This is a genomic window from Rhizobium sp. SRI_017, from assembly GCF_057586295.1.
Window position 1 is genome coordinate 1 of sequence record NZ_JBYCZP010000026.1, and the last position, 57,671, is coordinate 57,671.

Genomic DNA, 57,671 nt, shown 5'->3' on the forward strand with positions numbered 1-57,671 from the left:
GCCGGCCTGGCCTCGTCGGCCGAGGTCGACGAGCGCTACGTCCAGAAGCAACTCGGCCATTCCAGCGCGGAAATGACCCGTCGCTATCAGCGCCGGCGCGATCGCTTCCGGGTCAATCTCACCAAAGCGTCGGGACTATGACGGCAGCCCCTCCCCTACCGTGACTCGCTCAGATCTTGGAACCGTGTCTGGAGCGCTCCGCGATGCTGGAAAGATCGACTTTCTTGCCAGCAACATCCGCGACAATTTTCAACGTGCCGCCGAGGGATTCAACATAGTCGCGAAGCGTCGACAGTTTCATGTCAGCGCGCTTTTCCAGTCTCGAGACGTTGGTCTGCTTGAAGCCGGTCCCGGCAGAAACATCTTCCTGCGTCCGTCCAGCGAGGGCCCGCAATTCACGCAGATTGCGCGCCGTGACTAGCTCGTCGGCCCGCTTCTCAACGGCGCGCTGTTCATCCTCAGGCAGCGTCTGTATCAGCTTATCGAGATCATCCATGTCTCTTCTCCAACTCGCTCAAATGCTCGTCGTACCGTTTGTCTGCCAGATCGATCAGCCGCCTGTAGAAGAGCTTCTGACTCACACCGCTCTTCGCACCACCACATAGAACCACAGCCTTTCGCTCCGGATCGAAGGCAAAGGCGAACCGCCAATGCACCTTCAACACCTTGACGCGCAGCTCTTTCATGTTCGCGTGTCTGGAGCCTTCGAGTGTGTCGACCTCTGGTCGTCCCAGTCGAAAGCCCTTCTCGCGAAGCACCACCAAATGCGCGAGCAATTCGACCCGAACATCGGCCGGAAGGTCTATGATCTCCCTCCTGAAGCGGTCATGAAACTCGACCGTCCATTGCGTCATTTCATATCCTGAATGATATAGATACTTTGGGATCTATAGCCTACATCTCATCTTGAGGCAATAGCCGTGGTTTCCTGCGGCGGCACCAGCAACTGACCAGACGTGGTGGTCACGGCGCGCGCCTAGCAGCGGTCTCGAGCCGGCGATGTCATCGGCGCACGGTTGCGACCTGGCTATCTGACCGTGGCGTGCCTTTGCAGGATGCCAAGCAGCAAGCGCTGCATAAGTCGATGTCGCAAGTATCCATAGTGATGGCTTTTGGCGCAAAAAATCCCAGGAATCGGGCAAGTTCACAGCCACGTTGCCGGACAAAACCGCCTTCCGGAGCCTTTCTTGCAGTTTCCCTCGCCATAAGACGTCGTGGTGGCGCCAGGCCACGCCCGGCAGTTCACGATGTGATCGTGCTCCGGGGGATGTGTTGAGACCTGTTGGAAAGCCGGCAGCCTGAACCGTCTGCTCTGAGTCACTTCGCTCTTGGACAGGATGGCGCGGTCGGTCAGTTCCCCAAGCCAGCAAGAAGACGGAAGACAATGAATCTCTCCCGGCACCCGTGAGACTACCACCCGCGGCTGATCACAGCCTCACACCCGATACGCAGCAATCGCCGGTGGCAGGACCCGGACGGCTCGACTTGAGCCAGCAGCGCGCCCCCGGCGCCTGAATGCCGGGCCGGACGAATGTGTAGGCCACGCACATGTTGTCGGCGGAACAGGCATCGCGGCACAGCGCGGCATTATCGGATGTTTTGCTCTTTATAGAGAGAATGGCCCAAATCCTCGACTAGAACAGCAAAAGTCACGCCGAGGAGAGCGCTGGGCCGCCTGATGTTTCCATGCCTCAGGCGTCGACCCGGAACAGCGATCTCCCCCTGCCCTCTCCCGGAGGCGGACACTAGCCTGCCCCCGCCATCTGGAACAGCTCGCCGATCGCGCCCGCACTTTCGTCGAGGTTTGCCAGTTCCAGCAATAGCCGCCCCGCCTACGCGTCCGACTGGAAGCATTTCGCTGCCAGGTGCCGGCGCCAGAACTCCGGATCCGCAGGTCGTCGCCCTTTGCATCAAGGCCGGTGCCTGCGGATCCGCCGAGCGCGGCATGAAGGCGAATTCCGTGTCGACGATTGAACCGCGTCTTTCTGCGATCGGTTGGAATTGTGCTCAGCGCGGCGCGCCCCTCGAACGACCCGCACGTAGGTGGGCTCTATGCAGTTCGGCTTGGCCTCTGGCCTAGATAGGAGCACACGTCCGATTTTCCTTCGGACGACCGCGGGTCGACAAAACTTGGCGTAAACGTCGCGACCCATAGCGGCGGCCAGGAGGCGGTAGGCAGCGCCGCCCATCTTTGGGCTGCGGAGAATGAAAGCGTTCGACAGATCTGCCATCTCTTCAACGGTCCGGAAGCCACGCGCTTCCAATTCGGCCAGTAGCGTTGGGGCGAATTTCAGCTCCGTTAGTCGCATGGTGGCTCCTCCCTTGAGTCCATTCATCAGTACGACCGAGGACCCTAAGAAGGTGATGCAGGTGAATCTTGAATGATTTGATCGTAAGGGGGTCGACCAAGAGGCCTCGCCGACTTTCGATTTCGAGAATTGCGGATCGTATTTCATCAACGGACCGCGAGCCCTATAAGGTCTGAGAGCCCTCTCGCCCGCAGTCGAAATGATATTGCTAGGGATCCCCAAGCCTCTGCAAGAGAATAGACCTAGATACCCAGGGTTATCAAGAGCAAATCCTTTCTATAAATGATTGCCTTAGCTCGCTCTCCCGTCGATGCTTCGCAAATCTAGTGTCCCAACGAGGGTGAAGTCACACCACTGACACCAGAGCTCGAAATCGCCGGATCACAAGTGATCTTCGGGAACAAGGACCCCAATTGGGCCAGCAAGAACTCAAGAGATGTACTCCTTTAAACTCTCAACTAGACTAGATATAAGATGTCCATTAAGTTGCTCCAAGTTCCGGCTGCCGGCTCACTCGCTGGTGTTCAGCCAGAAGCCAGCGGGATGTCGATGCCAAATTTATTAGAAAGTGACGCCTTTCCCTTTGAGACCCGCGAGGGCGCCGAATTCGTAAGAGCCATGGAGTCAGTTTTTCCATCCGCCAGTGAAGCCCTGTCTTTCGCGGGACAGTTCAAGATTAGGACAGGCGACCTCCGAACGGGAACCGACATCAGACTTTTATGGCGACAACTGGTGCGAAGGTTGGCGCTGAAGGGCAAACTGAGGAACGCGGTGGAGATCACGTTAGCAACTACCGCCCGCTCGGACTCGCACGAATTTCTACGTAACGTACTCGGCGGACACGCATTAGTTTTGGACGCGCAGCCCGTCTCTTTTGGCGCCCCATCCGAATACGAATATGTAAGCGAGAAAGAAGCCTATCTTTTTTACGATGATCTAACGATAGGGATCCCGGAGATAGAAGGCCTCATTGCCACGCTGAGTTCACTCGCGCAACGTGCCAAGAGTGTTTGTCACATAACTGTCGAGCGGGGATTTCAAAAGCTCAACGGCACAGGGTTTAAAGTCGGTACAAACACGGTGCTGACAAATCATCATGTCCTCTTTCCCGACGGTCAGCGTGCTACGAAGGTCGTAGTCAAGTTTGGATTTGATCACGAGGCAGGTGAGCCCGGAGACAAAATCGGCGCCTTTACTGGGAATTTGAGCAGCGTTATCGGGGAAGAAAACTCAGATTGGGCGGCGATCGATCTTAATGAAGATTCTTCAAGTTGGCCGACAATAAATCTTGCCGATATTGCACGGGCAAAAATCAACGACAGGGCTTTCATCGTGCAGCACCCTAAGGGCAATCATAAGCGATTGGGATATGTTCGCAACAAGGTCAGCGAGATCCAAGGCATATTCGTAAGGTACCTCACTGACACCACACAGGGATCTTCTGGCGCTCCAGTTTTCGATGAAAGGGGCAGAATTATCGCCCTTCATCATGCTGGCGGGAGGCCGGTCGAAGTCGCGGGCAAACCTCCAATTGTCAAAAATGAGGGCATCTGCATCGCACATGTCTTGGATCGGCTCGCGCGACTTAAGCAGGGATCCATTGCTTCAAACAAGGGGCCCGCGGAATGATTGACCCAAAGATTGCGAAAGGATTTAAGCATCTTTACCTGCACAAGGACGAAGTTGACGTTAGACGTATACTTTTCAGCAACGCAACATTTTTGAAGAAGATTTCTGCAGATATTAGCGCGTTCAGAGCATATAAGAGATTTCATGGAATACTGCACGACTTGCAGTTAAGGACTTCCCAGCCTGGTTTTGAATTCCCCAATAACAGTGAGGGAGACGTCAAGAAATTTCTGTCAACTAATCTTTTTATCACGTTCACCGACATCGAGCATTGCTATCATCAGCTCCGGCGGGTCGTTGCGTCCGAAGACGAAGGAGTAGTTCGCGTTTATCCAGCAATACAAGCCAACTTAAAGAGAATCTCAGACTTTAGGGATAGCTTCGAAGCTGCCATTAAGAAGCGAGACAATGGTGCTGCGATGCGGTTTCTGAAACCGCTAAAACGGACGGTCCTGGAGACTCAAATCTCTCTCAACGCAGGCCTAATTGGCACTGCGTCTCTTTTGGAACTGGATAAGCTGGCTTTTGTTGCTCAACAGGTTGCGTTTGCGAAACCGGTCGCCGACCGGGAACCGTATCAAGATATCGAAAAAGGCCTTCAAGACGCGTTCAAATACCTCAAGAACCTTATTGCGCTGCACGAGGTCTGGCAAAGTATAGAAAACGAAATGATCCGCGTTGCTGACAGCATTGAGCTCTTGGTCCGAGCCGCAGAAAATCCGCAAAAAGGTGATCTTGCCGCGCGCGAACAGCTTGCCGATGAGTGGCCGGGCATTCGAAATCAGCTTTTGGACATTAGCAGAATTGATAAAACAGGTACTTGGGGAACTGGATTGGAGCTCGCCCTTTCAGACGCTGATGATGCGCTGGCTGTAGAGGTGCCTTCAAATGAAGAACTTCGGGCACAAGCGGCGACCGACGAAGAGTTCGAGCGAAAGATTTCACAGAGACCAGAGGAAGAAGCAAGAATTGCTAGAGCCGTCAAGCAGCGCTTTGAAACGTGTCAAAAGCTCGTGCGGAAGTTATTCTACGCTCATGATGAGACTATTATCCGATTGTGCGATGAGCTAGGCGATTTGCATCCTTTTATTTCTCATATTATACTACCCGGAGATTGAGATGGACGATAGAGATCTTGTGTCAGACGAAAGCGGACAGGGTGCTGTTCACACCCTGTCCGACTTATACGCAAAGCACAAAAATATACTACTCAAATACAGGATCGCCCGTCGTAAAAATCCGAGGCCCCGCAAAGACACCGAGAGCTTGTACGGAGAAATCGCCCTATTGCTTCGAGAAATTGTTGAGCAAGGCTCCTCGGTCAAGGAAGACGATGATCGTCGGCGGATGCAAAGTATCGCGGATTATTGGTCTGCAGAGTTGTGGCGATTTGAAGGCCACGAACCCGAGAAAGATCCATGGGTGTTGAGACCCTATCGGGGGCACAAACGCAAAAATAGGCCAGACAGTCCTGAGACCCCTTTTCGATTGGACAGCAGAAATACGTTAGTCAGACTTGCCGCGGCCTCTAGACTTTGGAAGCAGTTTGGAGAAGACCCAGGTTTTCTAATACTCGGCCGTAAGGCCATCCAAGACGTAGAACAGATGAAACCCGATGACAAACAGATCATCGACTTTGTTGAAGCGAGCAAATGGCACTGGTTTAAACGCAATACATCTTGGTCAACTTTAGCGATTTTTTTATTTTTGGTAGCTTTTTCGCTAGTTTATTTTTACACGAACTACATTCCTCAGGAGATTGATCGGAATCATCGGATTGTTCTCTCAGAGACAGCTAGCGGTGCGCAGAAGGCCAGTGCGTTAGCTCGTTTTGGATGTCTTATATCTTTTGTGCCTGACACTACACGGCTTTTTACCCGCGTCGAACTGAATTCAGCGAATGTATCGGACGTTTCATTAGTCGGCAAGAACTTTACCAAGTCAAACTTCTGTAGTTCTAAGTTTTTCAACACGATAATTAGCTACTCGGTATTTTCCGAGTCTGTCATGCGTTACGGAGTGATTGAGAAATCGAACTTCAGTTACAGTCAATTCCAGCGGATGATCTTCAGAAACACTATAATCCGGTCCAGCGACTTCTCGCGCACTGTTTTCGACAAGGCTATTTTCAGCGAGGTAAAGTTCCAGGATAATAACTTCTTTCAAACCTCTTTTTCAGGAGCGACATTTGACAATGCGACTCTCGAGAGCCTTAGTCTGAACGCTTGGTGGTTGGCGTCCGGATGGAGTGGTGGGGTGGTAGGACGTTTGGTTAGCATGTCCCCGGAAACTCCCCTAACAAGTGGAAACCTCAAAAGGATGGAATCATATAAGCGTGCTTTCATTGAACAAATTTGTACTCGACCATGGCCGCCTATGGCGGCACAGACGAGTGATGCCTCTGATGTAGAATTCGCTAGTTCATACAACGCCCTCGCATTCTTCTACGCTCAATGGGGTATTGAAGTCGGCGCCCCTCAGCTTTCGGAGGCGGAACGGGCCAAGTGTCCCGCACCGCTTAATTTGACAGCGGTCGAAGCGGCGCGAAAGGCGCAAAAGGCCATGTCACCCAACTATGACAATACACTTGCTTATGTTCTGCTTCAGGAATCGGATCTTACGGAGGATGATGTCCAGCACGAGGCTCTTTTGTCCGAATCCATTCGGCTGTTGAAGTCCGCTACCGAACAAAAACCGACACTTGATGAAACCGGACTATTGCGCGCCGTCGCAAAATATAAATATTTGAAGGTAGTAGGGCAGGGGCCCAAAGTTGCCGACGCTACGATGATAAAGAACCAATTGAGCCGCGTCAAAAAAGCTGTTTCAAATCCACGCTTTACATCTTTTGATCCGATTTACCACCTCACGAAACAGTTGAGAGATCAAGAGTTGTTCGCGGCAGTTATGGCGGGGCTTTCCGTACCTCCGCCAGGAAAAAAGGCCAACTCTGGTCAGCAGATTGAACCTGCGCTGCAGTCGGCGATCGCGGAACTTACGGCAGCAGAGTGCAACAAGGCGACCAATGCGGAAAGAGTCGCTATTTTTACAAAAGAATGCAACATAGTTGATGTTCTCCTTGAGCCAATTCGACAGTAATATACCATCTATGGGGTTCTATGTCACGCTCAATGTATCAATCGGTTCTAAAACCGCTTGTTCCGAATGTAACAGACTGCGGCACAGACCCGGTCGCGCTCTACCTATGGGGCGGGTCCACCAGGCCCGACTCATAATCCGGCTTTCACGCTTTCATATTGATCCGCCCGGAGCAGCGCCATCAGCATCGGCCCGAGCGAAAACTCGCCCTTCGCCGCCTTGCGCGTCAGGTCCCTGAGATAACCGCCCGGCGAATTGATGTGCCCGCCCCGCTCGAGGATGCAGGCAATCGCGGTGGCGGCATTTTCCGGCCCCATCGCCTCGCAGGCCTCCTGGTAGGCCGAAGGGCTGACCCCGAGCATCGACCGGACGGTCACCGCGGCCGCCATCATGTCGCGCCAGCTGCCGACCGTCCCGCCCGGGCCGTACATCCCGATTTCAGGGCAGGCCCGCAGCACCATGGCAAGCGGGAAATTCTTGATCGGGATAGGCTCCCGCTTCGGTCGATCCTTGTCCACCGGCTTTGCGCCCTGCTCTTTTTCAGAGCGAGGTTCAAATTCATTGATAGAGTCGGATTTTGAATTCTGTATGTGACGTCCGATTTGGTCGTCATTGGTGTCTGTTTTTTTGAGATTTTCCTGCGCTTCCAGCAGGTTGAGGATTTCTCCGCGCAGCAGCTCCATTTCATCGAGGATTTCGAGGGCCTGGTCGACCGTCGGGCTGCGTGGGACGCGGGCACAGAGGCCGATATAGATATCCTCAACCGCCATCCAGTCGCCGTCGGCACCTTCCTCCATCGCCGCCGAGATCAGCTTGCGGACATCGCGCCGGCAGATCGACAGCTCTTCCTTGACGCGCCGGAACCGCGCCCGCTCGTCCGCCACCTGCTGGGCCAGCATGGCGAGTTCCGCCGCACGGGCATGAAGCGGCGAGAGATCGAAGCCGAAGGCCATCTCGATCTCGCCGCCACGATCCTTCCGCGCATAGCGCTTGCCGTTCGGGCTGTCGCGGCGGATGATCAGGCCGGCATCGACAAGCGCTGCCAAATGACGCCGCAGCGTCGTCCCAGCAATGCCATGCGCGCGGATCGAGAGCTGCGCATTGGAGGGGAACACCACCATGGCCCGTTCGGAACTCAGCTCGGCAACGGGGTGAAAGCTCAACAGCGCATCGAGCACGGCGAGGGCCCGATCCTGGACGCCAAGAAGCGACCGCGCCTCGCAGGCATCGCGAAACACTTTCCACTTGTCGACCGAGCGGTCCTTGTCTGCCTCTGATGTCGCCACCTGGCGTTTCACCAAGGCAAGCGTCATCGGCCGCCGCCCAAAGGGCGTCGTCACACTTCCAATCTGCATCGTCTTCACCTTTCACAAGGCAAAAGCTGTCCGCTCACCGAAACGGTGCCCATACTTGACAATGATTCGTGGAGGTGCGATCTTTCGGATGCTTACTTCGAAGGAGGCTTCCACGACGGCAACGTTTGGGGGCCTTTTTCTTTTGCTCAGGTCTCTCCTTTTTCGAACTCTTCAATCAGCGCCGGCAAGCGGCTCTCGACGAACTTTGCGAACGCACGATCACGGGCAGTGGTCGCTACGATCTTGATGCTGGGTTGCTGAGGCCTGGACGAGGAGTGTGGTCTTACGGCTTCGAGCACCACGTGGAAGCGCCGGTCCGAGGACGAATTGCTGTCAGCTGACAACATTTTTCGCGCTTCTTCGAGTTGGTTTGGATGAAGATCCACCCACTTCGCTAGCTCCTGCCAGCGGGGCCTGCCAATTTTCGGAGCTCTGCCGATTGCCTCAATGAGGTCTACCGGAATGACTAGACCAACACCTCGGAGCTTCGCCAGTTCGGCACGATCCACCGACAGTGCTGCCTGTATGTCCCTCGACTTGACCCCTGCATCTTCCATGCGCTTCGCGAACAATGCTCGTTCAATCCAGCTCAAATCTTGCCTGGCGGCGTTCTCGATCCCTTGGGCGACGGCTAGATCCGCATCTGAAATTGTCATCGGGATCGCCTTAACTGGCGTGCCAAGCTCCTTTGCCGCTCGCAATCGGCGGTGGCCGTAGATCACCTGATAGCGGCCCGGTGCTGTTGGGTGAGGGCGAACCTGAATAGGAACCTTTTGCCCCTCCTCGGACATCGACTTCTTGAAATTCTCGAAGGGGAGGGGATCATCGTCCGGCAGCCTGTCGGGGAATGGCGATGGGTCGACCAGTTGTGGGTCAAGCTCCAGGATGCCTCCACCAGATTTAGCGAGCTCAGCCAATTCCTCCAGCGAGCCCATCATCGCCTTTGCGGCTCCGTGGGCGACATAGCTTCGATCCCGATCACGCTTGGGCTGGTCAGAGATGCCGGCAAATACATCCTTGCGTGCCATCAGCGCCCCCACGCCTTGTTGATCAGATCGAGTACCTCACCATTCACTGCATCCATTGACTCGCGAGCCCGGTCATATGTCGAAGCAGTGAACTGGGATCGCTCGACCTCATAAAGGGTCTGCTTCGTCAGGCCTGCGTCTGAGATAGCAGTCGACTTAACCATCTGGTGCTTTAGCATCTGCTCGGCGAACATCGTCTGCATAAACCCGACCATCTGCTGCTGTGGGACATCCATCGGTTCATAGCGGGTGACGAGGTATCTGAACCATTCCATCCGCAGCTGAACACCGACTTTTTCGATCGATCGCAGGATGCCACCAAGCATGGCGAGAAACTGGGACATCGACATCACGTCCATCATCTGCGGATGGACGGTGATGAGCGTAGCGGTAGCCGCGGCGAGAGCAGTTAGCGTCAGGTAGCCGAGCTGCGGCGGGCAGTCGATCACGACCACGTCGTAGGAGCTATCGACCTCATCGAGCGCGGTCCTGATTCTTGTGTAGAAGAATTTGCCTTCCTTGGAGTCCTGCCGCTGCATGGCGAGCGGGGTATCATATTCGTATTCTTGGAGCTCAAGGTTTGCTGGCACCAGATGTAAGTTCTCAAAATTCGTCCGCGCAATAACGGTCTTAATTGACTTTCTCTGTTCATCATAGCGAAGCGCCTCATAGAGGGAGGGCTTGTTGTCGAGCTCTGGTTGAATTCCATACATCGATGTGAGAGAGGCTTGGGGATCTAGATCTATCGCCAAAACCCGAAGTCCCTTAAGGGCTAGGTACTGGGCCAAATGGGCTGCTGTTGTCGTCTTGCCCGACCCCCCCTTGAAGTTAACTACCGCCATAACCTGGAGAGGTTCATGCAGCTTCCTGTGAGGAACACGGTTGATAACCTCACGGATGCCATTCATCTTCTCAAGGGTGTAAAAACGCCGGCCCGCCGCGGTTACGGTAGATGGCGCAATGGCTTTCTCACCAAGATGGAGTTTCTTCAGGTAGCTGGCTGACACGTCTAGAAAATCTGCAACTTCGCCGAGAGTGAACTCGCGAAGCGTCTTTTGGGCATTCGGAGGAAAACGCTGCATCCGGAGAAGATCGAGCTTATCCGAAATATCATCGCTGTGCTCGAGAATCTTCCCAGCGAAATCTAGATGTGGGTGGGCGGTAACGTTCATGAAGCGGCTCAGACCCAGTAACGATTTAGGGGCCAAATCGCCCTTGAAACGTCACTATCACCCGATTCCGCGTTTCCGGCAAACGATTTTTGGTTAACGCAGAATAACTTTCGCCGAACCGCGCATCTCGCGAAGCGGCGCCTGCAGCGGCTGCAGCGGCTGCCTCCCTGTAATCAAGGACGAACCTGCTAAATCCGCTTTACACCGCTTCCGAAGTTAGCGACGGCGCCGGGAAGGGGAGACCTTCCTAGAAAAAAGTCTACCTCATAATTGAATAATCAAACTTGCTGAATCGATTGCCGGTGACGGATTCAGGATTATCGTTTCATCCATGAGGATAGGCGTGGAAGCGTCACGTCAACTGACGGTACTCCCTGAACCCCCCTATCTGGAATGCCACGACCCGGGCAAGACATGGCGCGGTTCTATTCCTTGTCACTGGAGGTCGACCTCTCTGGTTCGACAATATTGAGAAGGCAATGAGGCTGTAGGGCAGGGGAGGGCGGTCGCCTTCCCCACCGAGGAGCACGCGTTCGATGGGCTTGTCGCGTTCATCAAATGAAACGTAGGCACGGCTACGCAATTTGCGCAAATTGTGCGGAGCGTTAATTGGGCAGCGAATGGCTTCTTTGCCTCAGTATCCGGACGAAGCTGACTTCGCATCATACCGTGATCGCCACGGCACCCACTAACATCATGCGAGAGTCAGATATTTTCCGGCGCATAAACGCTTATTTTTGAGATGGATTTCAAATCGAGCGCGACGTCCAATATCAGAATTTATTAACGAAGTAATATTCAACGATTTTTGCTCAAAATTGTTAGGTATTTTTGAGAATATCGCATAGAGAAAATCAACTCCGCATTATATTCATAAACGGCCTTCTTCTCACTAGCGTAATTTGACTTTCAAGAAATCGCATATATACTTTAGGTTCTTTGCCACAACAATCGGCCACGGGTGAAGACTCCATTGGCATTTCGTTCGACGGGGATCCAGCGTGCGCCCGAAAGGCTGAAATGGTGGAGCCTTACTAATGCAGGGAGGGCTACCATACGGTCGAGCGCAAGTTGCGGGATTGACGCCAATGGAATTTGAGCCAGATGGCAAAGCAGCCGCTGAGATCAAAGAACTCTACGCCTTTACACGCTTACAGCTCTACGGGGAGACCAAACATGGCAAGAGTGCTTAATGCGGCTGCACCAACTCTCGACATTTCGGCTCGGCCCCCGAAGCCGCTCTCATCCCCGCCGATCTAGTCCTCATCCCTACAAAGGCCGATGCCATCGACCTTAGAGCCATGGCTCAGACAACCAATCTGAGCCAGATGATGGGAAAGAAGACAGTTGTCGTCCTCACGCTTTGTCCTCCTGTTGGCGCCGAGATCGGCCAGGCCCGGGAGTTGATCACGGAAAAGCTCAAGGCTGACGTAGCCCCTGCGGAGATCCGCCTGCGCAAGGCCTATCCGAGAGCTTTCCAGGACGGTCTCGCAGTGCAGAAATATGAGGCGTCAGGCAAAGCGGCTGAAGAAGTCGCTAAGCTCTACGACAATGTCGCGTCAGCTCTATTTGGGAAGAAGAGCCATGTCAAAAAAGCAGCTAAGTCTCGCAGCGTTGGACGGCGTAGTGCCGGAGGAACCAACCAAGGACAAGTCGAAGGCGAAGAGGCAATACGCCATGGCTGACAATCCTGAGACGACGATGGTTGGTGCCAACCTACCAACTCGCTACGCAAGGAACATTGCCATGCTTCACGCCGAAACCGGCAAGAGCAAGAAGGACATCCTGCAGGAAGCGCTAGATCTTTATTTCATCTATAAAGGAGGAGCTTCGCTCGCACAGACCCCACGATAAACACGGCCAGGTACTTCTCGATGTGGCTTGAAGTTGATCTCTTTGGTTCATTCTCCCACAGCAATGGGTTGTATTTGCAAGCTAGGGCAGGGGAGGGCGGTCGTCTACGACACCTTGGATCTGTTATGGTCCTATCCGTAAAGACGATGCGAAAAATCGCCTGCCGACTGACAATCGAGTTGCCATTCAACGGGCACCCCCATGCCCTGCCGCAAATCGAATGTATCGGTGCTTGCGCTTATGACCGCTTGAAGAACGCGCAGGTGTATGGTTTGGCCGCACAGGTTTGTCAATTTGCGGCTGTCGCAATTTTTGCAGCAGGCAACCAATTCACGTCCTAATCCTTTGGCTAACCGGAGTGTTTTTTTGGGGGTTGTATAGGAGATTATCTGGAGATTACCTCCAGCTTCCCTGGTAGGTAAACTCCAGTTAAATCTTAGTTGATTCATATTAATAGAACGACATAACGTCGTATGGAATGGGCGACGTATTGTCGTGTGGTTCGCAGAGCATGGGACATCAGAGATAATGGAAAACATGGTCAATAAATGGGGTCAAGCCGTAGCCCAAAGGGGTTTTACACAGATCCCAAACGATCTCCTGCGGCTGAACAACTTCTTAAACAAGGAGCACCGGCTGACCCCGGTGGAACTGCTAGTGGTGCTCCAGCTCGTGGGGTACTGGTGGCAAAAGGAGAAGATGCCCTTTCTAGGTATGGCAAAATTGGCAGAACATCTAGGCGTTTCGGAGCGTCAGGTGCAGCGGGCAATTGCTCGTCTCTCCAAAGACGGATTGATCGTAAAGACGAACCGAAGGACGCAAGGCGTTATTTCGTCCAACACTTACGACCTCGCACCTTTGGTCGAGTTGGTCGACTCGATCGCCAAGGCCCACGAAAATGCACGCCCAGGTGAGATCAAGCGGGGTAAGCTCAAGGCTTCGGCAACTTCAGGAGACTTACCTAAGCTGGATGCTGACGATATTCCGAGAAACGGAATTGCACCGAGCAAGGTAATGGAAACGGCCGGGTCTACTGGAAATGAGTGGGACCAGGTGAACCAGACGAGCTTGAACAAGGGTGGCGGTATGTCATGGTTCAAGCCTTATAACCTTTAGGCTCCCTATTGCCTTTTTTGGGTGTTGACGATGATCGACCCTTTAGAAAGTCGAGACCGAGTTAAAACTTGCTCCAACTAAGTAGCGCTTTTTTCACGGCGATTTGACACGGGCAGCTCCGCGGTGACTATCGCAAAAAGGAAAAAGGGGAGATGCTCGACCTTCGAAAAGGTAGGACTGAGCACCTCCCAAACCAGTTTGTGGCGGAGTTCTTCGAAACTGATTATCGAGATGATTTGATAATCCTCTCTGGACGCTGAGAGCCTTGGATGTGGCCCAGGCTTTAGGATGGCTTTAGACGATGTTGGAGCGATCGAAATCGTAGGTCAGGGAAACTTCGCATCGCTCTGCAGACGAGCTCCAGTAGCGACGAGCAGGGTCTCCTGTAGCCGTCCTGAATCCGGCGCTGCATACCCATTGTGCTCATCGCACACAGGACCAGGCGTTAGGCTAGCTGATGAAATAGCCCACTAATCCGCTGGCTGATCGGTGCCCGTTCGACTTAACGCCTACACCTACAAGGCCCGTGAGGGCCTGATCCACAGAGATGGGTGGGGGGTAGGAGCCAGTGTGAAAAGCTTACCCCGGGGGGGTGGCTTTGATCCCCGGGTGTGACCCGGGTGTGAACATAGGCCCAAGACGTATATACAGGAAAATCTGGAAGGCGATTATGTAGATAATCCCCGCGTATATTATCTCGGTGATTAACTTTCATAATGTAAATGAGGTTTTTCTGAAAATCAGCTCGAGAAAATATATATAGATTTTCACATTACTGCGAAAACCATTTACTTTATAACGGAGCCATGGGCTGAATTGCTTCCGCCTGAACCAGGGGAAAGAACGCTCCGCCCTTCCTGAACCAGAATGCGAAGGCTGACCCCCGCTTGGAAACCAGGAAAGTGGACAACTGCCGAACATGCCTGAGGAACGTAGCGACAAGGAGGGCGTACCCCAACGTCAGTCGCTTATAGCGACGAGGGTTTATGCGAGAGCGAAGGCACTCTTCCTATATGGAAGGATTATCAAGATAATATATTTGAGATAATATTATTGTTATTATCAAGGAGTTAATCCTAGATAATATTATTAGGATAATGATAACAATAATCGACGGAGCCTGATGACGAACCAAGGAAGGCCTCTTGGTCGAATTGGCTCTGCAGCATGAGGGACTGCTGAAGGCGAACGACCAGATGGCGATGCTAATGACCTGTTCAGCCGAGCCTGGAGAAGGGTGGTCCGAACGTGCGGCCGATCTTTCGGAAAGGTCTCGGTATCGGCCCGCATGTAGATCGCGGATCTTGACTCACCAACACGCAGGCATCTCGCTGGTGTCTTCGTTCCTTGCATGTGCGCTACCTTGCCGGACAACGATCCCGCATTATTGAAGATAATCTCAGAGATAATGGAGATAATATTTTCTTACCATTATTCTCCGTCGAGAGCCGTGCTGGCTTGTCCTTCCCAACGGCATCCCCTGCTTTCGCTCCTCCCCAATGCTCGGCGTCGTGATGCTTCTGGTTCGGCCGAGCGCTTCGCTTCCGAACCATGGAGAAACCAGAACACGGAACTCACATGGCGTACGCCGCCTGCGACGGCAATGGAGGCGAGGATCAGCTTCCTAAGTGATCCTTCGTTTCGGCTTTCCGTAGCCGTGTCCTACCTTCTGCCGGCGAGGTCCGCCTTTGGGTGAGATAGTGAGCGTAGCGACTTCGACCCAGGGGGGTGTGATGGGAGAATCTGAATCGCCGTTCATCGGACAAGGCTCGATCATAAGCCCGTAACGGTTTGGTGGCAGTATTCTTTTAGCCCCCTAACCTTTTTCCATGACCCCCCTTTACAAAGGCAATTTTTGAAAGTAGGGATGCACATCCCTATCACGCAGCCACCCCTGCCTACACCTTTCTAGCTCGCTATATATATTATATATAGAAGAAGAAGGGAGGATAGAGGTATGGTAAAATACCAAGGTATTTCACCCAGAGATCGAGGGAGGAAATCTCCTCATTATGAAGATAATAATCTAATGATTATTAGGATCACATTATATAATTAATGTTAGTCCATTTAACTTGGTTCATTATCGAGATAATATTATGAAGTTAATGTGAAACCCATTATCTAATTTCATTTTCTATATAATATTATCTTCATTGTCTTTTACCGGACTATCACTTCGCCCCTATAGATCACTCAGCTTCAGCATTGCTGTCGCCGGCTACGCCGTCTCGGCATGCTGCCGCTTCGCGATCACGGGGCTTGTTCAGCCTCCTGGTTCAAGGCCGGAGGCATTCTTCCCCATGTTCCAAGAGAGAAGCGTTCGTTCCCCTGGTTCAGCGTAGCAAGGGCCTTGCCCTGGCTTATTATTAAGATAATCAATATCACATCGTTGCGATAATCCCGTTATATAATCCTTTGGACTATATATTTCAAAATGGCTTCAGATAATGAGTTTCGATTTATTGACATAATATTATGGAGAAAATGCCCGTTTATTTCCTCTATATCATCATCTTTATTATGTCTGCGGCCGCATACTTCACCCCGATATCCTCACTCCGCTTTCGCATAGCGTAGAGAGCTGCGCCCTCTACGCTATGCTACGATGCGTGAGCAACGGGGCTGAACTAGCTTTCCTAGGAGGTGGTGGAGTTTACCTCCTTGGTTCAAGCGCGAGCAGTTCAGTTCACTGGTTCGGCGCAGCACAGTGCTGCTCGTCACGATTGGACGATCGTCTCGGCGAAAGATCGGGTGTGTGCGTTAATAACTCCGCTCACCGTTGTAACGCGTCTGGCGTCGGTGAGGAACTGCAGTCCCCTGCCATTACCAAACCCGCTGTCGCATTAACTGCGTCGGCTGCGCCGCCTCGCATGCGACAGCGGGTTTGGTAACGGAGCTCATCCATCTTCCTGCTTCGGCCGACAGAATTCTTTTTTCTGGTTCGAGGCGAAGGGGCTCCTTTCCCTGGTTCGGCGGAGCAACGGGATCCTCTCTGTAGACCCAGACGCTGCACGCAATCAAATCCATCCAATCGACTTGGGGTTCATTCCTCGTCTCCGGAAAACGGTCTTTCGTACCAATGTGCTGATCGATGTTCCCTTCTCTGGTTCGCCATTGGCTGCTCCGCATCCTCGGCTCACCAGGAGAGGGTCTCAGTCTTTTTCTTGGTTTGAGCCAAACGGCTTTATCCTGGCTCAGTGATGCAGAAGGGAGAATTGGTATCATCGCTGGTTCACCGTCGGGCGCACTCGCATTGCCTCACGATCTACACTTGCTGTGTAGGCTACGGCTCCTTGCAACTGCGACCGTTTGGATGCCTTGCGCCCTCGGCTCACTGGGATGACAAGTGTTCGTCCTGGTTCGGCGGCAGCACGTTGTTCCAAGGTCGATCATCGCGACAGCTTCGATTGTCATTACCGGCTCGACATCGGCTGATTCCGCATTACCTCATGCGCTACCGCCGCCTACTTCTCGCTTTCCCATGCTTCGCATCCCCGGCTCACCAGCAAACGGACCCCTGAAAGCATCTTCTCTCCTGGTTCTGTTGCGAAAATGGCTGTGTTTCTACCATCTATGGGGCCTATGGAACCTTCGCATCTTGAACGAATGTGCGTCCGTCGTCGGCTGCGCCCTCGGACAGCTGCGATGGTGCGGACGCATCATATCCTCAGCTCACTGGGAGGTCTCGGTGTTCTTCCTGGTTCGGCGGTAGCGGAATTCTCATGGAGGCTAATGAAAATTCCGGCTCTTCACCTTCAGCGTATCGATATGCAGGTCGGGAATGTAGATGTCCCGCGGCTTCACTCCCATCGGTGCCCGATCCCTCGAATCCGGGCTCCCGCCGAGCCATGCGCAAACTCGTCGCCACGACCATGCGGTGTCGTAAACCCACCTTCCCTCGCCGAGGATTCACAACTGGCAGAGGGCCGTAGTGCGACGTTCGTAGGGGCAAATCTTCGCCCTATCTATACCGAGAGCTGGATATGCTCTAGGCCGAGACCGGCCTTCATAGCAAGGCGCTCATAATGGAAGCGATTGATATGTACATTGCCGCGGCAAAATAGTTCAGCGACGAATGGCAGGAAAGCAAAACTCAGTAGAGGTGGGCTTAAGTAGGCGAGGATTGCGATGAGCCGCCACACCCCATTTGTGGTTTCAGGACAATTTCCGATATGAGAAATATTCTGCGACCTATACTTGCAATATTCGCACTATATGCAATTGTGGTCCACCGTGTTCAGTCGGCTGTAAGCAGACGGGGACATGCCGGACAAGGGCGCTAATTGTGATTGTTGGATAAACTTCAAATTTCTGCAACAAGGCTGTTGACACTTGTCAGCACTGCGACTTCGCGATCTATAGAGGCCAGACGATGAGGCTCAAGCACCCTATTCTGGGCGTTTTCCTGCAGGCTATGCAGGACAGCTTCAACAAGGAATCCCTGGCACCACTGCTTCTGATGAGGCTTGGAATCTCCTATACTGAGTTCACCAACGTGAACCTGAGATGGGTGTCGCAGGTAATCGAGGTGCACGAATACTTCGACTTCCTAAATGAAACGGAAAGGCTTGTCGCCGTGCTTCGCGATGCGCGGCCCAGCGTGCCCGAATTCTCTTTGGCCGCAGACAGTCTCGGCTTCACCACTGTGGCCACGGCGGACCTGGAAGTTCTCATCCGCAACGCCGTATCTCCGTATCAAGACGTCGATCAGTTCAGGGCACGTCTGGCTGCTATTGAAGCCGCGACATGTCAGATCGAGACGGGCGCCGCGATAGGAACCGGCACGTTGATCGCGCCGGACCTAGTCATCACAAACCGTCATGTGGTCGCGAGCCAGATTGACGCCGGCGGCAAGCTGTCCACTTCGGCAATCTGCCGCTTCGATTTCAAAACCAACGGCACCGGCTATACCACGCCGGCGATCAACGTCGCCGCAATAAGGCTGCTCGCTTCCAGCCCGCATGCATTGCAAGATATTGTTGTTGGTGCAATGGCAAGCGATCCAGGCGCCCTTGACTATGCGATCCTGCAACTCGATCGCCCATTCGCCGAGGAGCCCGTGGCGCCTGGGGGCGAGCGGCGAGGTCATGTAGATGTTTCCGCCACCCCGCAGGCGACGCCCAATGCGGGTGTTCTCATTCTCCAGCATCCAGGTGGCAAACCGATGAAGGTCGACCTAGGATCCATATTGGATGTCGGAGTGACCCGATTCCGCCATAGCGTCAACACCGAGCCAGGATCATCCGGGGCTCCCGTTTTCGATGCTGCCTTGAAGCTAGTGGGAATCCATCATGCTGGCCACAATGGTGGACCTGGCCCTGGTCTGACCTATAATCAGGGTATTCCTATGGGGGCCATCATGGTCGACGCCCGCCTGAAAGGGGTGGTGATCTGATATGCCATTGTACCCGACCGAGCGTGACGCATTGGTTACCGTTATATGCCGCTTTCAGCAAAAGGATTTCAGCGATTTTCTGATCCTCAACGACGGCCCGTCGCTCCAGGAGTTTTCGGCGATCACGTTACCTATCATGTCGATCGCGGCAGACTTTATCGGCTGGACAAAGCGTGACGGAAAGGGCCTGCCACAGTTGCTTCAGAAACTGGCCTCAAAAATTGGCAATAGCGATGAAAGGCCTGTAATCGAGGCAACAGCACGCCGGCTGCTAGAAATCGAGGCGAGAGTAATCGCGGCCGGCCGACCAACCGACACGCGACTAGCCTGCGGCATGCCCATTATCAATCGCAGCGCATTGCGACAACATCTACAGGATGCCGTCGAGGACGCCAGCAGACGATGGACACAGGTGAAAGCGGTCAAAGTGCACGGCGAACGCGGTTACGGTAGAACCTATTCATGGTATTTGATCAAGCATGTTGCGGATTCCGGAGTGGCGAAAGCGCACAAGGTCGATCTGATCAGCGCGACGCTGTCTAATCAAACCCTGTCGGTGCTCTTTGACACGCTCGTCAGAGCATTAGGCATTATAGACGCCCAGCATCCCACCTCCGATGGTGTGACTTCGGACACTTTGGCTGCCCGTTATGCCGAGGAATTCGCCGGCTGCCTAAGCCGAGCGTCCCGGACCTGGGATGTTCCCTTGTGGTTGGTTTTTGACAGCCTCGACCGCGAATTGAAGCCAGAAGTAAAGCGTTTCGTGGCACTGCTAACGCAGGCGCGCCTTGAGGAGGAGTTTGATCGGTGCGTGATATTTCTGCTCGGTCCTGATGCGGTTGCCGAACCCGTGGATTTCGGCCGCATTGGACTCAGTGAACCGCTCGGGCCGTTTACGGATCAAGAGATAGAAGAGGCTGCCCAGGGCCTGAACGCGTTAGGCGCGGCACCGCTAACCCCCTCCGATCTCGAACGACGCATAATGATGATACGCACGCTTAGCCGGAAGCATAGCGGCAGCGAACGGTGCAAGGCGGTATGCGCCAAACTTGTCGAACTACGGGTTGAGGTACGAGCATGACCGGCCTCGACCTAACCTTCTTCGACAAAAGAAGCTCCACGCGAGAGATTTGGGCTGCGGCCGCCGTTCGCGAACGCTTTAGGACAGGCGATTTACTTGCCCAGTGGTTAGAAGGTCATGGCGATGCCGACGCCTCCTTGCAGGCCGAGGCAATGAACACATCGATGGCTATCCAAGATGTCGCCAAACCCGCATTAGGAAGTGATGGCCGGGACGCTCTCAGACTTCCAACCGATGTGCGCATGAAGGTGCTGAAGGACCTCGGCGTTAAGGCCGCAAGACAGGGTTCGGTGCGGTTTCGCCAAAGGAACTCACACAGGTAGAGCGGTTTCTGGGAGCACTTCTTGCTGGAGATTCACCAGCTACTGACATGAATGACCGCGATCTCTTAAATGCCCTACGGGTCGCCACAGAGTGCGCGGAAGCTGCTGGGATCTCTCCGCGAATGCCGTCGAGGCTACTGGAAGGACGGATCCGGCAGCTGGACCTCATGCTCGCTCTTGGTGGCCCCGATCTCCATCGCTTCGTCGGACGCGAGCACAATCTTTCGGAGCTGCGTTTCTATTGGGATGTTCACTCGTCCAGAGTAGCCATTTCCGGCCCCGGCGGCATGGGCAAATCGCTACTCGTCAGCCGCTTCATCGCTAATCTGCTCGAAAATGATCGTACCGAACGTCCTGCCGCAGTATTTCATCTGGATTTTGACCGCCGCGACTTGCTGTCGAGCGGGCGCGGGCGCTCATCGAGCCTCGGGACGCTCATGAGCGAGATACTAAGCCAAGCTACGAGATGGCTGCCGCCGCAGCAAGTACAACGCCTTCTTCAGAGACAGGCGGTTAGCAGCAGTCAATTATTTGGCTCAGAATCGATCTCGCAATCTCGCTCGAGCAGCCAGCGCTCGGCGCGGGGTAACTTAATGATTGAACTCGGGAGATTATTCGACCGATCGCGTCCATTCAGTTTTTTCAAACGCAGACCTGCCCGAGTTGTACTGATTTTCGACAGTATGGAGCAAGTCCTCGGCTTCGACGACGAAGCTGTGCTCGCTGTCAGTCACATTAGTGAAACGCTAAGAGCGGGAGGTGCCGAACCCTTCACGATCTGCATCTCGCGCAGCTTCGCTGGCGGCGGGATTGGGCACTGGGTCCGCGATCCCCACATCGATCTTGAACAGTTCACAAACGAGGAAGCCAAGACTTACCTTTCAAACGAAGCAGCGCGCAGTGGGGTCAACATTAGCGAGAAGATTATCAACCGTGCAATCGACACGGTTGGGCGCTCGCCGCTGGCTCTGCGCCTTGCCGTGTCGCTCATGGAAAAGGACTTGGACGCGTTCAATCCTCGGGACTGGGCGAACAGCCTGCGCGATGACCCTGAACGGATCCAGGCCAATCTTTATGATCGCATTCTGAAGCGCATCCGTAATCCAGATCTCGTCAAGATTGCGCGGCCGGGCCTGCTGGTTAGACGATTGTCGCAAGACGTGATCGAAAGGGTACTCGCGGACCCATGCGGACTTTCGCTATCCTCAAACAGCGCGCTCGATTTGCTCTACGAGGGGCGAACCGAAGGACAGCTCTTTACAACCGATCGCAACGATCCCGATCCTACCGCACTGTGGCATCGGTTAGATGTTCGCGCATTAATGCTTCCTGACCTCGATCTCACTGTGAACGATCAGATCGCTCACGAAATTAACATGCGGGCGATCCACTACTATTCGGATCGGAAGGACAACATTTCCCGGATCGAGGAACTCTATCATCGCTTGCGTTTAGGGCAGTCTCAGGCGGAACTGGACAATCGCTGGACGGACGCGGCCGGGCCTTCCCTACGAAATGCATTGGCGGAACTGCCGCCGCAATCCCAGGCCTATGTGCGCCGGCGGTTGGGCACCGCATCGTTAACTGCGTTGGCGCCAGCCAATTTCGACCTCAGCAACGCCGACCGCGAGTTGCGCGACATCGTCAGCCGCGAGCTACAGAATGTCGCGGATGGAGCAGATCCGATGTCGACGCTCATGCGATACGGGGTGGACAAAATGAGCGGGCCATTAGCAGATCTCTACGCCGAAGCTCTGCTGGCAACCGGCCAAATAGATAAACTCCTTCACGACGTCGAGGAATTGAACCGCGCGCCGAACGCTCCGTTATCTGTAGTTGCCGCCGTAGCAAATATAGCGGCAGGAGTGCTCGAGGGTCTTGGCCGCTTGGCGGAGGCTTTCGACAGGTGGCGCACGGCTGTGGAAACCGCGCCCATAGACGACGAGGACTCGATTCATATCGCAATTGCTGCACGAGTGGGCGCTATTCGCACTGCTCGCAAACTTGATGAAACCAGGCATTTTTCAGGCTATGAACGCTCGCGTGCCAATGAGATCAAGGATGCGATTGATCTTATCGAACCTGTCTTAGACCAGTTGTCGCGAAGGGCTGTTGAATCAAGAGAGGTCGTGGCCGAACTTTCCGATACGAAAGGTCTCAATCCGGTGCCACGTCCGCTGTTTCGCACACTTGCAAGGCTTATCGAAGCTGGCGAAGCTTTTCCGAGTTTGATCGAAAATCCACAAAACGCTGCTAGCATCGCTCGCCGATTCGGCTTGCGAGCTTCCTCACCACACGAACTGGCCAATTACCTGGCGAAGGCGGTGTACGAAGCAGATGCAGGGCGAGTCGTCGAGTTGATGCGCGAAGAGGTCGACTGGACGTTGGAGCGTGCGGTACGCCATGCCAAATAGAGTGCGGGTCGAGAACCAAAGACCCCTCATGGCGGGCGACGGCGAAGCGAGAGTGAGACATCGGCACGGTCTCCAAAGATCTCGGCCATCTTGCGAAGTTGAAGAGCGCAGGTGTCGTCGGGCAGGTCGGGAACGAGGCTGCCGAGAAGGCCGTCGGAATATTCCACGACATCGTACAGATGCAGGATGCAGTCGGCCTTGCCACGACGGCTCTTGCCTAAAGTTAGCAGCCTTGTGAGCCTGGAATTAACCGCATGATGCGCCGGATAGATCAGACCTACATGCCACCGGCGAGATCGATACGGCAGCCGACCACGAGGCGTGGGCCAGTGACCGCGATGCCTCAAGCACCCGAACGATCCAAAAGTTTGAAGCCACAGCATGAGCAGCGGCAATCAAAGATGGCTGAGAACATCATCGCCGCCGGAGGGGATGTCCTCGGTCCGGGCAATAGACTTGACCAACCGGACAACTCTACGCCGGACCTTTTCGTTATCGAGCCTCCCGACTGCCTTGTTAAGTTCTAGACTCAGTTGGCTGCTGAGAAACGCGGTGATGACGTCGACCTCGCCTTCGAGATTGGGTTTAGCCAGTAATGGGCTGCTCTCGTCAGCAGAAAAATAGCTTATCGGCACGTTCAGGATGGCTGAAAACGGCTCGCGCCAACCCGCTTCACCGCCTTTTCGCACTTCTGGACTTGCTGGAAGGTTAGCCCTAGGCCGGTGGCCAACTTTTCCTCCGAGGGCCCAAGCATAGCGCGTCGTTGGATTCGAATTCGCGCGCCGACGTGTATGTCGATCGCATTGGGCCCATTATATGGCACAGCTAGTCCTGCCGGTTGTCGAAATTGAGTAAGAGCCATCACTGGCGATTGCACAACTATGGTTTAGCCAGAAGTATTCGCGTCGATTTACGAACTATTATGCCGGAGCATTCCGCCACGGAAGCTCAACGACTGCCTGTGGTGGGCCGGTCATTCAACGTCGGTATGGAATTTGCCCTGCAGAGCGAGTACAATCCCGATACTTATTCCAATCGGTTTTTCGCCCGCTTCGCCCAAATCGATGCAATTTGAATTCACACCCTGTTGAATGAAGCACACAAAGTTTCTTGAATCGCTTGACGTCAGTGCAAAACATCGAATCCGAATTCGCCAAGTCGCCTTAGTTTTACATTCTGCTAGGTCGATTTGGATGGAGAGACGCGAACTCATGCGATACTCTATCAATGCTGCGTATCACGCTCGTCTAGAACGTTAGCTTCGAGAAATTACAGTCAATTTCAAATTTCGACTCGCTTTGTGGAAAAATTTCGATATCATCAACCCTAAGGGGAATATGCCAGACCTGCAATTTTCTAGAATGGGGGTAATCATGTCTTCGGATGCTGCACGCCGTAGTGATTTGAGTACACTTCATCCAATCGTTCGTGAGGCCGTTAAGCGCGTCATAGAGCAGCTAAAAGACGAAAACCTGCAATTTGAAGTTTTCGAAGCTTTCAGGACCCCGGAGCGGCAAAAGATGCTTTACGCCCAGGGTCGAACAACGCCTGGAGACATTGTCACAAAGGCTCGCCCGTGGACATCGTACCATCAGTATGGCTTGGCCGTAGATTTCGTTCTCCGGATCGACGGAACCTGGAGTTGGGCTTCGAAGGGCAAATACAGCAAATGGTGGGAGCGACTCCATGCGATAGCACGCGCCAACAATCTTGAACCGTTGAGTTGGGAACTTCCACACCTCCAGTATAGCGGCACTTCCATCGAGAAGTTGCGTAGAGGGGATTATCCATCGCTCGGCGATGAAGATTGGGCTGAGAACCTTGCCGCTGTAATCGCAGGCTGGACGGGTAGCGAGGATGCGCCACCTCCGCCGACGGAGATTGCGAGACGCCCCGCAATCGCACAGGCTACAACATCTGATGATCCGGATGAAGAAACATTTGGGAGCACGTCGTCGCCCGCTGAAGATCAGGTCATTGAGCAGCCGAAGGTTGGCCTAACGTCTGCAGTGATAACTGCCGCGCAAGCCTCCGACCGGATTTGGGGAGTTCCTGCCTCAGTGACGCTGGCCCAATTCATTCTTGAAAGTGCTGGCGGTAAGCGCATGCCCCCAGGTTCTAACAACCCCTTTGGCATTAAAGCCAAAGACGGAGAACCTTTTGTTTCTGCACAAACTTGGGAAGTCGAAAAAGGCAAGAAAATCGTAACCGGAGCGCGTTTTCGAAAGTTCGCGAATTTCGACGAAGCATTTTCTCACCACGGTCGCCTACTAGCAACGTCGCCATACTATAAAAAGGCGATGGCGGTTAAGAATGATCCGACAGCCTTCGCCAACGCCTTAACCGGCGTTTATGCCACCGATCCAGAATATGGTCGGAAGCTTATTAGCCTAGTCAAACAATACGAACTCGGCGTTTATGACAAAGAAACACCCATGCCAACAATGGCGGTGGATGGGCACTCCACGTCTTCAGTGGGAGTAAAATCGATGACGCTTCGGTTCGGCGAAAAGGGCGAAACGGTCCGTGCCTTGCAGCAAATGCTCAAAACGGCCGGCTACAGTGTCGGTGCAATTGATGGCGCATATGGCAGTCTAACCAGAGCGGCCGTTGCGGCTTTTCAGGCTGATAACTCTTTGCCAATGACGGGTGAGGCAGACGCCGCGTTGATGGAACTTCTGAACAAGGCTCCTCCGAGGCCACTCGATAGAGATCGTGTGAATGCCACAGAAGCGGACCTTCTTAAGGAAGGGTCGACAACAGTTATTGAAGCCCGTCGCACGAAGCTGGTTGGATGGGCGACTGGCATCCTAGGCGCACTTGGTATTGGAAATAGTACGGTCGTGACCGCGAATGGTACAAATACGACACCTGTTCCCGCGCTTGAGACCTTCGTTGCACAAGTTCAAAGCTACGTTGCAAATCCGCTTTCGCCCGAGTCCGCCATCGCATTGGCCGAGTTGAAGCGGGAAACACCTTTGGTTGCAGAAGCCCTTAAGACGATCAACTCAGAAAGTCTACCCTCAGTCATAGAAAAGCTCCAACCCTTGTTGGCCGGTCAAGCAACAGTCGGGTCGTCGCAACCTGTCAGGACAGTATTCGATATGCTGGCGGCCAATTTACACGGCACCCCGGGACTTCAGTCCGTTTTTGAAGTCATTGCTTCAATCGCCGGAAGCCTCGTTCCTGGCTTTGGGGGATCGGTGGTGGCATTGGGTATCGGCTTGTTAACACATTATTTCGGATCAAAGATTTCTCAGTCGCGTGTGCAGGAGCATCGGGAGGGCAGCAACTTAAACAGATAGGTGGCATACTGCGCGGGTTTTGGGTCGTGAATTCATGGCCCTTCTGGATTCCGATCATTGAACCTGATCCTTGTTTGCTAGATCGAGGAACCCCTTTGGTGTCGTCCTCAGGCAAGTGAAAACTCGCGTTTGCCTGCATCGCCTTCAAACAGTTCCAGCGGCTCATGGTTTGACTGCGCCCCACCACGCGGTCCACGGACTTGAAAAATCAAGATGCGTAGCGGGCAATGGTAAGCTTTCGGCATAATCATCGTAGGCTCTCAGCCCGTCTAAGAACAAAGGGGTTCCTGCCACTGCTTTCCCGGCGCGCTTAAGGTACAACAATTCTAGAGCAGTGCTATCAGGCAAGGTTTCGAAATATTGCTTCATGTTCGCGATGACCTCAGCTAGCACCTCCTTCTCCCCTCGACGGAGCATTTCGTACGAAAACAGCGCAGAGGTTATGGGATCAATCCAATTAGCGTAAAGTAATTCCCTAAATGTCGTCTGCGCTTCGTGGTTGAAAATTCTACGTCGGTCTCGGAACTTCCGCATCGCACGGACAAGAAACTGCACATCACTTAGAGGCGCGTTTGTCTGCCAACGATTCATAATAAGCGGGTACTCAGCGAGGCGTGAAGCAAGGGTGCCGATTGGCAGCATGAATTGCGAAACCACCAGTTCGCCCTGCGCATCTAAAACGATTGTTACCAGCGTTGCGCGATTAGGGCTGGCGCAAGTGGCGACGGTGTAAGCGGGTCTATCTCCCACGCGGAAAGAGAGCAGGTGTGAGCCGCTAGGTACGTCGAAATAGGCTTCCCTAACTCCCCGGATTTCGCGAGGCGGACTTGCGGTTTGCCATTTGACGAATGCACCTTTCGAGACCGCGAGCTCGATGGGAGGCAACTCAGCCAAAGATCCAGCCAGCACGTAAATCGGCGACACATCAGGCCGCAGATTTCGAAAGTCAACTAGTGGAAGGCGCGCTAGCTTCTCATATCCTCCATAGTCACCTCCGAGTAAGATGCGGCCAGCGCCGGCCAATGCCAACCAAAGATCGAGACCTATATCGACGACCGGTCCGCCAAGCGTTTCCGAAAACCACACTTCATCGGAGTCGGATTGCAGCGCCTTGGCTATATCCGCATGGGTGCTGCTGTTTTGCCACCTGCCTAAGGCAATTTCGCGTCTCTCTCCAACTTTCAAATCGAGATCCTGTCGGTTGATCTCAACGTCGCCCTGGCGAAGGACCGCTGAATAGGAGTCGGCCTTGATCTCAACCGCTCCGGAAACTGTGTAAGTTGTTGTTTTCCGCGGCGGTGACCCGTTTGTGAGATCCAATTCACATCCAGCGGGAATAACAAGGCGCAACACCACTTTTTGCGGTGCCTTGAGGTATTCGCGGAGCGATGTCGAGCTCGGCGTCCGTTCATCCGCCTCCAATCCGTCAGATTCTTGATCATCTGTTTCGTCGCCATCTATTGCAAACCCTTCGAGCCCGCCCATCGACGTGATCTTGTTGGGCTTGACAGTGAAAGTCACTGTAGCCTCATCGTATAGATCAATCACTGCGCTCACCGCCGGTTCGACCGAGCCGGACTTCGTTTTGATCGAAAAGCGATAAAGGTCCGGCATCAATGGGAGAACAGTTTTTTTTCCGACAACTGGTTTAATAGTCGGCTGGTCGTCTCTATTCGACATGAATTCGATGGCGCCTTCCACATTGTCCTCGCCGACAATGAGGATCGTGCATTCATTTCGGGGAGGTGGGGCGAACATGTCGTAGTCCATGTCCGTGTCGAGGCCCTGCGCGCTCCCCTCCACCGGCCGGCCTAACCGTTGGGCCAAATGCTGCTTCAGGGAAGAATAGCGCACGCGCATCATGTCAATGCCGTTTTCGTCCCAGACCTTGGCGCGACCCCGCCCCTTCAGCCCGTCGATGAGATACTGGTTGAATTTGCTGTTGACCTGCGTGACGTCGCCCGCCGCTGCAGCGTAGATCACGAAAGTCGAGCCTTCACCGTTGATGGTGGGACTAAAGGGCAGAAACGGCCCGCCCGCCGCGATGGTCGTAACGTCCAGTGTGTTGCGGCAAAGATTGACGAAATAGGACTGGCGCCCCGGACCAAGATGCGCGCTCAGCCATCGCATCAGGTAGCCGACGGAAAGACACGCGTCTCCCGAAAGCTTCGGACTCTTGAAGTCTGACCCGATCAGCACGCTCGTCTTGTCGCCGGCGGCACCGACGAGCGTGAACCCGTGGCCGCTGAGATAGACGTAGAGTTCGTCGGTCTGCGCGGCACCCTTCTCCTCCAGTTCTAGCAGAGCCTGCTTGATGTCCGCGGCGGTGGCTCCAAGCCCGTTCTGCTGACGCGGTTCGGTGCAGAGTATGAGATGCTGGTCAGCAGGGTTGACGTTCTCACGCTTCCACTTTTCCGTCAGCCAGTCCCTGAAAGCCAGCCCGGCCTGTATAGTTCCATCAAGCTTCGTCGCCAGCCCCCCCGCAGCGACGTTCGGATAGTCCTCAATTGCTATGATGAGTGCGCGAACCGTCATTGTCGTTTCAGCCCTATTTTAGCGAAAACGCTGAGCGCCGTCACATCGATTGCCTCGTTGCGGTACATGAAGAAGCCGGCCCGATGGATGCCGGCGACCTTTCCCGATTCGAGCGAGAAGATAGGAGAGCCGGAATTGCCACGCGTCGTAGAACAGTCGTGGAATAGCGCCGGTGACAGGCTGCCGTCGAGGATCTCGCCGAGCGCGGCGCGACGAACGCCAAAGCCCCCACCGAACACCGAGGTCAGGAACAGCGGATTGTTCTCCTTGTCCTCCCCGGGGTAGCCGATCACCACGATGCGCGATCCCTCCGCCAGTCGGTCATTCTCGAATTTTAGCGGTGCGCGCTCATGTTTGCCGAGCTTGAGTAGGACGATGTCGAGATGCGGGTGGATTGCCTCGACGCTTTCGATCGTCACGATCGTGTCGGCGGGGTTCGTCTCGCCCTGTTCGGCTTTGAAGACGACACGGCTCTGACCTGGCGCAATGACCTCCGAGCCGTAGGTCATCTGGGCCAGGACGTGCCGGTTGGTCGCCAGCAATCCTCCGGTGACGAGAAATCCTGTTCCGACATGCCGCTTGTTTCTCTCGACGCGGCCGACGGACGCCATCGCCTTTTCGGCGCGGCCACGAAAAGAGCTCCAAAGCTCCTTTAATTCGTCAGGATAGAGATTATGACCATCGTCCGACGGCAAGTCGTCCAGCTTGCCGCCATTGCGTGTGTAGACGACTGGTCGCAGCAGCCGGATCACGATTTCGAGCGCGGCCAATTCATCCGCTTCTGGCGTTTCACCGTTGCGCAACTTGTCGAATGCGGCCTGGGCCTTTTCCTCGCTGTTGGGTATATCCGCGGGGCCAATAATGGCCCTTACCTTAGCAACAGCTTCGTCGATCTTGTTTTCCCCAAGGGCACGTTGCGCACGCAGGCGCAGCAGTTCCAGCTTGTCCATCGCCGCTCACTCCGCCAGTTGCTTCTCGTAGATGATCTTACCGCGTGCGTCACGAACCTCCTCGGTGAGGCTGGACCCGTCGAACGAAAGGACGGCGTAGCCATGCGGCAGGAACAGCTTTTCTTCGCCGGTGATGAACGGGTTTTCGCCTTCCAGCACCGAAGCCGGGGGCAAGAGCAGGCCGCCTTTGCTCACCCGAGTCGTCTGCCGCCAATCGGCGCGCGCCCACATGTCGCCTGGCGCACGCGCGACACCGCTGGTCTCCGCCCGGCTCTGCGGCATGCCGCTATGGCCGATGCAGCGGCCCAGGATACCGAATTTCGGGTCGGGCTCATGGAACACGACGCAGCGATGTTCGTGTCCCCAATACCAGGCGAAGATCCGCTTGCTGTCGAGGATCCGGCGGAAGCCCGTATGTCCGAGTAGCTTGTCGCCCAAACCGTCGAAGGGCGAGTAGAGCTGATGATGCGAGAAGAATATGACCCGGCGGTCGCCGGCCTGCTTCAATATCCGGACGATCCAGTCCACCTGTTCGTCGTCGATGGCGTGGTCCTTGTAGGCGACGTCGAGGCCAATCAGCGTCCAGTGCTTGTTCTCGAACGCGAAGTAGCTGGCCTCCTGGCCGAAGGCCGGCAGCGTTTCATCGAAATAGGCATATCCGCCGGAATACATTTCGTGGTTCGAGTTGAGAGCACGACTTGGAGTTCCCGCCAGCTTCGGCCAGCCGTCGAGAAAGCGCTCCTTCACCTCCTGCTTGGTTCCCGAGTAATACACATCGCCGAGATGCAGCAGCAGCGCGAATCCGTCCGGATCGGCGGCCACCGCCCTGGCAATCTCGGGGGCGCCGTAGAGCCCAGTACCCCAATCGCCGAGTAGGGCGACGCGGCCCTCGTCCGGAAACGGCTCGGCCAAAGCCTTCGCCGGCCGAATCAGCTTGTGCCTGACCGGGTTCTTGAGCTTTTCCCAGACGACCTTTGCCCAGCCGAACCAGTCGCCGGTATCGAACATGGCTTCGAGACCTCCGCTTGCAAGCGGCTTGTAGCTGAGATTTGCCGCTTCACCGGAGGCGATAAGGCTCTGCAATCGCGTCGACGCGCCGTGGTGCGGCGTCGTCAGCACGGCGGCCCCGGCCTTGGCTTCGGCGCGGCGCAGTTGCGTTAGCATGTTGCCGACGGTCGCCATGATTTTCGCCTGCTCTACGTTGGAAGCCCCACGCGCGGCTTCGGTCAGGTTACCCATCGCTTCCGTGCTGGCGAATATCTTCTCCACCTCGCGCACCGTGACAACAACCGGCACAGATCCCTTTTCCACCATTTGCTTCTCCTCCCTTGCCGAATTCTCGTCCGTCGCAGCTACTCGCCGAGCCAAATCTCCAGCTTGCCTGCGCGGATCACTTCGTTCCCCACGGCCGCGACGGTCGTCCGGCCCATTGCCCGCAGATCGGCCGCCAGCAGTTCCGCGGCAGCCTTGTCGGCGGCGATGCCAGGATTGAAGCGAACCTCGTTCACCGATTCTTTGACCCGTTCTTCGCCGGGGATGTTCCAACCCAGCATTCTCATTCGACTGCTGATTTCGCTCGCCTCGTCGCGCGTCAGTCCGGCGAACTGCAGATAGACGGTCTGGGTCGATTTCTTGCCGTAATCAATGTTGGCCTCGAACAGATCAAGCTGTTGCCGTGTCTGCGGACCTATTTGGGTTTCGCCCGCTGCCACAAGCAATTCGAGCCCGGCGACAACGGCACGTGCTTTCGCCTTTAGCTCGATAGTTTCGCGGTCGTTCCACGTGGTGGCCGGCACCTGCAAAAGAACATAGATCAGGTTCAGTCGGCCCGAAGTGCTCAACGCACCCATTGACGTGCCCTGCGCCATTTCGAGGAGTGCGGCGATAACCTTTCGCTGCTCGGGCCGATCTATATCGTCATCCCGCAGGGCGGTGCTCAGCTCCTGAGTGGCCGCTTTGCGCTTGGAGATATCGGAATCATTCAGGAGCCTTACGATCTTGGCCAGTGCATCGCCAACCGTCTCGACGGCGGTCGGATGCCTCGACAGGTCAGTTGAACGAATGAGTTCGTCGAAACGCAAACCGGTCAGACGTTCGATTTCCGTAACAGGAATCCGATGGACGTCCGGCTCGAAGTCGCGCAGCAGAGGAATCCTCTGGTTTGTCCCATCCCTGAACTGGGAAATGAGAAATGCATCCACGACATAGTGGCGGCCGCCCATGCTCTCTGAATAATCCGGAACGGCGGAGACGGCCACTTTCCAGAGGGCACGGGGAACCCGCCCCCCGCCCATGTTGGGATCGCTGTTGGCGAAGACCGGGCCTGTGAAGATCGTAACTTGCCGGGCGCCGGGATTATGCTTGGTCATGATCCAGCGTTCGAGTGCCGCCCAAATGCCCCGATTGAATGTATCGAATTGCGGCGTGATGTTCGGATAGACATTGGCAGCATCGTTACGAATCTGGGCGGCCATGCTCGGAACTGCCGGAAGCGAGGTTCCCCAGGAAATCTCCGAGCGCGACGCAAGATGTCCGATATCGAAGCCGGGGCCGGCGAACCAGTCCAAGGAGACCTGAATACTGCGAGGAATGCGCGGATCTGGACTTGCCTGAAAGGATGGAGAGCGAAGGGGGATGTTTGGCAGGACGCGAAGGGAGGCGCGATCCAGGTTGACCGCGCTGTAGAAGGCCATACGGCGCTCTTGGTTCAACACGATACTGTAATTCAGATAGTTGAGGGGGCGGCCGCCCTCAAAGGCCACAGACCTGTCGCGCATGGACAGAGCGGGCGGCGCAATCTCGATTCCGAGGAACTTGGAATCGTAGCCATTCAGCCGGACCGACGAGTCGGAAAAAATATTGATGACCTCGTCTGGCTTGATGAGATCCGCAATCACGTCCGGCAACTCGGAGCGCCTGAGTTCCGCGGATCGCAGTTGTTGCCGTATGATGTCTATCGCTGCATCGAGCACGGTTTGCTGCTTCTGCAATTCGGCAAGACGCCGGCTCAGGGCCTCGGTGTCGGCCTTGGCCTGCTCCGACAGCTTTTCCGCATTCTGACGCGCTTCCTCGCTCGCCTTGGCGGCGAATTCGGCGGCGCGTCGCTGTGCGTCCGCTTCGGCTTTCTCGTCTTCCGCCCTCTTCTGTTGTTCCCGCGCGAGATTGGCGGCCGCATCGGCGCGATTCTTTTCGTCCTGCGCCCGTTTGGCTGCGACGGCGGCGCGCTCTTTCTGCACCCTCATCTCGCGATAGGCATCCTCGGCACGATTCTTCTGCGTCATCGCCGTCTGCCGCTGCAAGAACGCGATCCCGGCAAGCCCGGCAAAAACAACGGCAATGGCCGCAAGCGCTACTATCCAATAATTCTTAGTCGTGCGCTGCTCACGCTCGCTTGCCGCAACGAGATCCGCTATGTCACTATCATCGTCGGCGAATTTCTTTGCCCCATCGAGGGCCGCGCCCTTTAGAAGATAGCCTTTGGCCTCCTTGTTGAGCCGCCACTGGCGCGCCAACGCGCCAAGACGGATAACCTGTCTGCTCCGTTCGAGTGCTGGCTCCGGTCTGGCATCTTTATGCGATTCGGCACTTTCCGCAGGATCAGCGCTGTCGCGAAAGTCAGCTAGGCGCGGCGAGATTACACTCAACTCGTCCTCACTCTCCGTAAGAAGAAGCGTGAACCAGTAGTCCAGCATGTCTTGGGCTGCACGCCGCTGATTGGGATCTCCAATGAATGCCCCGGCGGCCGTTGCGTCTTCGATGAACGACCGAATATTCTCGACCGTATCCTTTGCGCCACGCGAGCGGCCCTGCACAGCAAGGGTGTCATATGCCGCCTTTACGGCTTCGAACGACTTGAGAATCGCGCTCATCGTTTCACTATGCTCGAAAGAATGATTTGGATCGGAGTGCCGATTTCGACCAATGTTGTGCATTCCGACCTTAGTTCCTTGTCGGCATGGAAGAAGCGAACCCGTACCTGGGCCCGAAAATTATCGAATGTCTCCCGCAACGGACCAATGTCGTCGTCCACCAGCGCACCCTCTTTTGTGAGTTTTCTTTCTAAGGCGCTCAGCTCATCACCTATGCGCTCGGCATAGCCGCGCACTCGAATGGCCCATAATTGCTCGCTTTCGGCGCGCCATTGCACCTCATATTGCGACCGCACGGTCGGCCACAGTTTGACGAAGTCTTTGAGCACATCCGGCGGCGGCAGCGTGAATACCCGACCCAGCGTCCAAAGGTTGTCGTCTGCTTCCTGCCAAAGCTGATGCTCGGCGACCTTGGCTATGAGCATCATGTGGACCGCGCGGACCTGTTCGGCACTCTTCGAAAGATTTGGAGAAGCCGGGCCGGCGGCCGCGCTGATCGTGCGCAGCGTTTCAAGCAACGACGGTAAAGGGAGAGCTCGGGCGGTTGCGAATATCACATTGTTGATCTGCGTAGGCTCGCTCTCGAGTATGCGCTGTACGATCCCGAGCGACATCCTGACCTTTGCTTCATCGGGAGGATCATCGAGCGCTTCCTGCAACATGTCAGCCGCCCTTCCGAGCTTACCAATCCACTGCGCCTGCACACGCCGATTCGTGTCTTCAACAGGCAATGGCCCGATCGTGGTTTCCATGTTTGGCTGGGTGATCTGCAGACGGTCTTGGAAGTCGCGAAGCATGCCGAGCTTGGTCTTGTCACCGCTTGCAACGAAACCAGCAGCTTCCTGCAAGCTCTCGTAACGACGCAATTGGAGCTTATGAAGATCATCGTGAAGTGTCTTGTGGATCTGGAGTACAACAACGTCCTTTTCCACCGCGGCCAGTGAGGCGCGCGACACAAGTATGGCTTGGTGTATAGATTCAGTCGCCAACAACGCGTGGACCTCGAAAAGCGCGGCGACGATAGTGTTGACCGCTTCCCTGGTCGTTGGTCGGGTATTGGCAGCAGCGGGCACCGTCTTTTGGATCAATTCGCGAAGAGGTAAGTCGTCCTTGCGCGCATCAATGACAAAGGCGAGAAACGAAACCTCAACACCATCGGAATCCGCCTGCTTGAGGCAAGCCATTGCGATGACGCGGCCGGGATCGCTGCGAGCGGCCACTTCCGCGATCTTGTTGTCGCCGACACACTTGAACAGAATGTAGCCCAAAGTTTCGAAATCAAAGCGATCCCCGATCGCTTTGGCGAGAAGCTCCAGCTGATCCGGTGTGAGCGTCGCCAAAATTAGACATCCCTCACGACGTCGTTGCCAGGAACGTGCCGAGACCTTTTGCCTCGATATCTGCGCGAATGAGTTCGGCGGGCACACCTTGATTGAAAACCGGCAGCCCCTCTACGGGATCGCCCAAGTGATGGAGTGCTACCAGCTGCCAATCCATGTTGAAGCAAGGCGAGCCGGACGAACCGGATTCGGTGTTGGTATGATAGCGCAAGCGCAAGCCCTCCCCCACGAGTCCTATGATACCATTGGTATCCAGCGCCAACTTCATCGGCGCAGCGAGGGGATGCTGCGCGATGATCAGTGGATCTCCAGGCTCCATCTCGATAGCAACCGCCGGTAAAGCCAGGCAACCGCGGTGACCGCCCTGGGCCTGCCCTAGATGCAGCAGCGCATAATCGAGTTGATCGGGCTTTGGCGGTGGCTTATCCGGAAATGGGGTCAATTCGGCATCGCTCGCCGGGCTAAACGTTATCACACCCTTGTCGCCGAGAGGAACTCTCACGCCCACCTGCACCGCCCCGTCCGGTAGCATGAGATAATCGAAATGGCAGGAGATCTTCTTCCAGTTCTCCGGCTGCAGAACTTTGCGGACGACGTGCCAGTTGGTGATCACCGCAGAGGGACCGACCAGGAAGCCGGTGCCTGCCCCGTTCTGGCCGATGTCAATGCGGCAGACCCGTCTCTCGATCTGCGATAAACCTTGGAGCCATTCGCGTATCTCGATCATGCACAGATTTGGCCGGACGTTTCGTTGCAAACCAGGAGCAGATGCAAGCGTCGTTGCATTCTTGTCGGGGATTCCCGCGTGCTGCAGGCTCAAGCCCGCCCCTGCGCGGGAATCCACGTGAGCCACCTCGGGCACGAGTCCCATGAAAACTGGGACCAGATCCGCTCTGTAGGGCTTACGGCGAAGGACTTCGGCGAGAAAGCGCGGAAGCGAGCCATCTCTGTGAAGTTGAATGAGTAACTCCCTAACCGCTCTCTTTAAAGGCATCCCCCTACCAACGTACTCGTCATAGAGTTGGTCTCCGGTGACGACATGGACGATTACCTCTAACTCGAAATCGTTTATGGCGCCGGCAATCTCCCCGGTCAGCTTCTCAATGCCTTGGCCAGAAACCATCCGAACATCTCCCAATTGCGTTTCGTCTGCACCTCAGAAAATATCTCCGCCAAATGAAAGCTATCCGACAAGAAATTTCGACCGACCCGAAGGTGGTTTGATGTCGAGTCTTGCTACCTGTCGTATACAATTCTCTGCATTTCTACTACCATGATGAATCATAACAGAACTTAGCCAAATAAACTCAGCGTTGAATTGGAATTCAGAAGTATTTCCATTTTGTATTCTATCGTGGATCTAGATTTCTAATTTTGACGATTAGAACGAAACATTCTCGCTTTAGCAGACTTATCAACGAAAGCATTGTAGGTCGGGCTCGGAGGCAATATTCCAAGTATGCGCGAAGCTGTCCAACCTTTCTAACTCCAATCTCCGCGCTACACATTGATTGATGTAGCTCACAAAGTAAAGTATCTATGATTGCGCCCCATACGCCGCGTGTCTACCCTGATCCATTCGAGCAGATCATACGTCCCTGAAGCGTCTCGGAAACTTAAGCGCATCTATTTTCATCGGGATCATAGCCTGCAATTCGGAAGCAGTTTGAGTGATTGGTGTCGTAGCGGGCGGCGCAGTCATACAAACACCGGGCGCCGATCTCGTTGAATACGAACGATCGCTCATCTTTTTATGATGTAGACGGGAGCGGACACTCAGAACCTGCTGATTCGCAGCAAGCAGCTGTAGGAAATCGAACCTGCCACCTATCTCGCGAGGTTGCTGTTGTATGGCGGATTCACGTCGGTGCCGCAATTGATGTTGAGGGCCTTGGCGGAGCAGATCATCACACGTAGGGCTATTCCGTTGCGTACTGTTACTGGCTGCGCTGACGGCTTGGAAATTGCGAGCGCAACACTTCACTATCGTCACTCCCACTTGTTAGAACCAAAATCTGTATTCCGAAATGACAAGATTAATCCTATAGTGCCCTAACGCGGAGTTGAGCCATGCGATATGTCTCGCGAGATAAGATACGCATTCCGGAGGTGTTAAACACTCCGGTCGTGGAGACTTTGCGGGCGGGGCTTTCTCGATACGCGTCCAACGAGGATGGATTGTCGAGGCAACAACGCGCTCCGATCGATCAAAGGATTTTCGAGGATTCAAGCTTACTTGGGACGCTATTTGACCTTTTCGAACGCCGGTGCGGTTACTGCGAGCAATCATTGGATCACTATGGCAGGCCGCCACTCGAACATTACCGCCCGCTCGGCGTCGCCCAAGGCAAGGACGGCCGGACTGACCAGTCGCATTATAGCTGGCTCGCCTATGAATGGGACAATATGATCGCGGCGTGCGAGGATTGCCGCAAGCGCAAACAAAACCTGTTCTTTGTCGAAGGACAACGTGGTCCTTTGAACGCAGCAATCGCTCATCTACGATCAACGGAAAATGCGCTCTTTCTCGATCCATGCTTTGACGATCCAGCGGGGCATCTGCGATTTGGCTCCGATGGTAAGGTGAAGCCCTCAAGTCTGAAGGGCGAGGAGACGATAGCCCTTCTGTCCTTTAATCGTCGTCAGCTAATCGATGCTCGTTACCGCGCCTTGAAAAATGCAATCCGTCTACTGACAGACGCGCCTCCAGGCCTCTTTGCCGTTCCGACCGGCCTTCCGAAAGGCTGGGCGTCCTTCGTCTTACCGAATAGTGATCATCCTGGCGCAACCACGCTTGCCTTGTTGCAGTCCGCAGCTGATCAGGGCCGACGCTTCGACGATCTGCCCCACATGCTGAGTGAACTCAGCAGGGTGAGTCTGCCTTCACGTCGCGACTTCTTGCTTTCATTCCTGGGTAATCCGTCGGAGCAGGCCACGATGGTGGAGGAGTCGTTCTCACTACCTCCGACCAGGCAACTTCCCGGCCTTGCGGAAATGCCAGCTGCAAAGGCGGCCATTACCACAATTAGTATTCGTAATTTCAAAGGCCTGAAGGCCATCGACTTTAGACTTCCGGATTCTGCCCCAGGATCGAGTGCCGTGCCGTGCATGATCCTGCTTGGGGAGAACGCCACCGGTAAGAGTTCCGTTCTCGAAGCCATCACGCTGGCTCTACTGGGAACTGCAGAAATTGTAGCACTGGACCGGCTCATCCCCAAAGAGGATGTCAATCCGGCGGGGCTCATTCATCGCCCGGATCTCGTTCATTGGGATGATGTCTCTCGCGATCCCCTCAATATCAAGGTCGGCTTTTTCGGAGGGGAGTTGTCCACCTCTCTGACAGCGAGCGCGTCGAGCGCCAGCTTCGATGGAACGGAGACGCCGTCGAAGATTGTCTTGGCATACGGCCCAAGGCGGTATTTCCCCAACGAGAAGACACGCCGGTTCCGGGCGCCCGCCTATCGAGTTCGATCGCTGTTCGACGCCATGGCGACAATCCCTAACCCATCCGATTGGCTTCTGACATGCGACGACAGTGATTTCGATCCGGCGGTAAGAGCGCTCCGCGAGATCCTTATGCTTCAGCCGAACGATTATTTCGCGCGGGAGGATGGCCATATCATCATCGAGTCTTCGGGCGGCCGTACTCGTCTCGACGAAATGTCGGTCGGGTACAAATCGATCATCGCGATGGCGACAGACATCATCCGCGAGCTTCTGCGATTTTACGACAACCTCGAATTTGCCAGCGCGACGGTTCTAGTCGACGAGATCGAGACGCATCTTCATCCGCGATGGAAGATGCGGATCATGTCATGCCTGCGCCGGGCGTTTCCGCAGGTGCAGTTCATTGTCACGACCCATGACCCCCTATGCTTGCGCGGCATGCATGACGGTGAAGTGTTTGTGCTCCACCGGCCAGATGGCGACCACAGGATCGAGAAAGTCGCGAACCTGCCAGCTATCAAGGGAATGCGCGCAGAGCAGCTACTGACATCCGAGTTCTTTGGGCTCGGCTCGACGGATCCGGAGACAGATGCGAAGCTTGCACTCTACCACGAACTCGCATCGAGACAGGAGAAGCTCGATGCGGGCGAAACGGAGAAGCTCACACGCCTCAAGAGTGAACTCGATCAGACTCTTGTTGTTGGCGACACACCTATCGAGCAGGCGCTCGTCGACGTTCTTCGTCAGGCCGAGCTTGACACCCGCACCGAGCCCACCAAGACGGCGTTGCCCAAGCGCGCTTCAATCTTGTCCAACGCACTGCAACGACTGACCGGTGATTTCGCTGCTCCATTGATCCTGACCGGCACGGGCCCGGGTGCGGCGACCCCAATAAAGAGTACCAATGACGGTCCGGCGGAGGCGTAAGGATGATCCGCGTCGATCGTGAGGGCGCTGTTCCGGCCAGATTGGATCTCACCAATGAGATGAGCGTTGCCTCAATCGAGCGCAAGAGGATCATCGCCGGACTGGTTGGGGGAAATCCGGCGGAAGATGCAAAGTTTGAAGCATATTCTCATGGTACGGTTCGCGACGCTCTTCAGAACCTGTTTCATAACAAGTGCGCCTATTGCGAAAGCAAGATTGCCGGCTCGCAAGATACTGACATCGAGCATTATCGTCCCAAAGGACGGGTGACTGATGCACTCAAAAGCGGCGTCACCCATCCGGGCTACTGGTGGCTGGCGATGGACTGGACAAATCTCGTCCTGGCGTGCAGCCATTGCAACCAACGACGCAAACAGCTGATCTACAAACCGGGAATGACGGAAGAAGAAATCATTGCTGTTATCGAGGCTAATCGAACGATCACGGTCGGTAAGCTCGATGCTTTTCCGACCGCGAATTCGATCTGGGTTACGGACTACACAAAGGATGTCGCAACGGAACAGCCCCTCCTGATCGACCCTACGAAGGTTGATCCCGATCAACACCTGGATTGGGTGGTGGATGAGAACCTGTCAACGGTTCGGGCGCGAGGCGGGAGCCAGATCGGACAGACGTCGATCGACGTCTATGCGCTTAACCGACGCCGGCTGACAGAAGACAGGATGTCAAAGCTCTATCTTCTGCAAATTGCTGGCAATCGCGCACTTCAGGCGCTCAACGCCGCTCTCACAGAGCAGAACGATGCGATTGCCGTTGCATTGGAGAACTCGGCTCTCGAACGCCTCAACGACTTGCGGTTGCACTGCGCGCCCGACCAGCCCTATGCGGGGATGGCGCGCGCCTATGTTGCCCACCTTGCTGCCAAGATTGCCGCCACACAGGTTGGCTAATCACTTCCCTTTCAGATTAACGGCCTTTCTCAAAACACCGATATGGTGCGGGATTACGTTTTCATTCTTCCACTCCTTGGGAAGGCTCCAGTATTTAGTGTGAGAGAAGAAGGGCGTCGCTTCCTTTGGCTTCGATCCCGCCGAAACCGGTTCAGGCAGAACCGAAAACTCCTCGATTCCGGAAAACGCCTTGCCTTTGATGGAAAGCCCGAACTGCGAGCCAACCGGCCCTGAGATGATGTCGCCCCATAGAATGGCCTTGTGTGGGGAATAGATATTTGTCCATCGTGTGAACGCAAAGAGTGCTGCGTGATGAGGCCGGCGCGGCTTTTCGGCGCCATCTTCGGTACGGTACGACAGGTGCATCTTGTCCGTCGTGCCATCATATTCGAGCGTGGGCGGGCATGTCGGTAGGATACGCTGCTCCTGTGCTTTTCTGAGGGCCGGCTTGTCAAAGGCCATCAGGAATTCGGCATGGGCGAGTGGCGAACCGAGGGTCACGAAATCCGAGACGATCCACGGGCTACCGCGTCCATTCAACTCCTTGCGGCATTCCCCTTGCAGTTCACGAAATCGCGTCTTTTTGTCTGCCTCGCTCTTGGGATCATCAAGCAAGCTAGTCTCAATTCCTATAAACCGACGGATAAGGCCTTCCATCTGGCTCAAATGTGACTGGCCGGGCTCGACAGCGACCTTGTCGTTGATCCGGGCAAAGCAGTGCGTGAGAATGTCATAGGCCACGATCGTACCGAGAGAGTGGGCGACGACAATAATGCGATCATATTCAGGTTTGGCCGGAGGACTGTCGGACTTGATATCCATCAGGGATTCCAGGAGCTCAACGCCCTTTTCTCTGATTTCCTGCCGTCGGGCGACGTTCAACGGGCTCGCCTTGACGTAACGAGCGACGTCGCCAAAATACTTCAGGAGAAAGGTGTTTACGAAGGCGCCAAGTGCGAGACTACCAATCCCTGCAAGCACCGACCAGTACCAGGTCTTCCCCTCGAAAGGGATGAGCGACAGGATGAAACCGACGGCGGCACCGATCGTGATGAACCAGAGCGCAATCCAGGCCGGCCCAAGTCCCGCTGGAACCCTGCTCCAGGGACGAAGGAGGATATCTTTGAACCACGCGATAAAGTGCTCGAAGGTCGTCCCTTCCATCAGATGCGCCCAGTAGAACTCGTAGAAATGCGTCGATCCCTTGCCGTCCATGCTTTCGGTCGCAAGGCGCCGAAGTTCAAACGAACGGCTGATCTTGTCCGGCTTGAACCAGATGATATTTTCGGAGCGCTTGCCGCCGGTGGACGAGTCCGGCCGATCTGCACTGATCAGATCGGTATCGGTCGACCACACGGCCCGCGAGAAACTCATAATCGTTTCCATGGGGACTTGTTCACCCATACCGTGAATCACGACGACAGCCTGTTTCATCACAATCCCCCATGTAGCCCGTTACGGTTGGCCGCTCCTCCGACGGACCGCTGATCTGTCGTATTCGCACAACCCGGACAGACTACAACATAAACGCGAGTGCTCGTCTTCTGAATATTTGAGAAATCGGCTGTCATGGCGACTAATCGAATCTCGTGCGCCTCGGCGAGAGTCGTCGCGCCGATAGTCTTAGCGGGGGGTGCATGGCGTTCAGGGGCTTGAGGGGTCACGACCCTAGGCGGCAGTTTCGGATACGAAGCTGCGCAAAAGACCACGCTGACCGAATAGCATTCTTGATGAAACGACTTGAGCCGCGGACGGACGTTGCAAAGGCGTCGGCTCTCTCCAAGAGCGGGCCATGGCCGCCACGATCCGAGAGAATGATGGAAGATATGAGCGCAATTTGCGACCGGCCATTTCGCAATTCGGCCGTTGAAAGGAGCCGAACCAGCGTGGCCGTACAAGGTCTCGGCCAAGTATCTGTTATGATTGTAAATGCGCTATGGCTGCGCTGAAACCTAAGTCTACGACCCGCGACAAGCGCGACACGGTCAGATGGTCGCACAAGAATCTCAAGAGACGGCATTGTTGTTGTTTTTGTTCAATAAATGACACAAGAGAGGACCCATTCCGACCACTTCTCAAGCGACCATCAGGAGGCATGCCGTGACAACATCCGAAATCGAGAACCTTAAAGGCGCTCGGCGTACACGTTTGCGCCGCGATTTTGTAGAAGTGTCCAGTGCCGCGAAGCGGAAGGCGACCAACTGCCGCCGGCGTAGCCGTTGGCATGAAAAATTGCCGTAGTTATGGCGTGTACCAAATTGCCAGGACCCCGAGCAAAGCGCAGCTTCAAGGACCCAAGTGGCGGAACCTGCTTGTTTAAGGCAAAAGGGGTGCTTGCAACAATAGGCTCAATAGATGACAGGCACATCCGACACATTGGCGCTCCTCATCGACGGTGACAACGCCTCGCCGAAAATCGTCAGTGGGCTCTTGGCCGAGATCGCCACCTATGGCACCGCCAGCGTCAAACGCATCTATGGGGACTGGACCAAGCCCAACCTCAACGGCTGGAAAGAGTGTTTGCTCGAACATTCCATCCAACCAGTCCAGCAATTTGCCTACACGACGGGGAAGAATGCCACGGACGGGGCCATGATCATCGACGCGATGGACCTACTCTATACGGGCCGTTTTTCCGCATTTTGCATCGTTTCCAGCGATAGCGATTTCGCAAGGCTGGCGTCGCGCATCCGAGAACAGGGCGTCACCGTCTACGGCTTCGGCGAGCGAAAAACCCCGCGCCCCTTCATTACCGCTTGCGACAAGTTCGTCTATTTCGACGTCCTCAATGCCAACTCCGTCGAGTCCGAGGCGCGCCAAGATCCCCAACCGGCTGCCCTAGTGAAGGTCAAGGACGCTAAGGCATCCCCAGCCAAGGCGCCGGCAAGACCGAAGCTCGACGCTGCCGCATTAAAGATGCTCGAGAATGCTGTGACGGCGTCGGCCGATGAAGACGGCCGTGCCAACCTGGCGCGTGTCGGTGCCCACCTGGCGAAACAGTCGCCGGACTTTGACGCACGCAACTATGGTTTTGCCCGCCTCACCGACCTCGTCGAGGCCTCCGGTATTGTCGACGTTGAGCGAAGCGGCGACAGTCCGAAGATCGTGACGGTCTGCATGAAGGGGAAGGTAAGGCCGAAACCCAACGGCTAGGCTCGGTCGCCAATGGAACGGGGGTCGCCATAATTTCCCGCCCCAACCACAGGTGTCGCCTTGGTGAAGGCGCTCGCATGGAAAAGATGCTTGAAGATGCCACGACGGGAACTATCCAGAGAAGAACTCTTTGCCCTCGTATGGGAGAAACCGACCAGCGAGATCGCCAAGGAACTTAGCCTTTCGGACGTGGCGATCGGCAAGCTCTGCACCAAGCTGCAGGTCCCGAAGCCGCCTCGCGGTTATTGGGCACGCATGCAGGCCGGGCAACGACCACGCCGTCCGGCCTTGGCTGCCTTTCGCGAGGAACTCGACGCCAAGCGGCGCAACGAGTCGCGTGCAAAAACAGCAAAATCGCTTTCGAAACTGCAACGCCAGTTCCTCGAAATGGCGCTGTCGGAAATGAACAATCGGGGCGCCGGTATTGCTCCACCGACAGGTGCCAGGCCGCTCGTCAATCTTGATCGCGATGTCGCAGCCCAGGTCCTCCTGCTCATTCAAGGCCGGGCGCAGGCCTGGGTAGAAGAAGGTCGCATTGCCACGCGCTGGGGACCGTCTGTCCGCAACAGCGTTGCCAAACTCGTTGAGCGCCTGCTGCCGATGGCGCGGCAGCAACTCTTGGTGTTCGAGACCGAGAGCAAGCGCACATCCTTCAGGGCCGACGGGCCAGCGATCCTTGTCCGACTGACAGTGCAATTGCAGGAGCGGATCGCCGCCCTTTCGGAGATGGTCCGGGATCAAGAACTCCAGCACGTGGTCATGCCGCTGACGGCGGCAGATCACGCTTGGTCGACGCACCATCTCTATTCCCCAGAATCGCACCTGTTCCTGGACAGTTGGCTCTGTATTTCGGCTCGCGAGATCTGGGTGGAATGGAACCGCAAGTCGTGGCGAGAGGAAGAGCCGCCCGAGCGGCGCGCGACGAACCGGATCGGCCTGCGTGACGTGATGCCAGTCGACTTCTTGTCCGCTTCGACCAAGGAGCTCTCGCCGGTGATTTCGGGGGCGGTAATCACGCCATATGCGGATCGGCTTCGCGCCCTGCAAGAGGCGGAACGGATCCACGAGATGATGAGCAACGCCGCGTACGCAATGCAGAAGGAGGTCCCGGGCGAAATCCTTGCGGTAGTGGATCGCCTGTGGTTCAGGGAAGAACGTCCCTTCCAAGCGGCGCGCGACGCCTTCCGCCATGTCGAAACAGAGCTTGAGCGATGGGAGACCGAGCTCGAAGCGGAACGATCAGCGCTTGCCAGGTCCATCCTTGGAATCGCGCCTGGAGACATCGTTACGTCCGAAAGCCGCGGGAAACTGTTGCGGCTGTCGGTTACGGGCGCAACCCTCTATTCCGGCGGCAGCAGCGTCAGCTTCATGGTGTCAGGAATTCGGTTTCGGAAGGACGGAACGCTGGGGAAGCTGCAAGAAACGTTGAATCTGTCTTTTAACGACGAGAAATAAACTCAAAAATGAGAGCGGAAGCGCCGGACCACCGCGGTCCCCAAAGCCGAGCCGGCGTTGACCAGCACGTAGATGTGCAATCCCTCAAGGGAAATCGACCAGACTCACACGGAGGTCATTGATGACCGCGGCGAGCCCTGCTGCGCCGATCAGCGGCACGACCCGGGCCGGCGCCAGCTTGGAGACGGCGCGCCCAAAGACAGCGACATTAGTGTGGCCGTTCAGGCGAGATGGATAGATGATGCCGTCGGGAAGCGACTGATGCTCGTGGAATGCAAGCGACCAGAAGCGCGCAAGGCTCTGACGCGAGGATTTCGCCACGTCAGTTGGGACGCCCATCCTGATGGCATGATCGTCACGCAGGTCAACAAGGTTAAGTTCTGCAGTCGTCTCGATCTCAGCGTATCGCCGCGTATAGATTTCTTTTTCCTCAATCGGAAGATCGCCGAAAAGACCGTCGCGGCGATCACGCAGGACCGCCTCGAGGAAACAGACCTTCAGTGTTTCTCCCAGATAGAGGACGCCGAATCGCTTTGCGGCGTCACGTCGGCGCGGATCGCTGAAACGGCTAGGCGTCTTTCCAAACCCCAGCGGATCAGGAAAGGCGCTTGCGTAGATCCGGCCAAAGCGACGCCCTGAAGGGACAGTTTCGATATCAAGCGGCTGACGCCCAAAATCGGCAGGCGGCTTCATACCCACCATTTAGCGAATGTCACCGCGGGCAATGCTCTCAGCTGCTGCGATCACGTCGCTATCGTGGCCCCGCTTCAGGACGTCGAGCCCGGTGCGACCCTCAAGCGCGCCGTGGGGCGAAACAAGGAAGCGGTAAACGGCCCAGGCACCTGCCAGGATCTCGTGCAATTTTGAAAGCGCCGCATAGGGTCGGCCGTCCTGATCAAGTTGCCAGGCCGGAAACCGGAACCCTCGCTTGGCGCCATCCAGGCCGAGAACCTGGCCATTCTGACGCTTTGTATTGACTGTCACCCGCGAAACGCCAAGAAGGTCGGAAAAGGCGTCGGCGCTCAGCATGTCGTCCTCGCTGAGGATCTCTGCAACGCGTCGACGGCCGCGCTCTCGTGCGGCGGACAGGGCTGCCTGGAGTTCGTCATCCGGTTCGCCGGCCTCTTCGACCGGGAACGCACTGTCGCCAACCAGCGGGTCTTCTTCGACAATCGAAATTGTCTGCGCTCCGGCGCGCGGATCGACGACGACGCGGAAACTCACCTGATGGCCAGCCTTTTGGCTCAGTTGCACTGCCTTGGTATAATGATTGAGCAGCGCTTTTTCGAAATCGGCCTTGCGGGGCAGCTTCATCGATAGGGCGATGTTTGGAGTTTCGCTTGCTGACGTTTTCGTGACGGGCATGATAATCCACCTTTTGAAATCAACGTAGGCAAGTTTGGTCAGTTCGTCAAGCTCGTTAAGTTGGTAAAGACAGCAGCGATTGAATCATTTTCCGAATTCACTTTGCCAGCCCGCAATAACTGCGATGCCTGAAGATCAGAAGCGCAGTTTCCAAGGGACACCAAAGAGCGGGTGCAGTTTCTGTATCGGTATTCAGACGGAACTGCCGCCGTTGCCGGCAGCCACTGATGTCATTGTCGAAATAGTCTCAGCGGTCCGAAAGCCGCGGGAGCCGAAAGCACGCGAGGCAACTTCGACGCCCAAAGTCTCAGCGGTCCGAAAGCCGCGGGAGCCGAAAGCACGCGAGGCAACTTCGACGCCCAAATCTAAAGCCACATTCAAGGCTCGTCAGCCGGACAATCATCCTCTGTTACTGGGTGCAGAAATGCACATGCGCACCGCATCGAACTCAGCGGCGAGAGCTTACGAAAGCAGCGTCAGGTCCCATCCGACGCTTGACCGCACGACAATCAGGAGCCATTCAAAACAACGACCCAGGGGAGCATCGACTGGCCGGCTTCAAATCGGAACGCTGGCCGGAATGAAATCGGAACAGGTGGACGGCTTCGTTTCGGAATCAGTGGCCGGCTTCAGCGGAATGCGCATAATGGTGTTGGCCAAAAGATTGGCGATCTAGTGGCCCCCTTGGACCCAGCATGCTCAGTTGCTCATAGTCCGAAAACACGTGCTAGCTGGATGCCGAAGCACTCACTGCCGCAGCCAGGGCTTTCAAAGCTGGTCAAGGGATGCAAATAGTTAGGGACAACAGGACTGCGCCACAGCAAAAACTTCGGACTTGGACTAGGTTGTAGCAATCAGTTCGGGAGGTTCGATGTCGCGCTACAATCCAACCCATCAAGAAGCAGTCAACCTAACGTTCCCTGCCATCGATCAATTTCGGACGAAATGCCTGCTGTCTGGAACTGGATTCCTTACTGAGGGAAGAGTTTGGGACCCTTCCATCGCAGATGAAGCGTATCGACATTTTGTTGCAAATCCGATCGACAGCGACGAGAAATTCATCGAGAAACTGGAGAAGCAGTTTTCGTCGTCCCAACCGCAGGTCCTGCGATACCTTGCGGATGTTTATTGGCTGCTGGTAATTTTCCCCTCGAACATGGGAGCCCCGCTCAAGCGCCAACAGATCTGCACAGTTCTCGGTTGGGCGGGTACTTCCTCAGATATTGTCTCGCAGCTTCTATCAGACGAGATTCTTGCGGGGCTGGGTTCAGCCGGCCCCGGATACATGGCCCATCGGTCTCGCGAATTGCGATATCTACTGAATTTCGCGAGGCTTTGGACGCTATTGCCAGAAGCTGAACGAGAGCGGATCTTGGCCGACGCTTGGGCTTTTGGTGCTTGGTTAGAACAGGTTCCTGATCCCGGGTATCGCCAACTCAGGCATATCCTCCCATATCTCTTCTTCCCGGATTGGTACGAACGAATTGCGAGCCCGAAAGAGATCAGGCTAATCCTTGAGCACGTCGGATCGATATCGAAATCTGATCTGCGACGTTTGCCAAAACTAGAGCAGGATCGGCTCATTTACGGGGTGCGGGAAACGCTCGAGCGAGAGACTGGTCACCCGATTGATTTCTACGAAATTGACATCGTTTCTCGATGGCGCCCGTCAGGCAACGTCAGCGACTTCAGTCCTGAAACTGCGTACGACATGCTGAGTGCATCGCTGTCGACGTTGAAGTTGACTGCCAAAATCGCCGCTTTCGTCACAGTGGGCGGTGTGCCTGTTGCCCTGGATCGCACGACCCGGGACGTCCAAGTATGGACGCGGCCACTAAGCGCTGATTTGAAGGGTGTTTCCGTCAAGAAACGTTACGCAAACGAGGAAAGTCGAAATTCAAATCTCCCAGTTGGATTGGCTCGGGGGACCGAAGCGGCTCTCATGTCCGTAAATTCCGCAGAGGGACTTGAGGGGCTGATTGAATTTGTGACTCACGATGGAGAAGCGTTACTCAACGAGAACGAGTTCACGGAGATGGTGTCCGCCTTTCGTCGGCACATGCCTGACTTCACAGACTTCAGGGCTGAGAACGGCCTATATTACGAACAAGAGCGTAGGTACAAAGACGAGTTCAACAAGCTGCTTTCCGACAAACTTTCGGTCGTCTCACCCATGGTCGACGTTGCTTCCGATGCGCGAAGCATTCTGGCTGCACTCCATGAGGCACTCACTGGAAAGCTCGCCTCGTCCGGCAGGCCCCAAAACATGGCGAATTGGCGATCATCTGCTCATCTTATAAAACTGGATGATGAGGTGGCAATTCGGGCGGCTCGCGCTTTGGTGAACCTTTGGACCGGCAGTTCAGATCCTGCCGTGCTGCTGGAAGCATTCGCCGCTGAATACGTTCGCCTGTTGGAAGGAATAGGAGAGACAGGTGCACAGGGAATGGTGCGAACGCTTGGGTCACTCTTACTCGCTGCCAAACATCCGTCCGAAGCAATTTTGATCAAGAATGAGGTTTGGTTCAGGGCATATCGCAGGCTCGTTGGTGGTGATGTATTCCTGGCGCAACCCATTACTGCGGACGAATATCGGCGCGCTCTGTCGTTGGCGCATTCGCTATTCACTCGTCTCGAGGCGCTTGGCTGGCAACCAAGCGACCTCTGGGATGTCCATAATTTTCTTTGGATCGTCGATCAGTACAAACTTGCCGCGGACGATGCCGGACCTGAAACCGATGACTCTGCCGGCTCCTTGGTTCGGCCTCCACTCAACATCAAAAATATCTCTGAGCTGATCGGAGAACGAGGGTTGAGATATGACGAGACTTTGATCGCGCGATACCACCTTAGTTTGCGAACGCGAAACTTCGTCATACTTGCGGGAGATTCAGGCACCGGGAAGACGAAACTCGCCGAGACCTATGCGCTAGTTACTGGTTCAGAGGTTCATGTCGAGCCAGTAGCGCCAAATTGGACCGCGAACGAAGATCTGCTCGGCTATCAATCCCCATTGGACGGGCAGTATCGTCACACGGCAGCGAGCCGCTTTATGGAGCGCGCCGCTCGTGAATTTGAGAATGCAACGTCCCAAGGCCGAACCGCTGTCGATTATCATCTCGTGTTGGATGAAATGAACTTGGCCCGTGTAGAGCAATATTTTGCTCGCCTGTTGTCCGCGATGGAACGACGTGACGAGAGCGGCGCCTTCCAACTAGAACTCGAGCAAGGCAAGCATCTGAGACTCGGGCTCAATTTCTTAGTCGTAGGAACTGTAAACGTCGATGAGACCACACATTCCTTCGCGGATAAGGTTTATGATCGCGCCCAATTGATTGAAGTCGAACCGAGCGAAGAACTTATCCTGGATGAGCTCTTCGGGTTACCCTACGCAGGCGTTGTTGAAACACTCTGGCGCGGCTCAAGGAGCGTGGCGCCATTCGCATTTCGAACACTGAAAGACATTCGATCTTACGTCAACTCCGGGGCGGACCTTGGATTGGGCTGGCGCGACTGCATCGATCATCAAATTAGACAGAAAATTCTGCCGAAGGCCAAAGGTACAAGCCCGGCTACCGCAGCGTTTATTGATCTTTGCATCGACGTTGCGAAAGCCAACGACCTGCCGCTGACGCTCGCGAAAGCGTCGTTGATGAAGACGCGCTTCACCACACATGGCTATGCAAGCTACTTCTGATTTCTCCTTCGTAAGTCTCGATGGAAATTCCGTTCCCTGCGCCAAGGAATGGGAAAGCGCGCTCGTGGTACTCCCTGTAATGGTCAGTGAGTGGGACGAAGCGCGGTTCTTCGTGCAGGACGAGGAAATCGCCCTTTCAATTCGGCATGTGCAACAAGCCCCTGTTGTCGTTGCTGACTGGGTCCCAAGGGCTGCTGGTCAGTGGCGTCTGAGGCTTGAATGCGAAGGCGTCAGCCTAAATCGGACTGTCCTTGTTGAGCCGACCAAATTAGATCTCGACGCCGTGCAACTCATGATTGACGATCTAGAACGAATTTTGCCGGCTTCAATCGTCGCATCATTCGACCGTTCCAATGCATCAAGCGGTTCGACGGAAACCGAACCACGGCACTACCGGACGATTGCCGAAGAACTCAACAGGATTAGTCGAGCGCTTGAGGGGGCTGGCGATTACTCGGGACTGTTTGATGCTCTTAAATCCATCGGGGAACGTCCTCATCAGGTGCTGCAGCGAATAGAGCGCTGGCAACTTGTCGAAAGGGCTCGCAACGTGTCGACTCTGCGGCTGGCCCAAACATTTCAAAGTCGCATCAACCACAACGCACTCAAACAAGGTATCAAAGGTTTGGAAAGAGTGTGGGAAATCGGCCATGCGACAAGTTATGACCTGTTTGAAAACAGGCTGGTTAAACATCTTGTGACCCAAGTCGGCCAGAGGTTGAGGCTGATCCTCAGCCATCTGCATGCGGCCAAAGGTGACAAAGAGAGACTGCGCGAAAGGGCGTCTGAATTGCTTCACGGCCTCGAAAGGCATGCGAGGTCATGCCAGTTTCTGGAATTTGTCAGCGCAATTGGTGACCCGCCCAGCCGAACGTCGATGGTTTTGCAGCGCCGCCCAGATTATCAGGCAGTCTGGCGACGATGGCGCGAGTTCAACCAGTCTCGCGATTTCATTGTGCTGTTGGACAAGCTTGAAGATCCAATCAATAACGTACCGTATCTCTACGAAGTTTGGGGCACACTGTTCGCGATCGATCGTCTGTTGAGTGTCTGCAACGAGCTTGGCTGGGGGGTTGTCGATCAGAACGGGTTGAAACACCACAACGGCTGGCTGTTCGAGATCAATTGGACCGGACAGCCGATTTTGCGTCTGAGGCGTGGCACAGACGAAGTCGTCGTTACACCCCAGAGGTCTTTTCACCAACATGGGAAACAGCTCAGGAGCATCAGCTTTCGCCAAGTGCCAGATCTGGTGATCGAGCGGCTTGACGCCAATGGTCGACCCCGGGTTCTCATCCTGGATCCCAAATACAAGCTGGCGTATGACGACCTGCGTTATTCCAGTGACCTCGATGCGGCAGACGACCGCTCGACAAGATGGAGTGGAAAACCGACTAAGGCTGATATCGACAAAATGCATACCTACTCCGACGCTATCCGGACGGCCGACAACGCTCGTATTGTCGAGTTCGCCGCAATCCTGTTCCCTGGGCATATGTCGGAGTTCTTTGGGTCGTCGATCGCCGCGATTGCCGCACATCCCGCACGCAGCGATGTTCTGGCGCTCGAACTTGATGAACTCTTCCATCGGTTCCTAGTTTGAGCGATCCAGAGTTCACGGGACCGGGCCGAAACAAGAACAAAAGTAGACAGATATTCAACTGTGTAGGATACGTAATCAACAAGACAGCGGCCAACAAGTGCACGATTCGGGAGCCAGACGTGACTTTCGTTATCCATACGCGCTCACCCGCCGTGCGGCGTCCTCGCGATAGAGGTAGTCTTCAATCTCGGCAACAAGTTCGAGCCGACGTGCGGCCCTGTCATTAAGTGAGCGGCTAAATTCATCGTCAGTGGCCGACCTCGCAAATATAATGCCCGACGTCTCGTTCTCCAAGATGTCACGGAGCATATTCGTGAGCACGAGGTTCTTCTCGTGCATCTGCATCACCATTTCCTGCACTTTCAAACGCTGAGACATGACCGTCACCCCGTTGTTGCTTGGCTTCTGGGCTGGTAACGGGCGTGGAAAGGAAAAGTCTCACGGGAAAATGCGGATTCCGCAATCTGGTCAGCCTCGTACAAGGTTCGGCACAAAACCAGCCACCTCACTCTCCCAAAAGTTGTTGACGACCCTTTCGACCCGGCGCAGCGTGTAGCCACAACGAAAGGAAATCATCTTGTTCATCATTATCCCTATGCTGCTAATCTTCGGCGCCGTCAGCCTTGAAATGGGCTTTCAGGACGGACAGGAGCGGCCGAATGACCGGAGCTTCTTCGTCTCTGGTGAGAAGTAGCGCCGCGGAATAGGCGTCACTGCTACATCAGGGGCCTTCGGGGCCTTTTCTTTGCAACCTTGACTCGTCAATCAGGCCAGATACGTTGCTCTTGGGGGAATCAATATGTCAGCTAAAACGGTTGCCGGGCTCGTCACCGCGGCGTGGGTCATCTTTATCGTCATTCTAATAAGCCGGTCTCAAGCGAGCCTCGACGGGCTAGCCCTTAATGAGCTTGGAGATTTTCTCGCAGGGGTGTTCGCGCCTGTTGCGTTCGTCTGGCTAGTGACCGCGGTCTGGATCCAATCCGCCGAGTTGAAAGAGCAACGCACCGAGCTTGCCCTTACCAGGGAAGAGTTCAAGAATCAGCGAGAGGTGATGAGGGCACAAGCGGAAGAGGCGCGAAAGCAAGCCACGTTCATCGGCACGCAAACCAAAATACTTGAAGCTGGTGAAAAACGAAGTGAATGGCGCGAGGCGGAAAACATTTTGGTTGCGGAGGTGGATCGCCTTGTGGACCTAATAAAGAGGCCGGACAATCCGTTTAACTTCACGAACAATGGAACTCACGTAATTCTCGTGAATATGTCGGACTTTGAAGACTTTGAGTTCCTTGGTGATGTCACGCGACAAATTATACAGCAATATGCCTCGAAGGGAGTTGAGCAGCTTAACACGCCAATCGTTTGCAGCTATCCATCACGCTTCATGGACGTGCAACGCCTTTTGGAAGAGTGTTTAGAACTACAAAACAAAACATCGCGCGCTACGCAGGCCCGCGCGGCATCAATGCGGCTCCGAGAGCTTGCTGACTATTGCGATCGACTAGGCATTCGGTCAGACACGCCAAAATGGCCCAAGCCGCCAGAATTCCCAGGATAAAAAAGCACCTCCGGTCCTTCTGGAGAGTCACCACCATGCCCGCTTCCGGCCTATCAGAAAGTCCGCCGCAGCCACAGAAACAGTCAGCAAGAGTGCAACGATGGCCAAGCTGCAATTAGCAGCCGCCTTCATGCCGGGATTTCGACGGAGAGGGAGTTGGGTGTTTCCATAGAGCGGTCCTTTCACCAAAAGAAAACGTGAAAGGCTGCTTGCTGCTTCGCAGTTAGGCATTATCGGCGATTCGCCACAAGAGGTTTGTCCACAGCATTCCCTGTAACCCGCGATATTTCGGGGGTTTGGTACGCAGCGCGGGCCAGTTCATATGTCCAGTGGCCGCTTTTGCAGCCCACGGCGGCCGCCCTCGTCGTAGAGAATGGCTCTATTCACCGTGAGACCGTCTCATCAGAGTCTCGCAACGTCCACCAAGCTTATGCTGGAGTTCGACACACTCCCGGAATGCCATGGGCTCCGTGTAGTAGGTGTTCAGCGGTGTGGTGCTCGAAATATACCCGTCCGTGAACAGCCCGGAAGGCAGCACCAGAATCCACGCCAGGCTATTCATTGGCCGCCCGCTTCTTCACATTGACCTTCCACTGTTCGAGCCCAAAGTACTTGAGCGCCTTGCGCGTGAGGACGTCGTAGCCGTTCAGGAACTGCGAAATGGCACTCTCGTGCACACCAATCTCCGCAGCGGCCTTACCCTGCCCGCCCAGCTTGGCGACAAGCGCAGCCACCGCCCGGCGCAGTTCCCCGGCGTTACACATTCGATATTCACGGTTTTCACAATCAGTCTTTCGTTATCGTTTAAGCAGGCGGTGGACGCCGAAACCGACGGCGAGAATTGCCGTCATCGCCGCCAGGTCGAACGCGGCATAGGCTGCCATCTGGTACGGCACCGGCATGGTAGTGAGGGCGTAGAGGAAGTGTGCCATTATTTGCAGCCTCCCCGCTTGGTAGCCCGCTTTTGCCAACCAGCTCGTCGGCACCTTGCGCGTCCAGTAGTGGACCTTATCGCGCCCGTTGCCATTGGCGTTCTTAGCCCAGTGGTAGCCACCCAGGTTGTCGGCAGGATACAGGATACCCACGCGACGCATGCGGGTCAGAGGAGTTGCCGCCAGAGGTCTTTGTCGAAACCGTCGAGCTGAAGCTTAGCGCTGAAAAGGTCCTCACCTGGCTCGCAGAGCAAGGCTTTGAGGTGAAGCCGAGCTACAGCCTCAAGGTCAGCCGGAAGAAGCTGGTGAAGGCCGCCAGTTAGCACACGACGGGGTCGCTTCGGCGGCCCTCAATTTCACACCGAAAAGAATTCCCCAAATGGACAAGACTCAAAAAATGGCGCCGAGGCGAGCATCTGGTACGAGGATGGAAACCGTTCACCGCTGCCGAAGAGGCGTTTGCGGCTGCAAAGCGTCATATGCCAGAGGAAGAATACAGAGAGTCGGCGCATTGGTTCGAAATTTTTCTGAAGCCTGCCGGAATCTTGTCAACCTACTCTTACAACGTGCGCTCCCGAGATTACTATTGGAAGACGGATCGCGCTCGTCGGATTGCTCGAAAAGCTGCACAGAACACTCCCCCGGCCGAACCTCATCGGGCCCGCCCCAACGCAACCTGATATCTACAATCTGGCTATCGTCCTCTAGCACGCCCCACCGGGTCAGTGTGTCGGACGCCGCTTTCTCCAGGTTAGCCACATCACGGCGCCGACGGTCCGGCCGCCCGAAGGTGTAGACGGCAATCACATCGCCGTTGAGCCGTATGATTGCGCCGGGCTTCTGGGCGTCAGCTTCCTTTTCCTAGGCACGATACCGGGCGGCTTTTACCGGCCGCCACGAGCGACGTTGAGGAACAGGTTGTTGACCGAGGGAGGGAACGGCAGGGTGGCAGTGAAGGTGGCGATAAAGAATCTTGCACGCCATCACTAGCGTCGTCAAATATTCCAAGCGCCTACTACGCACGGTCCTCTTCGTTTTCCCACCCGATCTCTACCTCGTCATCTTCTTCCCGAATGCGGGCTAAGTGGCGACCAAACGGCTGGGCGTTTTCATCCCTGTCGCGCATCTCCAGCGTGAAGAACAGAATCTCCGAGAGGATACAGAGGCCAATTTTGCGCAATTTCTCACGGGAAGGCTCGCCTTCGACTACATCGTCAATTCGACTGTCGCTCATCTCGCGCACGCGGTCCCCCGCCACCTTCTCGAAATCGAGGGCCTCCCAGCTGTGAGCGAATGAATTTCGGATCTTGCGGAGCAGGTCGAGGTCCCGCTTTTGCGAGGCGGTCAGCAGCCCGAACGCGTAGGCGGCCTTTATTTTGGCTGAGAACGTACCGAGTGGCGCGTTAAAATCGCAGACCAGGTCCTTTGACTCCGGCACGTCCATAAGGAACGTGAGCAGCATTCGCTCCAGTGCGCTTTCCGCAAACGCTGAGAGGGACAGAACCAGCCCGCGGTCGTCCTCCGCCTCCAGAATCTTGGTGAGTTTTCCGTGGTCTTCGAAAACCTTGGTCGCGATTTTCATGGCCGCGTGTAGGTCTTCGATGCTCTCATACTGTACGACCAACCGCCCGCCCCTCAGCTCGCTTTATCCATCGCATCCAGTTGGCACCTTTACCACGGCCCCGCGGGTCAAACCATTCCCCGCCATACCGCGCCAGGAACGCCTCAGCGTCCTCTTTGAGCGAGTAGCAGAACACCCGGTACCAAACGCCGTCATAATTGACGGAGTGTCCTCTGGCGCAGAGTGACAGACCCTTGTTGAAGGCGGCGTGGATGTCGTAATTCTTGCCCGTGCACAGGTCTGCCTTGAGGGCAACCTGATACGGCCAGCCGCGGTCAACACCCGAGGGGCTCAGCTCGCCTTTGCGGTAGACCATAGGAATTTTCTCCGTGGAACCTAGGAATAGTTTCACGATTTGTTCACGGTGAGTCAATGTGCTCTTATGGTTGCAGCGTGTCTTGTACGCTCGCCACTTTCGCGCAGGAGGAACCGATGCAGGCCTTTGAACAGCTCTTTATCGACGTGTTCCACACGGCCCGGGACGAGATGACGTCATTCAAGTTCGCCAGATTCAACAACGTCCAACGGACGCTCGCCTCCCTCTACGCCACTATCTTCGAACAGGCGGAGGCGGCATTCGCCCTCTACCAGGACAAACGCTACACCGGCGCATTCCTTATGCAACGCCCGATGCTGGAGGCTCATGTAGACCTCCTGAATCTCGCCAAGGACGCAACCTATATCGAATACATGGAAGCGGCTCATGACAAGGAAGCGAAGAAGCTGCTGGAGGCCGGGCTAAAGGGAACAAATCCTTTTCTCCAAGGCTACGCAGGCAACCCGAAGGCCCAGAAGGCGCTTGACGACACCAAGGTTCGCCTGGGCGCGTTCACGTCCGCAGGCAAAAAACATTTGAAGGTCTGCCAGCGGTTCGCCCTTGCCAATATGTCCGAAGAGTACGAGTCCGCCTACAATCGGCTCTGCTGCGATACTCACAATAACATCGCGTCCCTGATAGAACGTCACATTGAGGTGTCGCCCGACGGCAAAGACTTCCACCTGGTCATTAACGGCGACCCCATCCCGGAATCTATCAATTCCTTCCTTGACGGGCTCACCGGCAACCTCCTCACCAGCTCCTATGTGGTGCATGAATATTTCGGGAGCCCCGTGCTGGACAAGTTCGCTGAGCTGAGGAAACGCCGGGAGGAAGTGCTTAAAGGGACGTGACGGGTATCCTCCCCTCGTGGATAGCGGCGGCGCCGTTGAATTTGACTGCCTGGAGATATAGGGCTTTCCGCTGCCCGGCATCCTCGAAGAAGGCTTTGGCCTTATCATCAAATCCAATCGGAATCGCCCCATCCAGCCAGGCGCGGGTTAGCATCCAGCCAAACGACTTCCCCCGCCATCCCGCCTTGTCGGTCTCCATGACGCGGCAGATGGCATCTTCCCACCGTAGCGGCCAAGCCCCTTGCGGCAACGGCTTGGACAACACGCCCTCATAACAGCGAGAGGCGTCAGTCTGGGCATCACGGACACACGGGCTCATTTCCACCGCCTGCCGTTCCGGCTTGGCGCCGAACGCCCGAAGACGTTCCAGTAATTCGGCCTGTGTTTCGGCGTGCAATGTTGGGTCTGACTCAGTTTTGATGCAGTTGTAACAATGCTGTCTTGCTGGTTTCCACAAAGGAATCAGCCTGATGAGCGCCAAGTTTAGCCCTTCTGATTTGGTACCGGCTGGCTTCATCGCCGAACACATCACCCACATTGACGATGAGACCCGCATCTTGCTTTCCTGAGCCGGTGGTACCGCGTCATGTCCGGCATGCGGACGAGTGTCGCGAACGGTACGAAGCCACTATTGCCGCCAGGTCGCGGACCTCCCCCTGTCGGGATGGCGCGTTAGGCTTCTCGTGCGTACTCGAAGGTTCACCTGTGACGCGGTGCTCTGCGGCAGGCAGATATTCGCCGAGAGGTTCGGCGATGTGCTACCTCCCTTCGCCAGACGAACCGGGCGTCTTGAGCATCTCGTCCACCATCTGGCCCTCGCACTTGGAGGACGTCCGGCGGCGCGTTTTACACGGCGGCTCATGCTTCCCGTCAGCAACGACACTTTGCTCCGCGTCATCCGCAGGCAAGGATTGCCGCCATCGATCCCGCCCTCGGCTATTGGCATCGACGACTGGGCCTGGCGGCGCAATCACCGTTATGGCACGATTGTGTGTGACCTGGAGCGTCGGCGGCCGATCCGTCTGCTGCCCGACCGTGAGCCGGCGACGGCAGAAGCC

At 55.4% G+C, this 57,671-nt stretch carries 42 protein-coding genes and 4 pseudogenes (1 of these 46 running past the window's edge); 22 read left to right on the forward strand and 24 right to left on the reverse strand.

Features of this window, described 5'->3' with window-relative positions; all coding sequences use genetic code 11:
* Positions 1–141 (forward strand): annotated as a pseudogene (locus tag AC2YI2_RS32325) (integrase); the annotation flags it as partial.
* A gap of 28 nt (positions 142–169) precedes the next feature.
* On the opposite strand, the gene AC2YI2_RS32330 reads toward AC2YI2_RS32325, so the two are convergent.
* From AC2YI2_RS32330 to AC2YI2_RS32340, 3 genes are all read right to left on the reverse strand, one after another.
* Positions 170–496, reverse strand: coding sequence for a helix-turn-helix domain-containing protein (locus tag AC2YI2_RS32330; RefSeq protein WP_487390645.1), 327 nt, complete (start codon positions 494–496; stop codon positions 170–172).
* Positions 489–854: a type II toxin-antitoxin system RelE/ParE family toxin gene (locus AC2YI2_RS32335; protein WP_487390646.1), complete on the reverse strand. Its 366-nt coding sequence runs from the start codon at positions 852–854 to the stop codon at positions 489–491. Before AC2YI2_RS32335 ends, AC2YI2_RS32330 begins: the two co-directional genes overlap by 8 nt.
* Before the next feature lie 573 nt (positions 855–1,427).
* Positions 1,428–1,628: a PAN domain-containing protein gene (locus tag AC2YI2_RS32340; RefSeq protein ID WP_487390701.1), complete on the reverse strand. Its 201-nt coding sequence runs from the start codon at positions 1,626–1,628 to the stop codon at positions 1,428–1,430.
* 1,155 nt (positions 1,629–2,783) lie between these two features.
* Here AC2YI2_RS32340 and AC2YI2_RS32345 point away from each other — a divergent pair.
* The 3 genes from AC2YI2_RS32345 to AC2YI2_RS32355 are packed head-to-tail and all read left to right on the forward strand — an operon-like array spanning position 2,784 to position 7,037.
* The gene (locus AC2YI2_RS32345; RefSeq protein WP_487390647.1) at positions 2,784–3,938 is read left to right on the forward strand and encodes a trypsin-like serine peptidase; all 1,155 of its coding nucleotides are present in this window, start codon (positions 2,784–2,786) and stop codon (positions 3,936–3,938) included.
* Positions 3,935–5,056, forward strand: coding sequence for a hypothetical protein (locus tag AC2YI2_RS32350; protein WP_487390648.1), 1,122 nt, complete (start codon positions 3,935–3,937; stop codon positions 5,054–5,056). The genes AC2YI2_RS32345 and AC2YI2_RS32350 overlap by 4 nt, the downstream gene beginning before the upstream one ends.
* A gap of 1 nt (position 5,057) precedes the next feature.
* Complete coding sequence (locus AC2YI2_RS32355; protein WP_487390649.1) at positions 5,058–7,037, forward strand: pentapeptide repeat-containing protein; 1,980 nt, start codon at positions 5,058–5,060, stop codon at positions 7,035–7,037.
* Positions 7,038–7,168: 131 nt separating this feature from the next.
* On the opposite strand, the gene repC is transcribed toward AC2YI2_RS32355, so the two are convergent.
* The 3 genes from repC to repA form a co-directional block, all read right to left on the reverse strand.
* On the reverse strand, positions 7,169–8,392 hold the full coding sequence (repC, locus tag AC2YI2_RS32360) for a plasmid replication protein RepC (RefSeq protein ID WP_487390650.1): 1,224 nt from the start codon (positions 8,390–8,392) through the stop codon (positions 7,169–7,171).
* A 146-nt stretch (positions 8,393–8,538) separates the two neighbouring features.
* Positions 8,539–9,420: a plasmid partitioning protein RepB gene (repB, locus tag AC2YI2_RS32365; RefSeq protein ID WP_487390651.1), complete on the reverse strand. Its 882-nt coding sequence runs from the start codon at positions 9,418–9,420 to the stop codon at positions 8,539–8,541.
* Entirely contained in the window at positions 9,420–10,592 is a 1,173-nt protein-coding gene (gene repA, locus AC2YI2_RS32370) for a plasmid partitioning protein RepA (RefSeq protein WP_487390652.1), read from the reverse strand. The genes repB and repA overlap by 1 nt, the downstream gene beginning before the upstream one ends.
* A gap of 1,301 nt (positions 10,593–11,893) precedes the next feature.
* Here repA and AC2YI2_RS32375 point away from each other — a divergent pair.
* From AC2YI2_RS32375 to AC2YI2_RS32405, 7 genes are all read left to right on the forward strand, one after another.
* Positions 11,894–12,277 (forward strand): hypothetical protein, encoded by a 384-nt coding sequence (locus AC2YI2_RS32375; protein ID WP_487390653.1) that lies wholly within the window; start codon positions 11,894–11,896, stop codon positions 12,275–12,277.
* Positions 12,270–12,446, forward strand: a complete 177-nt coding sequence (locus AC2YI2_RS32380; protein ID WP_487390654.1) for a ribbon-helix-helix domain-containing protein — start codon at positions 12,270–12,272, stop codon at positions 12,444–12,446. The genes AC2YI2_RS32375 and AC2YI2_RS32380 overlap by 8 nt, the downstream gene beginning before the upstream one ends.
* 528 nt (positions 12,447–12,974) lie before the next feature.
* Positions 12,975–13,562: a helix-turn-helix domain-containing protein gene (locus tag AC2YI2_RS32385; RefSeq protein WP_487390655.1), complete on the forward strand. Its 588-nt coding sequence runs from the start codon at positions 12,975–12,977 to the stop codon at positions 13,560–13,562.
* Positions 13,563–17,937: 4,375 nt separating this feature from the next.
* Positions 17,938–18,960 carry a trypsin-like serine peptidase gene (locus tag AC2YI2_RS32390; protein ID WP_487390656.1) on the forward strand — a complete coding sequence of 341 codons (1,023 nt, stop codon included), beginning with the start codon at positions 17,938–17,940 and terminating at the stop codon, positions 18,958–18,960.
* A gap of 7 nt (positions 18,961–18,967) precedes the next feature.
* Complete coding sequence (locus AC2YI2_RS32395; RefSeq protein WP_487390657.1) at positions 18,968–20,041, forward strand: hypothetical protein; 1,074 nt, start codon at positions 18,968–18,970, stop codon at positions 20,039–20,041.
* Entirely contained in the window at positions 20,038–20,364 is a 327-nt protein-coding gene (locus AC2YI2_RS32400; RefSeq protein WP_487390658.1) for a hypothetical protein, read from the forward strand. The genes AC2YI2_RS32395 and AC2YI2_RS32400 overlap by 4 nt, the downstream gene beginning before the upstream one ends.
* A gap of 167 nt (positions 20,365–20,531) precedes the next feature.
* A complete protein-coding gene (locus tag AC2YI2_RS32405) occupies positions 20,532–22,778 on the forward strand; it encodes a hypothetical protein (protein ID WP_487390659.1) in 2,247 nt (748 codons plus the stop codon).
* Positions 22,779–22,810: 32 nt separating this feature from the next.
* Here the strand turns inward: AC2YI2_RS32405 and AC2YI2_RS32410 are convergent.
* Positions 22,811–23,138 (reverse strand): annotated as a pseudogene (locus AC2YI2_RS32410) (PHP domain-containing protein); the annotation flags it as partial.
* 35 nt (positions 23,139–23,173) lie between these two features.
* A pseudogene (locus AC2YI2_RS32415) lies at positions 23,174–23,640 on the reverse strand (transcriptional regulator).
* Positions 23,641–24,151: 511 nt separating this feature from the next.
* On the opposite strand from AC2YI2_RS32415, the gene AC2YI2_RS32420 reads away from it, so the two are divergent.
* The gene (locus AC2YI2_RS32420; protein ID WP_487390660.1) at positions 24,152–26,083 is read left to right on the forward strand and encodes a glucosaminidase domain-containing protein; all 1,932 of its coding nucleotides are present in this window, start codon (positions 24,152–24,154) and stop codon (positions 26,081–26,083) included.
* Between the two features lie 162 nt (positions 26,084–26,245).
* Here AC2YI2_RS32420 and AC2YI2_RS32425 read toward each other — a convergent pair whose 3' ends face one another.
* From AC2YI2_RS32425 to AC2YI2_RS32450, 6 genes are read right to left on the reverse strand one after another with little or no spacing between them, the layout of a single operon-like run.
* Positions 26,246–28,618, reverse strand: coding sequence for a hypothetical protein (locus AC2YI2_RS32425; RefSeq protein ID WP_487390661.1), 2,373 nt, complete (start codon positions 28,616–28,618; stop codon positions 26,246–26,248).
* Positions 28,615–29,568: a trypsin-like serine peptidase gene (locus tag AC2YI2_RS32430; RefSeq protein ID WP_487390662.1), complete on the reverse strand. Its 954-nt coding sequence runs from the start codon at positions 29,566–29,568 to the stop codon at positions 28,615–28,617. The genes AC2YI2_RS32425 and AC2YI2_RS32430 overlap by 4 nt, the downstream gene beginning before the upstream one ends.
* 6 nt (positions 29,569–29,574) lie before the next feature.
* Positions 29,575–30,882 (reverse strand): metallophosphoesterase family protein, encoded by a 1,308-nt coding sequence (locus tag AC2YI2_RS32435; protein ID WP_487390663.1) that lies wholly within the window; start codon positions 30,880–30,882, stop codon positions 29,575–29,577.
* A 38-nt stretch (positions 30,883–30,920) separates the two neighbouring features.
* Positions 30,921–33,437, reverse strand: a complete 2,517-nt coding sequence (locus AC2YI2_RS32440; protein WP_487390664.1) for a DNA/RNA non-specific endonuclease — start codon at positions 33,435–33,437, stop codon at positions 30,921–30,923.
* On the reverse strand, positions 33,434–34,777 hold the full coding sequence (locus tag AC2YI2_RS32445; protein ID WP_487390665.1) for a hypothetical protein: 1,344 nt from the start codon (positions 34,775–34,777) through the stop codon (positions 33,434–33,436). The genes AC2YI2_RS32440 and AC2YI2_RS32445 overlap by 4 nt, the downstream gene beginning before the upstream one ends.
* 13 nt (positions 34,778–34,790) lie before the next feature.
* Complete coding sequence (locus tag AC2YI2_RS32450; protein ID WP_487390666.1) at positions 34,791–35,900, reverse strand: trypsin-like serine peptidase; 1,110 nt, start codon at positions 35,898–35,900, stop codon at positions 34,791–34,793.
* A 947-nt stretch (positions 35,901–36,847) separates the two neighbouring features.
* Between AC2YI2_RS32450 and AC2YI2_RS32455 the strand changes: the two genes are divergently transcribed.
* Both AC2YI2_RS32455 and AC2YI2_RS32460 read left to right on the forward strand, forming a co-directional pair.
* Positions 36,848–39,151 (forward strand): AAA family ATPase, encoded by a 2,304-nt coding sequence (locus tag AC2YI2_RS32455; protein ID WP_487390667.1) that lies wholly within the window; start codon positions 36,848–36,850, stop codon positions 39,149–39,151.
* A gap of 2 nt (positions 39,152–39,153) precedes the next feature.
* Positions 39,154–40,062, forward strand: a complete 909-nt coding sequence (locus AC2YI2_RS32460) for an HNH endonuclease family protein (RefSeq protein ID WP_487390668.1) — start codon at positions 39,154–39,156, stop codon at positions 40,060–40,062.
* On the opposite strand, the gene AC2YI2_RS32465 is transcribed toward AC2YI2_RS32460, so the two are convergent.
* Positions 40,063–41,496, reverse strand: coding sequence for a hypothetical protein (locus AC2YI2_RS32465; RefSeq protein WP_487390669.1), 1,434 nt, complete (start codon positions 41,494–41,496; stop codon positions 40,063–40,065).
* Between the two features lie 921 nt (positions 41,497–42,417).
* On the opposite strand from AC2YI2_RS32465, the gene AC2YI2_RS32470 reads away from it, so the two are divergent.
* Both AC2YI2_RS32470 and AC2YI2_RS32475 read left to right on the forward strand, forming a co-directional pair.
* A complete protein-coding gene (locus AC2YI2_RS32470) occupies positions 42,418–43,215 on the forward strand; it encodes an NYN domain-containing protein (RefSeq protein WP_487390670.1) in 798 nt (265 codons plus the stop codon).
* A 96-nt stretch (positions 43,216–43,311) separates the two neighbouring features.
* Positions 43,312–44,670 carry a hypothetical protein gene (locus AC2YI2_RS32475; protein WP_487390702.1) on the forward strand — a complete coding sequence of 453 codons (1,359 nt, stop codon included), beginning with the start codon at positions 43,312–43,314 and terminating at the stop codon, positions 44,668–44,670.
* Between the two features lie 84 nt (positions 44,671–44,754).
* Here the strand turns inward: AC2YI2_RS32475 and AC2YI2_RS32480 are convergent, their stop codons facing one another.
* Together AC2YI2_RS32480 and AC2YI2_RS32485 are read right to left on the reverse strand one after the other, a co-directional pair.
* Complete coding sequence (locus tag AC2YI2_RS32480) at positions 44,755–45,372, reverse strand: RES family NAD+ phosphorylase (RefSeq protein WP_487390671.1); 618 nt, start codon at positions 45,370–45,372, stop codon at positions 44,755–44,757.
* On the reverse strand, positions 45,373–46,035 hold the full coding sequence (locus AC2YI2_RS32485; RefSeq protein WP_487390672.1) for an XRE family transcriptional regulator: 663 nt from the start codon (positions 46,033–46,035) through the stop codon (positions 45,373–45,375).
* A gap of 871 nt (positions 46,036–46,906) precedes the next feature.
* Between AC2YI2_RS32485 and AC2YI2_RS32490 the strand changes: the two genes are divergently transcribed.
* The gene (locus tag AC2YI2_RS32490) at positions 46,907–49,732 is read left to right on the forward strand and encodes an McrB family protein (RefSeq protein ID WP_487390673.1); all 2,826 of its coding nucleotides are present in this window, start codon (positions 46,907–46,909) and stop codon (positions 49,730–49,732) included.
* On the forward strand, positions 49,710–51,335 hold the full coding sequence (locus AC2YI2_RS32495; RefSeq protein ID WP_487390674.1) for a DUF2357 domain-containing protein: 1,626 nt from the start codon (positions 49,710–49,712) through the stop codon (positions 51,333–51,335). The genes AC2YI2_RS32490 and AC2YI2_RS32495 overlap by 23 nt, the downstream gene beginning before the upstream one ends.
* A 129-nt stretch (positions 51,336–51,464) precedes the next feature.
* On the opposite strand, the gene AC2YI2_RS32500 is transcribed toward AC2YI2_RS32495, so the two are convergent.
* Positions 51,465–51,713 (reverse strand): hypothetical protein, encoded by a 249-nt coding sequence (locus AC2YI2_RS32500; RefSeq protein WP_487390675.1) that lies wholly within the window; start codon positions 51,711–51,713, stop codon positions 51,465–51,467.
* Positions 51,714–52,134: 421 nt separating this feature from the next.
* On the opposite strand from AC2YI2_RS32500, the gene AC2YI2_RS32505 reads away from it, so the two are divergent.
* Positions 52,135–52,890 (forward strand): hypothetical protein, encoded by a 756-nt coding sequence (locus AC2YI2_RS32505; RefSeq protein ID WP_487390676.1) that lies wholly within the window; start codon positions 52,135–52,137, stop codon positions 52,888–52,890.
* A 554-nt stretch (positions 52,891–53,444) separates the two neighbouring features.
* On the opposite strand, the gene AC2YI2_RS32510 is transcribed toward AC2YI2_RS32505, so the two are convergent.
* The gene (locus AC2YI2_RS32510) at positions 53,445–53,654 is read right to left on the reverse strand and encodes a hypothetical protein (protein WP_487390677.1); all 210 of its coding nucleotides are present in this window, start codon (positions 53,652–53,654) and stop codon (positions 53,445–53,447) included.
* Between the two features lie 33 nt (positions 53,655–53,687).
* Positions 53,688–53,975: a hypothetical protein gene (locus AC2YI2_RS32515; protein WP_487390678.1), complete on the reverse strand. Its 288-nt coding sequence runs from the start codon at positions 53,973–53,975 to the stop codon at positions 53,688–53,690.
* A 23-nt stretch (positions 53,976–53,998) separates the two neighbouring features.
* On the opposite strand from AC2YI2_RS32515, the gene AC2YI2_RS32520 reads away from it, so the two are divergent.
* The gene (locus AC2YI2_RS32520) at positions 53,999–54,145 is read left to right on the forward strand and encodes a hypothetical protein (protein WP_487390679.1); all 147 of its coding nucleotides are present in this window, start codon (positions 53,999–54,001) and stop codon (positions 54,143–54,145) included.
* A 115-nt stretch (positions 54,146–54,260) separates the two neighbouring features.
* Here the strand turns inward: AC2YI2_RS32520 and AC2YI2_RS32525 are convergent, their stop codons facing one another.
* The 3 genes from AC2YI2_RS32525 to AC2YI2_RS32535 form a co-directional block, all read right to left on the reverse strand.
* Positions 54,261–54,629 (reverse strand): RusA family crossover junction endodeoxyribonuclease, encoded by a 369-nt coding sequence (locus AC2YI2_RS32525; RefSeq protein ID WP_487390680.1) that lies wholly within the window; start codon positions 54,627–54,629, stop codon positions 54,261–54,263.
* Between the two features lie 208 nt (positions 54,630–54,837).
* Entirely contained in the window at positions 54,838–55,404 is a 567-nt protein-coding gene (locus tag AC2YI2_RS32530) for a hypothetical protein (protein WP_487390681.1), read from the reverse strand.
* Positions 55,405–55,429: 25 nt separating this feature from the next.
* Positions 55,430–55,759 carry a hypothetical protein gene (locus tag AC2YI2_RS32535; RefSeq protein WP_487390682.1) on the reverse strand — a complete coding sequence of 110 codons (330 nt, stop codon included), beginning with the start codon at positions 55,757–55,759 and terminating at the stop codon, positions 55,430–55,432.
* Between the two features lie 116 nt (positions 55,760–55,875).
* Between AC2YI2_RS32535 and AC2YI2_RS32540 the strand changes: the two genes are divergently transcribed.
* Positions 55,876–56,613 carry a DUF5677 domain-containing protein gene (locus tag AC2YI2_RS32540; RefSeq protein WP_487390683.1) on the forward strand — a complete coding sequence of 246 codons (738 nt, stop codon included), beginning with the start codon at positions 55,876–55,878 and terminating at the stop codon, positions 56,611–56,613.
* Here the strand turns inward: AC2YI2_RS32540 and AC2YI2_RS32545 are convergent.
* Complete coding sequence (locus tag AC2YI2_RS32545) at positions 56,600–57,169, reverse strand: hypothetical protein (RefSeq protein ID WP_487390703.1); 570 nt, start codon at positions 57,167–57,169, stop codon at positions 56,600–56,602. The genes AC2YI2_RS32540 and AC2YI2_RS32545 overlap by 14 nt on opposite strands.
* Here AC2YI2_RS32545 and AC2YI2_RS32550 point away from each other — a divergent pair.
* Positions 57,084–57,671: pseudogene (locus tag AC2YI2_RS32550) on the forward strand (ISL3 family transposase) (it continues 961 nt past the right edge of the window). The gene AC2YI2_RS32545 and the pseudogene AC2YI2_RS32550 sit on opposite strands and share 86 nt — an antisense overlap.

Excerpts from the sequence above, each read along its gene's own strand:
- AC2YI2_RS32330 (WP_487390645.1), bottom strand. The coding sequence starts at position 496 with ATGGATGATCTCGATAAGCTGATACAGACGCTGCCTGAGGATGAACAG.
- AC2YI2_RS32335 (WP_487390646.1), bottom strand. The coding sequence starts at position 854 with ATGACGCAATGGACGGTCGAGTTTCATGACCGCTTCAGGAGGGAGATC.
- AC2YI2_RS32345 (WP_487390647.1), top strand. The coding sequence starts at position 2,784 with ATGTCCATTAAGTTGCTCCAAGTTCCGGCTGCCGGCTCACTCGCTGGT.
- AC2YI2_RS32350 (WP_487390648.1), top strand. The coding sequence starts at position 3,935 with ATGATTGACCCAAAGATTGCGAAAGGATTTAAGCATCTTTACCTGCAC.
- AC2YI2_RS32355 (WP_487390649.1), top strand. The coding sequence starts at position 5,058 with ATGGACGATAGAGATCTTGTGTCAGACGAAAGCGGACAGGGTGCTGTT.
- repC (WP_487390650.1), bottom strand. The coding sequence starts at position 8,392 with ATGCAGATTGGAAGTGTGACGACGCCCTTTGGGCGGCGGCCGATGACG.
- repB (WP_487390651.1), bottom strand. The coding sequence starts at position 9,420 with ATGGCACGCAAGGATGTATTTGCCGGCATCTCTGACCAGCCCAAGCGT.
- repA (WP_487390652.1), bottom strand. The coding sequence starts at position 10,592 with ATGAACGTTACCGCCCACCCACATCTAGATTTCGCTGGGAAGATTCTC.
- AC2YI2_RS32375 (WP_487390653.1), top strand. The coding sequence starts at position 11,894 with ATGGCTCAGACAACCAATCTGAGCCAGATGATGGGAAAGAAGACAGTT.
- AC2YI2_RS32380 (WP_487390654.1), top strand. The coding sequence starts at position 12,270 with ATGGCTGACAATCCTGAGACGACGATGGTTGGTGCCAACCTACCAACT.
- AC2YI2_RS32385 (WP_487390655.1), top strand. The coding sequence starts at position 12,975 with ATGGAAAACATGGTCAATAAATGGGGTCAAGCCGTAGCCCAAAGGGGT.
- AC2YI2_RS32390 (WP_487390656.1), top strand. The coding sequence starts at position 17,938 with ATGAGGCTCAAGCACCCTATTCTGGGCGTTTTCCTGCAGGCTATGCAG.
- AC2YI2_RS32400 (WP_487390658.1), top strand. The coding sequence starts at position 20,038 with ATGACCGGCCTCGACCTAACCTTCTTCGACAAAAGAAGCTCCACGCGA.
- AC2YI2_RS32405 (WP_487390659.1), top strand. The coding sequence starts at position 20,532 with ATGCTCGCTCTTGGTGGCCCCGATCTCCATCGCTTCGTCGGACGCGAG.
- AC2YI2_RS32420 (WP_487390660.1), top strand. The coding sequence starts at position 24,152 with ATGTCTTCGGATGCTGCACGCCGTAGTGATTTGAGTACACTTCATCCA.
- AC2YI2_RS32425 (WP_487390661.1), bottom strand. The coding sequence starts at position 28,618 with ATGACGGTTCGCGCACTCATCATAGCAATTGAGGACTATCCGAACGTC.
- AC2YI2_RS32430 (WP_487390662.1), bottom strand. The coding sequence starts at position 29,568 with ATGGACAAGCTGGAACTGCTGCGCCTGCGTGCGCAACGTGCCCTTGGG.
- AC2YI2_RS32435 (WP_487390663.1), bottom strand. The coding sequence starts at position 30,882 with ATGGTGGAAAAGGGATCTGTGCCGGTTGTTGTCACGGTGCGCGAGGTG.
- AC2YI2_RS32440 (WP_487390664.1), bottom strand. The coding sequence starts at position 33,437 with ATGAGCGCGATTCTCAAGTCGTTCGAAGCCGTAAAGGCGGCATATGAC.
- AC2YI2_RS32450 (WP_487390666.1), bottom strand. The coding sequence starts at position 35,900 with ATGGTTTCTGGCCAAGGCATTGAGAAGCTGACCGGGGAGATTGCCGGC.
- AC2YI2_RS32455 (WP_487390667.1), top strand. The coding sequence starts at position 36,848 with ATGCGATATGTCTCGCGAGATAAGATACGCATTCCGGAGGTGTTAAAC.
- AC2YI2_RS32460 (WP_487390668.1), top strand. The coding sequence starts at position 39,154 with ATGATCCGCGTCGATCGTGAGGGCGCTGTTCCGGCCAGATTGGATCTC.
- AC2YI2_RS32465 (WP_487390669.1), bottom strand. The coding sequence starts at position 41,496 with ATGAAACAGGCTGTCGTCGTGATTCACGGTATGGGTGAACAAGTCCCC.
- AC2YI2_RS32470 (WP_487390670.1), top strand. The coding sequence starts at position 42,418 with ATGACAGGCACATCCGACACATTGGCGCTCCTCATCGACGGTGACAAC.
- AC2YI2_RS32475 (WP_487390702.1), top strand. The coding sequence starts at position 43,312 with ATGCCACGACGGGAACTATCCAGAGAAGAACTCTTTGCCCTCGTATGG.
- AC2YI2_RS32480 (WP_487390671.1), bottom strand. The coding sequence starts at position 45,372 with ATGGTGGGTATGAAGCCGCCTGCCGATTTTGGGCGTCAGCCGCTTGAT.
- AC2YI2_RS32485 (WP_487390672.1), bottom strand. The coding sequence starts at position 46,035 with ATGCCCGTCACGAAAACGTCAGCAAGCGAAACTCCAAACATCGCCCTA.
- AC2YI2_RS32490 (WP_487390673.1), top strand. The coding sequence starts at position 46,907 with ATGTCGCGCTACAATCCAACCCATCAAGAAGCAGTCAACCTAACGTTC.
- AC2YI2_RS32495 (WP_487390674.1), top strand. The coding sequence starts at position 49,710 with ATGGCTATGCAAGCTACTTCTGATTTCTCCTTCGTAAGTCTCGATGGA.
- AC2YI2_RS32500 (WP_487390675.1), bottom strand. The coding sequence starts at position 51,713 with ATGTCTCAGCGTTTGAAAGTGCAGGAAATGGTGATGCAGATGCACGAG.
- AC2YI2_RS32505 (WP_487390676.1), top strand. The coding sequence starts at position 52,135 with ATGTCAGCTAAAACGGTTGCCGGGCTCGTCACCGCGGCGTGGGTCATC.
- AC2YI2_RS32510 (WP_487390677.1), bottom strand. The coding sequence starts at position 53,654 with ATGTGTAACGCCGGGGAACTGCGCCGGGCGGTGGCTGCGCTTGTCGCC.
- AC2YI2_RS32530 (WP_487390681.1), bottom strand. The coding sequence starts at position 55,404 with ATGAAAATCGCGACCAAGGTTTTCGAAGACCACGGAAAACTCACCAAG.
- AC2YI2_RS32535 (WP_487390682.1), bottom strand. The coding sequence starts at position 55,759 with ATGGTCTACCGCAAAGGCGAGCTGAGCCCCTCGGGTGTTGACCGCGGC.
- AC2YI2_RS32540 (WP_487390683.1), top strand. The coding sequence starts at position 55,876 with ATGCAGGCCTTTGAACAGCTCTTTATCGACGTGTTCCACACGGCCCGG.
- AC2YI2_RS32545 (WP_487390703.1), bottom strand. The coding sequence starts at position 57,169 with ATGCGGGTCTCATCGTCAATGTGGGTGATGTGTTCGGCGATGAAGCCA.